We start from the raw sequence: 55,781 nt of genomic DNA on the forward strand, positions 1-55,781 counted from the left end.
ATGCGCTGGCGGGCCGTTTCACCGCCAGGCTCGCCAATGGCAGCCTGCAGCGCAGCCTGATGCTCCTGGTGCTGGCGGCGATTGCGGCTGGCGCGGCGCCCTTCGTCGCAAGTGATGCCTTGCCGCTGTCGTGGCGCGCGCCGCAACCAATGCCGCTGCTCGGCTGGCTGCTGTGGCTGGTGCTGGTGACCTGCGCGGTGTGGACGATCCGCCTGTACCGGCAACGGCTGCTCGCCGTCGTGGTGCTCGGCGGCGCGGGACTGGTGGTCAGCCTGACGTTCGTGTTCCTGTCGGCGCCGGATCTGGCCCTGACGCAGTTGATGGTGGAAATGGTCAGCCTGGTCCTGCTGCTGCTGGGCCTGCACTATCTGCCGCCGCGCTCGCCGCCCGAGCGCACGCCGCGCCGCCGCGTGCGCGACATCGTGGTGGCGCTCGCGGCGGGCATCGGCACGGGCGTACTGTCCTATCTGGTAATGACACGGCCGGGCGACACGATCAGCGGCGAACTGCTGGCGCGTTCGCTGCCCGAGGCCTATGGCAGCAACGTGGTCAACGTAATCCTGGTGGATTTCCGCGGCTTCGATACGTTCGGCGAGATCACCGTGTTCGGCATCGCCGCGCTGATCGTGCATGCGCTGCTGCGCCGCGCGCGGATGGCGCCGGAGAAGATCATGTCCGGCCCGCCGATCCCGCTGCCGGTACCGGCGGACCTGGCGCAGATCATGTTCCCGCTCACGCTGACCGTCTCCGTATTCCTGTTCCTGCGCGGCCACAACGCACCGGGTGGCGGTTTCATCGCCGGCCTCGTACTGGCGGTACCTCTGTTGGTGCAGTACGTGATCCAGGGCGCGGCGTCGGTCGAGTCCCGCTTCGGTTTCGACTACGTGCGCTGCATCGGCGTGGGCCTGCTCGTCGCCGGCCTGAGCGGGGTGGCGTCGATGGGCTTCGGGGTGCCGTTCCTGACCAGCGGGCATCTGGATCTCGAGCTGCCGATCATCGGGAAGGTGCCCCTTGCCAGCGCGATCGGCTTCGACACCGGCGTCTACCTGGTGGTGTTCGGTGGCGCAATGCTGATCCTGTCGATGATGGGCACTATCAAGCCCTCGCGCACGCGCGTCTCGCACCTGGGCGTGATGGAGCCGGGCGAACGCTCCACCCGTACCGGAGAACTGCGCTGATGGAACTGGCCATGGCGAGCGCGATCGGCATCCTTACCGCAGCCGGGGTGTACCTGCTGCTGCGTGCGCGCAGTTTTGACGTCATCCTGGGGCTTACGCTGCTATCGTATGCGACCAACCTGCTGATCTTCAGCGGCGGTCGGCTGGTGCCCGGCAAGCCGGCGGTGCTGCGCGACGGCGTGGCGCCGACCCTGGCGAACTACACCGATCCGCTGCCGCAGGCATTGGTGCTGACGGCCATCGTGATCGCTTTCGCGATGACGGCGGTGACCGTGGTGCTGGCCATCCGCAGCCGTGGCGACAACGACAGCGACCATGTCGACGGCAGCAGGGCCGAGCGTGCGTTCCTCGCCGCCGAGCAGCGCCGGCACGATGAAGCCCGCGATGCCGCCAAGGCCGATGAGGCGGAGCCACGCGCATGAGCCACCTGCCGGTGCTGCCGATCCTGATCCCGCTGTTCGCCGCGTCGATCGCGCTGTTCTTCGAACACCGCCGGTTCGGCATGGTCCCGCAGCGCATCGTCGCGTGGGCCTCGATCTTCGCCATGCTGGCCGTGGCCTGCGTGCTGGTCGCTTCCGCGGGGTCCGGCGAGGTCTCGGTCTACCTGCTCGGCGACTGGCCGGCGCGATTGGGCATCGTGCTGATGGTGGACCGGCTGTCTGCCCTGATGCTGCTGGTGGGCCTGCTGCTGGGTGCGGCCTGCCTGCTGCACGCATGCGCCGGCTGGGACAGGCGCGCACCGCACTTCCACGCGTTCTTCCAGTTCCAGCTGATGGGCTTGAACGGCGCGTTCCTGACCGGCGACATCTTCAATCTGTTCGTGTTCTTCGAAGTACTGCTGATCTCGTCCTACGGGTTGATGCTCAGCGGTGGTCGTGGCGAGCGCATGCGGGCGGGCCTGCATTACGTGACGTTCAACATCGCGGCGTCGACACTGTTCCTGATTGCGCTGGGACTTCTGTACGGACTGCTTGGCTCGTTGAACATGGCCGAGCTGTCGGTGGGGGTGGCGCAACTGCCGCCGGGCGACATCGCGCTGGTGCAGGCGGCGGCAGGCCTGCTGTTCGTGGTGTTCTGCGCGAAAGCGGCGTTGCTGCCGATGTATTTCTGGCTTCCCGAAACCTATACCCACGCGCCGGCAGCGGTTGCCGGCCTGTTCGCCATCATGACCAAGGTCGGCCTGTACGCGGTGTTGCGGTTGGGCACGCTGACCTTCGGCGCAGCGGGACCGCTGGACGGGTTCGCCTGGCCCGCACTGTTGGCGCTGGGCGCGGCGACGCTGGTGCTGGCATCGCTGGGCGTCCTGGCGGCGAACCGGCTTCGTGCGCTGGCCGCGTATCTCGTGCTGGGCTCGGCAGCGACGCTGTTCGTCGCGTTCGCGCTGCACACCGCCGGCACGATCGGTGCGGGGCTGTATTACCTGGTGCACAGCAGTTTCGCAGGTGCCGCACTGTTCCTGCTGGCGGACCTGATCCGTCGCCGGCGTGGCCGTGCCAGCGACCGCAAGGACGTGATCGCGGCGCTGCCCGACAAGACCGTGCCGGGCCTGCTGTTCCTGGTCGCTGCGGTTTCGCTGGCGGGCCTTCCGCCTCTGTCGGGCTTCATCGGCAAGCTGCTGCTGCTGGAAGCGGTGCCCTCCGGTCCGCGTACGTTCTGGATCTGGGCGCTGGTGCTGGGCACCAGTTTCCTGATGCTGGTTGGATTGGCGCGCGCGGGCACGCGGTTGTTCTGGCGCGTGGAGCCGTGGCCGGACGCGAGTGCGGAACGGCAGGAAGCATTCATGCCTGCCGACCAGGTGGCGGTGGCACCCTCGCGTCCGCTCGAGACGGCGGCCGTCGTGCTGTTGCTCGCCTATGGCATCGCCCTGGTGCTCGCTGCGTCGCCGATCCTGGACTACACGCGGGCCACTGCGGCGCAGCTGCAGGCGCCCGAAGACTACGTCGATCACATGCGCGCCGCCGCGCCCATCCTGAGGGAACCCTGAGCATGGCTGCGACCTTGCGCAAGCGCTTGCTGCCGTCGCTGCCGCTGAGCGTGACGGTGTTCTGCTTCTGGCTGCTGATGAACGACGAGATCAGCGCGGGCCAGGTGACGATGGCGCTGCTGCTGGCGTTGTTGATTCCTCCCTTCGCCGCACGGCTGGACCGCGAGTTCGCGAGCATCGGCCGCCTGCGCAGCGTGCCGCGCATGCTGGGCGTGCTGGCGCTAGACATCGTGCAGGCGAACGTCACCGTGGCGCTGCAGGTGCTCGGTCCCGAACGGAACATCCGCCCCGGCTTCATCTGGGTGCCGCTCGACATCAACAACATCCATGGCATTGCGGCCCTGACCAGCATCATCACGCTGACGCCCGGCACGGTGTCGTCGGTGCTGTCGGATGACCGGAGCCACCTGCTGGTGCATGTGTTGAACCTGGATGATGCCGACGAGGTGATCCGGCAGATCAAGACACGCTATGAAATGCCGCTGATGGAGATATTCCCGTGACCCCGCAGGCGCTAGTGATGTACGCGATCGTGGGCTCGATGCACGTGGTCGGGCTGGCGATGCTGTTGGCACTCGTGCGACTCGTTCGCGGGCCTAGCGTGCCCGACCGCATCCTCGCGCTGGACACGCTGTTCGTCGCCGCGATCGCGCAGTTGGTGCTGTTCGGCATGTACCTGGGCACGGCGGTCTACTTCGAGGCGGCGCTGATCATCGCCATGCTGGGCTTCGTCGGCACCGTGGTGCTGAGCAAGTACGTGCTGCGCCGGGACATCGTCGAATGAGCTGGGTCTTCGCCATCCTGCTTGTACTGCTGCTGGCCGTGGGCAGCTTCTTCATCCTGGTCGGCTCCTTCAGCCTGTTGAAGCTGTCGGAGTTCTTCAAGCGCCTTCACGGCCCCACCAAGGCCAGTACGCTGGGCGTGGGCTGCATGCTGATCGCGTCGGTCGGCTATCACGCGCTGAGCGGCACCGATCCGCAGCCACGCGAACTGCTGATCACCGCGTTCCTGTTCATCACCGCGCCGATCAGTGCACACCTGATGGCGAAGGCCGCGCTGTCGCTGCACATGGCGGAGCGTCCCCCGATGCCGGGCGGCGAACCGGCCAACCCCGTCGATGCGGTCGACGAAGACGCCGGCCGGGACGCCTGATCCGCAATGCGTACCGCCCTCGTCTTCGGTGCCAGCGGCCAGATCGGCGAGGCCTTGCTGGCCCGGCTGGATGCCGGCCAGTGGCAGGTGTTCGCGGTATCGCGGGCGCCGCGTCCTCCGTCGTCGAACGTGCAGTGGCTGCCGGGTGAGTTCGCCGCCATCGACGGCTTGCCCGATCGCGTCGACGTGATCTTCAGCACCGGCCCGCTGGACGGCTTTGCACGATGGTATGTGCAGGGACGCGTCGCGGCCCCGCGCGTGGTCGCTTTCGGGTCCACCAGCCTTGATACCAAGAAAGCGTCAGGCGACGCGCATGAGCGCGACGTCGTCGCGCGGCTGCAGGCCGCCGAACGAGCCGTATTCGAGACCGCGTCGGCCCATGGCGCCGCAGCAACGTTGTTGCGTCCGACCCTGGTCTATGGCGCCGGACGCGACCAGACGCTCGCGCGAATCGCGGCGATGGCGCGGCGCGTGGGCTTCTTCGTGTTGCCGCGTGGCGCCGAGGGCAAGCGCCAGCCGGTGCACGTCGATGATCTGGCGATGGCAGCACTCGCCGTCGTGGAGGCATCCGCCACCCACGGACATGCCTATTCGCTGCCGGGAGGCGAAACGCTGGCCTACAGCGACATGGTGGCGCGCACGCTGGCGTCGCTCAATCCGCCGGTGAAGCTGTGGACGCTGCCGATGCCCGTGTTCAGGGCCGTGCTGTCGCTGTCCCGCCTGGCGGGCATGATGCGCGGCCTCACCGACGATGCAGTGGCCCGCATGCGCGACGACCTAGTGTTCGATGCGGCGCCGGCGCGACGCGACTTCGGCTACGCGCCGCGGAAATTCATCGTCGACAAGCGTGCGGTGGGATCGTAGAGCGGAGCTTGCTCCGCTGCTGTTCGCAGTTCAGATCGATGCCGTGCACGGCATCAGCCAAGCAAGCTCAGCTCAGCCCCACTCAGTACTTCCAGCCCATCTTCCGGTAGAACTTGCTGAGCACCCAGGCCGGCCCGATCAGCAGGTAGGTGAGGTCGGTCAGGAAACTGGGCTTCTTGCCTTCGATCTTGTGGCCGATGAACTGGGCGATCCACGCCACCACGAACACCGTCACCGCGAGGAAGAACAGGTTCTGCAGCCCGAGCAGGCCTTCCAGCCAGCGGGTCAGCCACGCCATCGCGATGAAGATCGCCAGCATGCCGAAGCCCAGCGGACGCGAGAGTTTGTAGTAGTACATCCACGCGCCGAACATCGCCAGCGCCGCCCACATCCCGGATTTCACCCAGGTGCCGAACACCGGGATGCACCAGAGCAGCGCCACCACCGTCCACAGGATCGCCGGAACGGCGAACACGTGGATCAGCTGGTTGGTCTCGTTGACGTGGTCGCCGGAATAACTGGCGAACCAGCGGTCCACCGGACGTTGCGCGGTCGCGTTCATTCATCCCTCCCGAGGATGGCAATGCGGCAGGGTATGGAGCATACCCCAGCCCGTCGGGCGCTGCCGGCCCGGCCGTCAGGTCGGTGGAGAGGTTCGACTGTGGGAGCGACGTCAGTCGCGATCAGTCTGGCCGCGGCCTTCCATCGCGACTGACGTCGCTCCCACAGGAGTCAATCGACGACAATGCCGGCCAGTTTCTGCAGCGCTTCCGCGTACTTGGCGCGGGTGCGCTCGATGACCTCGGCCGGCAGCGCCGGGCCGGGCGCGGTCTTGTTCCAGTCCAGCGTTTCCAGGTAGTCGCGCACGAACTGCTTGTCGTAGCTCGGCGGGCTGGTGCCGACTTCGTACTGGTCCGCGGGCCAGTAGCGCGAGGAATCCGGGGTCAGCATCTCGTCCATGATGTAGAGGCGGCCGTCTTCGTCCGTGCCGAACTCGAACTTGGTGTCGGCCAGCAGGATGCCGCGTTCGGCGGCGACATCGGCGGCGAAGCGGTAGATGCGCAGGGTGGCGTCGCGCACGCGCTCGGCCAGTTCGGCGCCGACGGTCTTCACCATGGCGTCGAAGTCGATGTTCTCGTCGTGGTCGCCGACCGCGGCCTTAGTCGACGGGGTGAAGATCGGCTCGGCCAGCTTCTCCGCCTGGCGGAGGCCGTCGGGCAGTTCGATGCCGCTGACCTTGCCGGTGCGCTGGTAATCCTTCCAGCCGCTGCCGATCAGGTAGCCGCGCGCGATGGCTTCCACCGGCACGGGCTTGAGCTTCTTCGTCACCACCGCGCGCTTGGCGTACAGCGAGGCGTCCACGCCGGCCGGCAGCACGCTGGCCACGTCGATGCCGGTCAGGTGGTTCGGCATCAGGTGCGCGGTCTTGGCGAACCAGAAGTTGGAGATCTGGCAGAGCATCTCGCCCTTGCCGGGGATGGGATCGGGCAGCACCACGTCGAACGCGCTGAGGCGGTCGGTGGCGACCATCAGCAGGTAATCGCCCGGGGGCGCATCGGCGGGCAGGCGCTCGCGGGGCAGGTCGAACACGTCGCGGACCTTGCCGCGATGGCGCAGGGTGAGGCCGGGCAGATCGGATTGAAGCAACGTCGTGGGCACAAACACTCCTTGGGGAGTCCGGAAACCAGCGAAGCGGTACAGCGTCGTGGGGGCGTGCGGCAGGCCGTGCGCCCGTGCCCCGGGGCGGCCGTCTACCCGCGGTGGCGGGGCCGGGTACCTGACCGGGCCGCGTAGTGTACGGGCTGACGGGCGGCGTGTGCCGTAAAATGCCGCGATTGCCGGAGAAGGCGGGCCGAATGAAGCGCTGGTACGGAAAACTGCTGGGATTCGTGGCCGGTTGGCTGCTGATGCGCCATCCCCTGGGCGGCCTGGTGGGCCTGATCATCGGCCATGCCTTCGACGAGGACTGGTTCAGGCTCGGCCGCGACAATCCGTATCGCGCGCTCGGCCTGACCAGCGACGCCAGCGATGCCGAGGTCGACCAGGCCTACCGCCGGCTCATTTCCCAGTACCACCCCGACAAGATGGCCGGCGCGGCGGAAGACCTGCGCCGCCAGGCCGAACGGAAGGCCGGCGAGATCAACGCCGCCTACGACCGCATCAAGACCCAGCGCAAGCGCAAGTGAGCCTCTCCATGTCGAACTGCATCATCGCCCCGTCGATCCTGTCCGCGAACTTCGCCCGCCTCGGCGAGGAAGTCGACAACGTGCTGAAGGCTGGCGCCGACTGGGTCCACTTCGACGTGATGGACAACCACTACGTCCCCAATCTGACCATCGGCCCGCTGGTGTGCAGCGCGCTGCGCAAGCATGGCGTTACCGCTCCGATCGACGTGCACCTGATGGTGGAGCCGGTGGACCGCATCATCCCGGACTTCGCCGAAGCCGGCGCCAGCATCATCAGCTTCCACCCGGAAGCCTCGAAGCACGTGCACCGCACGATCCAGCTGATCAAGTCGCTGGGCTGCAAGGCCGGCCTGGTGCTCAACCCCGGCACGCCGGTCGAAGTGCTGGACTGGGTGCTGCCGGAACTGGACCTGGTGCTGCTGATGTCGGTGAACCCGGGCTTCGGCGGGCAGGCCTTCATTCCGTCGGCGCTGGACAAGCTGCGGGCCGTGCGCGCGATGATCGACAAGACCGGCAAGGACATCCGCCTGGAGATCGACGGTGGCGTGAAGGCCGACAACACCGGCCAGATCGCGGCTGCGGGCGCGGATGCCTTCGTCGCCGGCTCGGCGATCTTCAATGCACCGGACTACAAGGACGTGATCGATCGCATGCGCCAGGCCGTGGCGCATGCGCGCAGCTGACGGGTGCGTAGAGCGGAGCTTGCTCCGCTTGCCTTGCAAACAGCCGAGCAGGCTCGGCTCTACATTGAAAAAGGCGATGGCTTTCGCCACCGCCCCGGAAGAATTGGAGGCTGATCCTGCCTCCGCCCGTCGTCCCTGCTATGGCCTTCCATACTACGGACCGACTGTGACGGGTCCGTGACAGCGGCTTTGCCCTTGTAGGAGCGACGTGAGTCGCGACCGTTGACTTCGAGTTCCCGGATTACGGGTCCGCGGCTTCCCTGCCAGCCATAACGTGCGGTAGCGACTCACGTCGCTCCTACAGAGGGAAACGCTATGCTCGGCGCTTCCACCAAGGACCCCCCATGACCACACCCCGCTGGCGCCTCATCCTCAACGGCAAGTCCGCCGGCGATGACGACCTGCGCGAGGCCGTGGCGAAGATGCGCGAAGACGGCATCGCCCTTGACGTGCGGGTGACTTGGGAGGATGGCGACGCCGAGCGCTATGTCGCGGAGGCGATCGCCGATGGCGTGGACACCGTCATCGCCGGGGGCGGCGACGGCACGCTCAGCGAAGTGGCGACGACCCTCGCTCACCGCGACCAGAGAGCCGACGCGCTGCCTTCGCTCGGGTTGGTGCCGCTGGGCACCGCGAACGACTTCGCCACCGCCGCCGGAATTCCGGACGACGCGCTGCCTGCGCTGCAGCTCGTCCACGCGGCGGCCGCCGTGCCGCTGGACCTGCTGCGCATCGAGGCCGACGACGGTGTGCACTGGTGCGCCAACCTCGCCAGTGGCGGCTTCGGTACCGAGGTGACGGTGGAAACCGACGAAGGCCTGAAGAAGATGCTCGGCGGTCTTGCCTATCTCATCACCGGTATCGCCAGGCTGGGGCGCATCGAGCCGATGACCGCGCGCGTGCGCGGCCCGGAGTTCGACTGGCGGGGCGACTTCATTGCACTCGGCATCGGCAACGGGCGCCAGGCCGGCGGCGGGCAAGCGCTGTGCCCGGATGCGCTGGTCGATGACGGCCTGCTGGACGTGACGCTCGTGCCGGAGCTGTCCGGCGAAGTCGCCGCCACCCTCGGGACGCTGGTCAAGGACGGCAAGCACGCGGCGCTGGACCGCGTCGCCACCCGCGCACGGCTGCCCTGGGTGGAACTGGACGCGGACCAGCCACTGACCCTCAATCTGGACGGCGAGCCCGTGCAGTCCCGCCGTTTCCGCATCGAGTGCGTCCCCGGCCGGGTCCGCATGCATCTGCCGGCACCCTGTCCGTTGCGGATGCAACCTTAGGGAAGCGCTGAAAGCGCTCGCTTGCTCGTCATTCCCGCCTGACCAGACGTGCGTCTGTTGAACGCCGCGCGGATGACGGCAACAATTCATGCGTTCCCCAGTGGTCGTCGGCCCGATGCGTCGGGTAAAGTAGGCCCGTGTCCCATCCCGCGCTCCCGCTTTCCAAAGATTCCGCACGCCATGGCTGGCGATGGTGGCCCGTTGCCGTCGCCCGCACCGTCACCGTGTTCCGGAAGGAAAGCCCGCTTGATCTCGCACGCCCAGTTCCAGCAGTACGCTGCTGAAGGTTCCAACCGCATCCCTGTCGTCCGTGAAGTGCTGTCCGACCTGGACACGCCGCTCTCGGTCTACCTGAAGCTCGCCGACGCGCCATACACCTACCTGTTCGAATCGGTGGAAGGTGGCGAGCGCTTCGGCCGCTATTCCATCATCGGCCTGCCCGTGCGCCGCGTGGCGACGTTCCGGGGCCACACGCTGCAGATCCACGACCACGGCCAACGGGTCGAAACGCGCGAGGTCGCCGATCCGTTCGCCGAAGTCGAGGCGCTGCGCGCCGCCTACGCGGTGCCGAAGCTCGAGGGTCTGCCCGGATTCACCGGCGGCCTGGTCGGCTGGTTCGGCTTCGAATGCATCGGCTATATCGAGCCCCGGCTGGCGACGGGCGCGAAGCCCGATGAACTGGACACGCCCGACATCCTGCTGATGCTGTCGGAAGAAGTGGCCGTGTTCGACAACCTCAAGGGCCGGCTCTACCTGATCGTGCACGCCGATCCGCGCGAAGCCGATGCGTGGGAACAGGCGCAGGCGCGGCTGGACGCACTGACCGCCAAGCTGCGCCAGCCGGGTTCATATCCCACGCCGATCGCCCGCGATGTGCTGGACGAGAGCCACTTCGTCTCCGGCTTCACCCATGACGGCTTCATCGCCGCGGTGGAGCAGTCGAAGGAATACATCCGTGCCGGCGACATCTTCCAGGTGGTGCTGAGCCAGCGCCTGAGCGTGCCGTTCAATGCGCGGCCGGTGGATGTCTACCGCGCGCTGCGTGCGCTGAATCCCTCGCCGTACATGTACTTCCTCGACGTCGGCGATGTGCAGGTGGTGGGCTCGTCGCCCGAGATCCTGGTGCGCCTGGAGCAGGGCGAAGTCACCGTGCGCCCGATCGCCGGCACGCGTCCGCGTGGGAAGACGCACGACGAGGATCTCGCGCTGGAAGCCGAGTTGCTCGCCGATCCGAAGGAACGCGCCGAGCATCTGATGCTGATCGACCTGGGCCGCAACGACACCGGTCGCGTGTCGGAAGCCGGCACGGTGCAGGTGGGCGAGCAGTTCGTCATCGAGCGCTACAGCCACGTCATGCACATCGTCAGCGAAGTCACCGGCAAGCTGCTGCCCGGACTGAGCTACGCCGACGTGCTGCGCGCGACGTTCCCCGCCGGCACGGTCAGCGGTGCGCCGAAGATCCGTGCGCTGGAAGTCATCCGCGAACTCGAGCCGATCAAGCGCAACGTCTACGCCGGTAGCATCGGCTACATCGGCTGGCACGGCGATGCCGACACCGCCATCGCCATCCGCACCGCCGTCATCAAGGATGGCCGCCTGCACGTGCAGGCCGGTGCCGGCATCGTCTACGACTCCGATCCCGAGAAGGAATGGGACGAGACGATGAACAAGGGGCGTGCGCTGTTCCGCGCCGTGGCTGAAGCGGCGAAGGGGCTGTGATGGAGACCGCGGTCGAGGGTGCCCGGATCAGCCTGCGCAACGACTACAGCGAGGGTGCGCATCCGCGCCTGCTGCAGGCGCTCGCCGTGGCGAGTGCCGAGATCAACCGCGGCTACGGGCTGGATGTCCACAGCGTCCGCGCCGCGGCCCTGATCCGCGACCGTCTCGCCCGGGACGCCGACGTGCATTTCCTTGCCGGCGGCACGCAGGCCAACCTCGTCGCGCTCGCGGCCTTCCTGCGTCCGCATGAGGCCGTGATCGCGCCGGCCAGCGGCCATATCGCCACGCACGAGACCGGCGCCATCGAGGCCGGTGGGCACAAGGTGCTGACGGTCGCCACGCCGGACGGCAAGTTGAGCCCGGCGCTCATCCAGCCGTGTATCGACGGCCACGCCAGCGAGCACATGGTGAAGCCCCGGCTGGTCTACATCTCCAACACCACCGAGTGGGGCACCGTCTACAGCGCGGCGGAGCTGCATGCACTCGGCACGTTCTGCCGTGCTCGCGATCTGCTGCTTTATGTGGACGGCGCGCGGCTGGGTTCAGCGCTGACCACGCAGGACAACGATGTGGATCTGGCCCTGCTGGCGGCGGAAGCGGACGCGTTCTACATCGGCGGCACCAAGAACGGTGCGCTGCTGGGCGAGGCCCTGGTGATCATCAATCCGGCACTGCGCGCCGATTTCCGCCACATCATCAAGCAGCGCGGCGCGATGCTCGCCAAGGGCATGGTGGTCGGTGCGCAGTTCGAGGCCCTGTTCGAGGACGGCCTGTACTTCGTGCTGGCGACGCATGCCAACGTCATGGCCGAACGGTTGCGCGGGGTCCTGCAGCAGGCGGGCGTGCCGCTGGCGGTGGACTCGCCCAGCAACCAGGTGTTCCCGGTGTTGCCCGATGCCGTCGTCGAGCGCCTGCAACAGCGGGTCGAGTTCGAAACCTGGGAGCGGCGCGGCGACGCCACCACCGTAATCCGGCTGACGACATCGTGGGCGACGCCGGAGTCCACCATCGAGGCATTCGCGGACGTTCTCGCACACATCCGCCACGAGAGGGCCGCCGAGTGAGCGGATACGCAACCCCGCTGTCGCCGCCGGTGCGTTCCACCCCAGGGTCCACCCACGGAGAGGTCCGATGAACGTTCGCTGCCTGTTGCTGGTCACCACCCTGCTGTGGTCGTCCCACCTGTCCGCACAAGTCAACACGCTGCCTTCCCAGCCGCACCTGCTCGTGAAGGGCCAGGCCGAACGGACCGTCATGCCGGACCGCTTCACCCTGGACTTCCTCGTGCAGTCCACGATGCCATCCCCCGGGGATGCGCGCGCGAAGGTCGAGCATAACGTGTCAACGGTGCTCGCCCTCTTCAAGGCGAACAGCGCACTCGCCGACAGCATCCATGCGTCGACGCTGTCCATTTCCCCTGAGCATGCCTTCGAGGAAGGGAAGCAGGTGTTCAAGGGAACCAAGGTGGTCCGCAGGCTACGTGCCACGTTCGTCCGGCTCGAGGATGTGCGCGCCGTGTTGTCCGGCGTCGAATCCGGCCCGGAACTGCAGATCACCGGCATCCGTTCGGGATACGCGGCCGCCGCCGGCCTGGGCGCGGAACTCAAGCGCGAAGCCGCGCAGCAGTCGCGCCGGTCCGCCGAGGGCCTGGCCTCCGCCTACGGCACCCGCCTTGCCGGTCTCTACACCATCTCCGATGTCGCACCGAGCTTTGCCTACGGTGTCCAGGCGGGCATGTGGCCTGCGGCAGACGACGACACGGGCGTGACGCCGCCCGCGCCACCCGCGCCGGCAGCGGACATCGGCGCCACGGTCGAAGTTACCGGCACCCGGATCGCGCCCGAGACGCTGCAGACCGGCACGATCACGTTCACCGAGAACGTGTACGCCATCTTCCTGATTTCGCCCTGAGTACCGTCCCATGCTGTTGATGATCGACAACTACGACAGCTTCACCTACAACCTCGTGCAGTACCTGCAGTCGCTGGGTGCCGAGGTGAAGGTGGTGCGCAACGATGCGATGACGGTGGACCAGATCGCCAAGCTCGCGCCCGAGCGCATCGTCATCTCGCCCGGCCCGTGCACGCCGAACGAAGCCGGCGTGTCACTGGAGATCATTGAACGGCTGGGTCGGAACACGCCGATACTCGGTGTCTGCCTCGGCCACCAGAGCCTGGGCCAGGCCTATGGCGGCAATGTCATCCGCGCGGGCCGCATCATGCATGGCAAGACGTCCCGCATCCGCCACGAGGGGAAGGGCGTGTTCGCCGGCCTGCCGGATGCGTACGAGGCCACGCGCTACCACTCGCTGGTGGTGGAGCGCAGCAGCCTGCCCGACGCATTGGAAGTCACGGCATGGACGGAGAACGAAGACGGCAGCTTCGAGGAGATCATGGGCCTGCGGCACCGCGAATTCCCGGTCGAGGGCGTGCAGTTCCATCCCGAGTCGATCCTGACCGAGCACGGCCATGCGTTGCTGAAGAACTTCCTCGAACGATGATGTAGGGCGGGCCTCGGCCCGCCATCGCCACACCGGTGGGCCAAGGCCCACCCTACGGAGCCGACATGCCCCTGACCCCCCAAGAAGCCCTGCAGCGCACGATCGAGCACCGCGAGATCTTCCACGACGAAATGGTCGACCTGATGCGGCAGATCATGCGCGGCGACGTGTCGCCGACGATGAGTGCGGCGATCCTGACCGGCCTGCGCGTGAAGAAGGAAACCGTCGGCGAGATCGCCGGCGCCGCCACCGTGATGCGCGAGTTCTCGCGCACCGTCGAGGTGCCAGACCGCACGCATCTGGTCGACATCGTCGGCACCGGGGGCGACGGCTCGCACACGTTCAATATCTCCACGTGTTCGATGTTCGTGGCATCCGCTGCCGGCGCGCAGATCGCCAAGCACGGCAACCGCAGCGTGTCCTCGAAGTCGGGCAGCGCGGACGTGCTGGAAGCACTGGGCGTCAACATCGAGTTGCAGCCCGACCAGGTCGCACGGTCCATCGTGCAGTCCGGCATCGGCTTCATGTTCGCACCCATCCACCACCCGGCGATGAAGGTCGTGGCGCCCGTCCGTCGCGAGATGGGCGTGCGCACGATCTTCAACATCCTGGGTCCGCTGACCAATCCGGCCGGCGCGCCGAGCATCCTGATGGGTGTATTCCATCCCGACCTGGTCGGCATCCAGGCGCGCGTGCTGCAGGAGCTCGGCGCCGAACGGGCGATGGTGGTGTGGGGCCGCGACGGCATGGACGAACTGTCGCTCGGCGCCGGGACACTCGTCGGCGAACTGCGCGATGGGCAGGTACGCGAGTACGAGCTGCACCCCGAGGACTTCGGCATCGCGATGGCCGCGAGCCGCAACCTCCGCGTCGCCGATGCTGTGGAGTCGAAGGCGATGCTGCTGGGGGTGCTCGACAACCGTCCGGGTCCCGCGCGCGAGATCGTCGTGCTGAATGCGGGTGCGGCCCTGTACGTCGCCGGCGTCGCCGAAAGTATCGAAGACGGCATCGCGCGGTCGCGCGACGCCATCGCCAGCGGCAGGGCGCTGGCGCGGCTGCATCAGTTCGTGGCCACAACGCAGGCACTGGGAAAACAGGAAACGCACTGACATGGCCGCCAGCGGATTCGCCAGACTGCCCAAGCCGCCGTACTACGCGGTGATCTTCTCGTCGCAGCGCAATGCACATGACGATGCAGGATACGGCGCCATGGCCGAGCGCATGGTCGAGCTGGCCGTGCAGCAAGCGGGATTCCTTGGGGTGGAATCCACGCGCGGCGAGGATGGGTTCGGCATCACCGTGGCGTACTGGGAGAGCGAGGACGCGATCCGCGCCTGGCGCCACCATGCCGAACACACCGCGGCACGCGAGCAGGGGCGGCGCGACTGGTACGACCACTTCGAGCTGCGGGTGGCCAAGGTCGAGCGCGCCTACGGTTGGGACCGCGCCGAAGCCCCTCCTGAAGCGTAGCGGATGCGACAATGTGCTGTTCCCGGCAAGGGAGCCGAACCAGGATTCACATGAGCGACATCCTCACCACCATCCTCGCCCGCAAGGCCGAGGAGATCGCCGAACGCAGTGCGCGCGTTCCGTTGGATGACCTGCGGGCGCGCATCGCCGAGGCATCGCCGACGCGCGGCTTTGCCGATGCGCTCCACGCGATGATCGCCCAGGGCGACCCCGCCGTGATCGCCGAAGTGAAGAAGGCCAGCCCTTCGAAGGGCGTGATCCGTCCGGATTTCCGTCCCGCCGACATCGCGGTGAGCTACGAATTCGGTGGCGCAGCCTGCTTGTCCGTGCTGACCGATCAGGACTTCTTCCAGGGTGCCGACGACTATCTGAAGCAGGCGCGCGATGCCTGCACGCTGCCGGTGTTGCGCAAGGATTTCACCGTCGACCCGTATCAGGTCTACGAGGCGCGCGTGCTCGGCGCGGATTGCATTCTGCTGATCGTGGCGGCGCTGGACGACGGCGCGCTGGTCGATCTGTCCGGGCTGGCGATGGAGCTGGGCATGGATGTGTTGGTGGAGGTGCACGACATCGATGAGCTTGAGCGTGCGCTGCAGGTGCCTGTCCCGCTGGTCGGCATCAACAACCGCAACCTGCGCACGTTCGAGGTGTCGCTGCAGACCACGCTGGAGATGAAGGATGCGGTGCCGCGGGACCGCCTGCTGGTGACCGAGAGCGGCATCCTGGTACCGGAGGATGTCGCCACGATGCGCGCCGCCGGCGTGGATGCATTCCTGGTCGGCGAGACGTTCATGCGCGCGGAAGAGCCCGGCGAGGCGCTGCGTCAGCTATTCTTCGCCGCATGACGGACGCTCGCTATCCGATACCGCGCGCCGAGGCGCCGGTCGTCGTTTTCGATTTCGACCATACGCTGTACGACGGCGATTCCGGCGGCCATCTGGTCAGGTGGCTGATCCAGCGCAATCCGCTGCGCGCGGCGGTGGCGCTGGCGGCATCGGTCGTGCTGGGGCCGATGGTGGCCTTCCTGCCGACGCGCCGTCGCGGGATCTCCGGCTACATCTGGATCGGCACGTTCGGCCTGCATGGTCGGCGCAGCTTCGATGCGCTGATCGACCAGTACGTCGCGAAGCACCGCGACGAAGTCCAACAGCGCCTGCTGCCGCACGCGCTTGATGTCTTCCGCGACCACCGCGCCCGCGGCGACAACGTGGTGGTGGCGACCGGCGCGCCGCCGGAACTGGCGCGTGCGATCCTGAGTTTCGTCGCCCACGAGGACGTGCCGGTCATCGGTACCGCCGTCGGGCCCCGCTTGGGTGCAGTGGTCGCCACGCGCCACTGCCACAACGAAGAGAAGATGCGCATGCTGCGCGAGCGCGGCTACGGTGAGGTCGCGGTGGCGTACTCGGACAGCAGCGCCGACCTGCCGCTTCTGAAAGCGGCACGCGCGCCCGTGGTGGTCAATCCGAAGACCACGCGGGTGGCGATGTTCCGTCGCGTCCTGCCGCCGGGCACGCCCATCCTCAACTGGGGCTGCAAGGACCGCGGCGGTACGGCAGCGTAGCGCAGGCCCTGGCTCGCCATCGGAATCAGGTGGTGATCGGCGCTCAGTGCACAGGCCCGGCGACAACGGCGTACTGCTCGAATGCGCGCGCGAGGTGCATCAGATCCGTTCCGGCGCGTTCCAGTCCTTGACCAGGTCCGCAAGCTCGATCTCCGCGAAATCCTGGTACTCGCCCGCGTCGTAGAAACGGCCATAGCAGCCCTTGCAGCTCTCGAACCAGATGTGCGGCTGCAGCGGATCGACCATGCGGATCAGCGGGCGTTCGCCGACGCAGGCAGGGCAGTCGATCCGGTCGACCTTGTTGTACTGCTCGCCGACGGCCGGGTCGCCGATGTCGATCTCGTCCGCACGATCTTTCAGCGTCTCGTGGTCCACCATCTCGAACCACAGCCCCTTGCACTGCGTGCAACGATGGACGTGGGCCTGCGGCATGGGGATCAGTTCCATCGCGCTGTGACACTTGGGGCACTGCATGGGGCGGGGTCTCGGGCGGACGGATGGCGGGATTCTACCGCGGACCTCCGCCCGTACCAGCGCTGCCGCCCTCAGATCCGCAGGGGATCGATATCGACCTTGGGAAGCAGCCGTTTGGTGAAGTAACTGTCCTTGTAATAGCGCACCTTGCGGCACAGGATGGGGTGGGCGAGACCCTCGTACAGCACGATCTCCTTCTCCGGCCCCATCGCCTTCAGCTCCTGCGGCAGCATCAGTGCGCGCTTCTCCAGTACCTCGTTGTCGGACACGTTGCGTCCCTGCCCATGCGAGCGCGTGCGGGCGCGGCGCTTGATGGTGGTGTAGCCCAGCATTTCCGAATAGTCGTTGGCGTCCTGCTGCTCGCGCGGCGCATAGATGATCTGCAGCGCATGGTTGGTGATGATGGTGCGCGACAGCTCCTTGCCGTACACGGCGTCGAGCTGCGCCATCGACTGGATGATCGGGAGCAGGCGAAGGTTGTAGCCGGCCATGTACGCCACCGCTTTCGCGATGATGTCGACGCGGCCGATGGCGGTGAATTCATCCATCAACAGCAGGCACTGGTGCTTCAGCCTCGGGTCGTTCTGCGGCAGCACCTTGGTGTTGACGTTGATCAGCTGGCTGAAGAAGAGGTTCACGATCAGTCGGCTTTCCGCCAGCTTGTTGGGCTGGATGCCGACGTAGATCGTCATGCGGCGGCGGCGGACGTCATCGAGGCGGAAGTCGTCGGCGCTGGTGGCCGCGTCCAGCACCGGGTTCAACCACGGATTCAGCGGCTCCCGGAACGAGCCGATGATCGAGGCGAAGGTAACGTCCGCCTGCGACAGCAGGCCCGCAAAGGCGGTCCGCGCCTGTGCGCTCAACCAGGGCGCTTCGACGAGTTTCTGGAGATACGGCTTCAACTCGCCACCATCGCCCGACGCGAGCCGCAGCACTGCTCCCAGTGTCGGCTTCTCGGCGGCGTGGTCCCGGTCGTGCCGTTCGAACAGATAGAGGGTGAAAGCGAGGAACGCGTTGCGCGCCTGGCTGACCCAGAACTTGTCCTTGTCGTCGCCATCCGGATACAGCATGGCGGCGATGCTCTGGAGATCGGAGACGCGGAAGGCGGGATCCGGCGAGACGTATGTCATCGGATTCCATCGGTGGCTGCGGCGGTCTTCGGCGAACGGATTGAACAGGTAGACCTCCTGGCCAATCGAGCGACGCCACCCGGAGGTCAGATCGAAGTTCTCCTGCTTGATGTCCAGCACCACCGCCGACTCGCGATAGTCGAGCAGATTGGGAATGACGATGCCGACGCCCTTGCCGGAACGCGTCGGCGCCGCGAGGATCACGAACTGCTGCCCCGGCAGGCGCAGCAGCTTGCCGTTCATCTGGCCGACGACGATGCCGGTGTCCTTGCTGGACAGGAAGCCCTTGTTGGCGAGATCGATCATGCCGGCAAAGCGCGCGCGACCATGCAGGTTCCGGTAGCTGCGCAGCTTGTAGACCATCACGGCGAGCGCTGCCCACACGAGCAACATCACGCCACCACCCACCGCACCGGCCGTCTTGATGCGCCATGCATAGGGCTGCACGCGGGGATGGTCCAGGTGCCTGAGATACTCGAAATAGGTGCCTGCACCGACGAGGCCGCCATCGAGCCCGAGGAACAGCAGCGCGAGATAGCCGGAAAGATAGAGGGCGCCGACGGCCGCGAGCGCGGCGAGCGCCAGGATGATCACAACGCGTGTACTGCCCAAGTTGCCCCCTGTGGTCGTTCCCTGATGATGTGCCTGCGGCGTCAGCGGCCGCCAGCGGTCTTGCCTTCCTGCCTTGCGGTCTCGATGAGGACGTACTGGTCGTTCTTCTGCCAGCGGGGCAATCCATCCTGCAACTGGATGCAGGGTTGCCCGCCACAGGACGTGATGGTGACGTGCTGCAACGCCTCCAGGACCTCCGCATCCACCTTCGCCTGTTCCGAGCGCTTCACGTTGTGCCACGCAACGTAACCGGTGCCCGCGACCATCAGGACACAGGCCGCTGCGAGTGCGCCCACCGACTGCGCGCCGAGAAAACGCGTACGTCTGGCGAATGTCGACTGTTCGTGATCGAGCTTCTCGATCGCCTGGCGCAGCCTCGACACCGTCTCGTCGATGCTCTGCGTGGCCGCGGGAACCTCCTGGGCCAGCGCTTCCCGCATCGCACGCCGCGCGTGATCACCCATCTCGCGCGTGCCTTCCTCGAAGGCTTTCCTGACATCGAGCGCGGATGACTTGAGCTCCTGCGCGGACGCCTCCTGTGCGTTGGCGGCCCTGTTGCACTGGTCCGTCAGGTGCGCCGCCAGCAGGGCGGCGTTGGCGACGAAATCTTCCATCTTCGACTGTTCCATTTCGTTCCTTGCAGCGCGCGCGTTACTCGACTAGCTCCGCATCAGCATGATGCATGAGATGTTTTACGTTCAAGCTGCTCCGCCGCGCAACGAAGTCGTGTAGGAAAATTCCTACATCCAGCTGAAGTTTCGCGTGTATCCATTGATCGCGTCACGCAAGCGTTCATCGCAGTGAAGAATGATTTCACATTGGATGTGACGTCGTTCCTGCTTTCACATCGACCTTCACATTCATGATCGTACCTGTCGTTTTGATTTAATCGTATTGAAACAAGTGCCTTGTTTTATAGGGTTTTGATGCGATACGCGATGCGGGGTTGAAACGACATAAACATGTTTACGTTTCTTCTCGTGTTGACGTCGCAAAAAGCCGTGGCTATGTTCGGCTCGACTGGCGTGATGCAGTGCGCGGCCGCAATGTGCGACGCACGTTAAGCGCTTGAAGGAAATGCAAGGAGCTTCGACGCATGGATGCGGTGACAGGGGGCAGTGCGCAGGACAGTTGCCTGCGCAGTGCGATGAGCACGGGATCATTCCTGATTCCCGCGCATGCTGGCGCGCATTGCCGCCCCGAAACATTCTTCAGTGCCGTGACGCGTTTCCCGAGAGGCGCGCAAGGGAAGTGGGTTGCTGACGATTGCAGAAAGGTGGATTCGTGATCCGAAACGTCGTTTTCCGCAGGATGATGGTGTCGTGTTTCGTGGTGCTGGTCGCGGGGTGCGCGACGCCGCAGGCGGCGGATATCCACGGGCGCTGGCGTCCGGTGAACCGGTTCGCCGAGGCGCCCCAGGCCATCCCACTGCAGCAGGCTTACATCTACCAGGCCTCCCCGGCGGATGGCACGCTCAAGACCATGCTCACCCGCTGGGCGAAGGACGGCAGCCTTACGCTCGCCTACCTGCATCCCAACGACTACACGCTGCACGCGCCGGTCGCACAGATCCGTACCGGGAGCCTGGAGGATGCCGCCGCCGCGCTCTCCGCTGCTTACGCCGACCAGGGCGTTCGCGTGGTGATCGAACGCCCCCGGATCATCGTGAGCCAGGCGTCGCTACCCTCCGCCGACGTGACGCCCGCCGCGTCGCTGGGCGACTGACGCCGACGGCTCGCGCATGTTCAAGAAGAAAACCTCTTCTCCCGAGATCGACCGTGCCGTGGCGCATGGTGTCAGCTTCGAGCTGACGCTGGCAGAACGCGCACGCAAGAGCGAACGCCGCGCCTGGATGGTCGCGTGGTCGGCCATCCTGATGTCGTTGATCCTGGCGGGGGGCTATTTCCTCTTCCTGCCCCTCAAGGAGAAGGTGCCGTATCTCGTCATGGCCGATCCGTACACCGGTACGGCCAGCGTGGCGCGCCTCTCCGGCAACTTCCAGGACCGCGACGTCACGACCGAAGAGGCGATCAACAAGAGCAACGTGGCGCAGTTCGTGCTGGCGCGTGAATCCTACGACTCGGGCCTGGTCGGCCAGCGCAACTGGCGCACGACGCTCTCGATGGCGGGCCCTGCGGTCGCGCCGGCTTACATCGCACTGCATTCGGAGAGCAATCCGGAGCGGCCTTTCCGGCTCTACGGCAGCGCCAGTTCCGTGCGGACCCGGATCCTCAGCATCGTCCTGATCGGCGGCGGCGCCGGTGCGCGCCCGACGGGCGCCACCGTGCGATTCCAGCGCAGCCTGTACGACAAGGGGCGTGGCCAGGCACAGCCCCTGGACAGCCGGATCGCGACCCTCGAATTCACCTACAACCCGGACCTGCGGCTGAGTGAGGAGGACCGGTTGCTGAATCCGCTGGGATTCCGCGTCACCAACTATCGCGTGGACGATGACTTCGCGGCGGCGACCGTGCCGGAGCGCGAGTTCCCCATGCCGCCGGCCGCCGCGCCCGTGTCGGCTGCGGCGACGCCGCAGGTTGCAGAACCTGCCGCGGCAGGCACGCCGCCCGCGCCCCCCAGTGAGAACGATGTGTCGACGACCCCGCAGCCCGCGGAGCAGTCGGAACCCGAGACGCGACCCGGAGTGCCCCAACGATGAGGTTGAAGTACGCCCTGCGGCGCCTGGCCGCCATTGGCCTGCTGCTCATGACGCTGCCTGCGGTGGCGCAGGTGATCGAGGAGTACACGTACTCACCGGACAAGGTGTACCCGGTGCGCACCGGCCTGGGCATCACCACGCAGATCGAACTGTCGCCGCACGAGGAAATCCTGGATTTCAGCACCGGGTTCAGCGGCGGATGGGATATCAGCCGCCGCGGCAACGTGTTCTACCTGAAGCCGAAGAACGTCGACGTGGACACCAACCTGCTGGTGCGCACGGCAGCGCATTCGTACATCTTCGAACTGAGGGTGGTGGCGACGGACTGGCGCGTGCTGGACCAGGCCCGCGCGGCAGGCGTGCAGTACCGCATCAAGTTCGCCTATCCGGGCGACACCAGTTTCGCCGGCACGGCCAACAAGCCGCAGGAAGTGGCGTCGGAACTCAACACCGACGTGGAGCCGGGGCGCGCGTACCACTTCAACTACGAGTACGCCCAGCGCAAGCGCGGCCCCACCTGGCTGGTGCCCACGACCGTGTACGACGATCGCCGCTTCACCTATATCCGGATGGGCGACCGCACGCGCTTCCCGAGCGGCAACTTCCCGGTCGTATTCGCGCGCGACAGCGAGGACGGCGATGAATTCGTCGTCAACTCGACCGTGCAGGACGACACCATCGTCGTCCACGGCACGTATCCCTACTTGGTCATCCGCCACGGCGACAACGTGGTCGGTCTGCGCAGGAGCCCGGAGCAATGAACCAGACGCCGCACGATCAGCCGGACACGGGCCCCGAACGGGCAGCGCCGCAGAGCCCCTACCAGACATCGCGTCCCGCACCGGAGCCGGACCTCGACGCGAATGCGCCATACCTGCGCTCCGCGGATGTGCAGCGGCTCAATCGCAAGGCGCTGCTGTTCCTAGGTGGGATCGTGGCGCTTCTGCTGCTGAGTGCGTTCTGGATATTCAACAGTGTTACGTCAGATGCAGATGATGTGGCGGGCAAAAGAGCCCAAGGTGAACAGGTCGTGATTCCTGCGGCACCTAAGGACTTACCAGAATTGCCCCCTGAGCAGCCTGCCATGGTTGCCGAACCCGATCTCCCGCCGCTACCAGTCATCGACGACACGCCGCAACCACCGCCGGGGTTGGCGATTCCGGATATGGGTAATGCGACATCAAATCAACCGACCTTGCGCGAGCGCCGCATCATGGATGGCGCTGGGATGGGCAGCGGAGTCGCTGGCCAATCCTCGGGCATGGCTGGTGTGATGTCGCCAGACGAATATGCCAGGTTGATGATGCAGGCTGGCGTGGAACCGGAGCCAACTTCGTCCCAGAAAGCTGAGGACCTGGCGAGTGCCAAGCCGCTGTACAACCCCAATACCCTGCTGTTGCGCGGCACCTACATCCGCTGCGTGCTCGAATCCCGCGTGATCACCGATGTGCCGGGTTATACCTCCTGCGTGGTGACCGAGCCGGTGTACTCGGTCAACGGCAAGCGCCTGTTGCTACCGCGCGGCTCGAAGGTGATGGGCAGCTACAACTCGGAGGCCATCATCGGTGAGCGCGCCGCCATCGTCTGGGACCGGATCACCACACCGACCGGCATGGACGTGAACATGCGCAGTCCGGGTACCGACATGCTCGGCGCGGCCGGCAACCCGGGACACTATTCGGCGCATTGGGCACAGCGCATCTCATCCGCCCTGCTCATCAGCATGCTGAGCGATGCCTTCAAGTACGCGGGCGCGAAGAATGGTCCGCAGGAGACCTCCATCATCAATGGCGCCATCGTCCAGAACCCCTACGAAAGCAACACCGCCAGGACGATGGAGCGCTTGGCCAACATGGCGCTGGACCGGAACATGGCGCGCCCACCGACGGTGACGATCAACCAGGGCACGATCGTCAATGTGTACGTGGCGCGTGACGTCGACTTCTCCGCGGTGATGCGCTGACGGGCGTTCATTCATGGATACGCAGAACGAGCCCCTTGCCCGCATCTCCAACGAGTTCCTGGACTACCAGTACCAGGTGCTCGGGATCGGCGATCACATGCAGTCCTCGGACGTCACCGAGATCTGCATCAATCGCCCCGGTGAGCTCTATCTCGAAACGGCACGGGCGGGGTGGCTCAAGGCCGACGTGCCGACGCTCACCTTCGAGCGCGCCCGGCAGTTCTGCACCTCGGTCGTCAACGAAAGCAACACCGGCCAGCGCATCACCGACATCGATCCGATGGTGTCGCTGACCTTTCCGACCGGCCAGCGCGCGCAGTTCGTGATTCCGCCGGCCTGCGACGCCGGCAAGGTATCGATCACCATCCGCCTGCCGGCGAAGTTCAGCAAATCGTTGGAGCAGTACGAACAGGACGGTTTCTTCGACGACATCCTCGAGCAGCAGCAGGTGCTCGGCGACCACGACCAGGAACTGCTGGAGCTCCGTCGCAGCCGCAACTATGCGGAGTTCTTCCGCAAGGCCGTGCATTACCACAAGAACATCGTGGTGGCCGGCGCGACCGGCAGCGGCAAGACGACGTTCATGAAGTCGCTGGTCAACCACATCCCCGACCAGGAGCGTCTGGTGACGATCGAGGACGCCCGCGAACTGTTCATCCGCCAGCCCAACGTCGTGCACCTGCTCTACTCGAAAGGCGGACAGAGCGCCAGCAACATCACCGCCAAGAACTGCATGGAAGCCTGCCTGCGCATGAAGCCGGACCGCATCATCCTGGCGGAGCTGCGCGGCGACGAGTCGTTCTACTTCATCCGCAACTGCGCATCCGGTCATCCGGGTTCCATCACCAGTTGCCACGCCGGCAGCACGGCGCAGACCTGGGACCAGCTCGCCCTGATGGTCAAAGCGTCGGCCGAAGGCGCGGGCCTCGAGTTCGAAGTCATCAAGCGCCTGCTGAAGATGACCATCGACATCGTCGTGCACATCAAGGCGCACGCGGGGCGCCGCTACATCACCGGCATCGACTTCGATCCCGCCCGTGCCTTGGCCGCCTGAAGGACGCATATGAACGCCACGTACCCATCGACGACAGGGCAGGGATCCGGCAGGTGGGGCAGCCTCGGTATGCCGGGTTGCCAAGAAGGGAGGGTCTGCTGATGCTGCCTGGCATGGAGCTGATGGGCTGTACCGGACTGGCGGTTCCGCCGACGGTGATGGAGCACGTCGTGAAGGTCGAGTCCTCGTTCAATCCGTACGCGATCGGTGTGGTCGGGGGGCGACTGGCCCGGCAACCCCGCAATCTGGCGGAGGCGCTGTCGACGGCCCGCATGCTCGAGGACCGTGGCTACAACTTTTCGCTGGGACTGGCGCAGGTCAATCGCTACAACCTCACGCGGCAGGGACTCGACAGCTACGAGAAGGCGTTCGATGTCTGCCCGAACCTGCAGGCAGGCTCGCGCATCCTCGCCGAGTGCTATTCGCGTTCCGGCAACGATTGGGGCAAGGCCTTCAGCTGCTACTACTCCGGCAACTTCACGACCGGCTATCGGCACGGGTACGTTCAGAAGGTATTCGCTTCCTGGCAGCGGCAGGCGGCTAGCGGCAACGCGCAGGCCATACCGGTGATCGATCGCAGGACGGTCGCCCAGGCATCGCGGACGACGCGACGCACAGCATATGAGCAGGCCTCACGCGCGGCCATGGGCGATCGGGCGTCGTCACGCGTCGCACGCCGTGTCGAGGAAGCGAGGTCCGAGCGGGTGGATGCGCTGCGTACCGCCGCCGTCGCAGCGGATGCTCCGCGGCGCACGACGGCACTGCCGGCCGCACCCGTCATAGCGCCGGCCATCGCGCAGGCATCGGCCGATGCGCCCGTCACGGTGCAGGCCTATCACCAGAACACCACCACGGCGCCGCAAGCGCCGCAGGTCGTGCAGACATCCGGGAGGGATGACGCTTTCGTCTTCTAGCAGTACCCGCCAGGGATGGCTCATCGGCACGCGAAAGTGCCACCTACCGTTGCAACCACCATTTGGGGTCCATCATGAACAACACGCACTTTATCCAGGCAAAGCAGGCTTCCAGCGCCATCGTCATGCTGATCATCGCCGCCACCGCGCTGGCATTTCCGGAGCTGGCGCTCGCCCAGGACGCCACCGGCGCGCAGGGACGGGTCACCAGCTTCTTCACCAACATCAATTCCCTGCTGAACGTGGCGTCGATCGCCATCGTGACCATCGCCGTGATCTTCGCGGGCTACCAGATCGCGTTCAACCACAAGCGGGTCGGCGACGTGGCGCCCGTGCTGATCGGTGGCTTCCTGATCGGTGCGGCCGCGCAGATCGCGAAGATGCTGCTGCCTTCCGACGTGACGTCGACCGCGATGGTCGTCGGACAGATGCTGACGCAGTATGCATAAGAACGTGCTGTTCAGGGGCTGCACCCGCCCACCCATGTTCATGGGGGTTCCGTATGTGCCCTTCACGATCGGGGCGGGCAGCTGCCTGCTGCTCACGTTCTACTTCAACATGTTCTTCCTGGCCCTGCTGCCGGTCGTGATCTTCATCATGCGGCAGATGGCGCGCCGCGACGAAATGATCTTCCGGCTGCTCGGCCTGCGGTGGCAGTTCCGGACCAAGGTCCGGAACCTCCGCCACCACGAGGGCATGTGGGTGTTCACGCCCAACAGTTATCGCAAGCGCTTCGACGACTCGATCCCGGATTGACCCATGCTCGCGCCTGACCTGTCCATCGCCGAATTCATCCCGCTGTCCGCCCACGTGTCCCCGCAGGTGGTCAAGACGACGGGGGGCGACTTCCTGCTGACGTGGCGGCTGGAAGGGCTGCCGTTCGTCGGGCGCGAGGAATGGGAGCTGGAGCACAGGCACAACACGTTCAACCGCATGCTGCAGACGTTGCGGGCGCCCGATTTCGTGAACGTCGCATTCTGGGTGCACGACCTGCGCCGGCGTGGTGGCATACGCTCCGGCGCGCGCTTCGGCCAAGCGTTCAACCAGGCGCTGTCGGACGGCTACTTCGATGCGCTGTCCGCGCAGAAGATCATGCAGAACGAGCTTTACCTCACGATGATCTACCGCCCCATCGTGATGGGGAAGAAGTTCGTCGAGAAGTCCGCCAACGTGCCGCGCCTCCAGGCCGAGCAGGAGCAGGCGGTGGACAAGATCATGGAGCTGGCGGGCAACGTCGAGGCCGTGCTCAAGGACTACGCACCGACCCGGCTGGGCATGTACGAATCCGATGCGGGCGGCGTCTTCTCCGAAACGCTCGAGTTCTTCGGCTTCGTCCTCAACCGCATCTCCGAACCGGTCCCGGTCCTGCGCGCGCCGCTGTACGATTACCTGGCAGTGAGCCGGCACATGTTCTCGTCCAAGACGGGCGATTTCGTCGTCAGCACGCCGGATGGACGGAACCATTTCGGCGCCATCCTGAATATCAAGGAGTATACGGACGGTACCTGGCCCGGCATCCTCAACGGCCTGAAGTATCTCGACTTCGAGTACGTCATCACGCACTCGTTCAGTCCGATGGGGCGCCAGGACGCACTGAAGGTGCTGGACCGCACCAAGGGCATGATGATCTCGTCGGGCGACAAGGCGGTGAGCCAGATCATCGAGCTGGACGGTGCCATGGACCAGGTCGCGTCCGGCAACTTCGTGCTGGGCGAGTACCACTTCATCATGACCCTGTACGCGGAGGACCAGCAGCGTCTGTCGCAGAACGTGGCCGTGGCGCGGGCGGAGCTGTCCAACGCCGGCTTCGTGTCCGCCAAGGAAGACCTGGCCGTCTGCTCTTCGTTCTATTCCCAGCTGCCGGGCAACTGGCGCTACCGTACGCGGCTGGCGAACGTCAGTTCGCTGAACTTCCTGGGACTGTCGCCGCTGCACAACTTCGCCACCGGCAAGCGCGACAACAATCCGTGGGGCGACAGCGTGACGGTGCTGCAGACCACCAACGGACAGCCCTACTACTTCAACTTCCACGCCACGCATCCCGCCGAGAATTCGCTGGGTGAGAAGGCCATTGCCAACACCATGGTCATCGGCAAGTCGGGCACCGGCAAGACCGCGCTGATCAACTTCCTGCTCAGCCAGGTGCAGAAGTTCGATCCCGTGCCGACCATCTTCTTCTTCGACAAGGACCGTGGTGCGGAGATATTCGTGCGCGCCTGCGGCGGCAACTACCTGGCGCTGGAGAACGGGCAGCCTACCGGCTTCAACCCGTTCCAGTGCGAACGCACTGACGCCAACGTGCAGTTCCTGGCGGGGCTGATCAAGGTCCTGGCGGCCAAGAGCCACTACACGGCACGTGAGGACGAGGACATCTTCCGGGCGGTCGAGTCCATGCTGGACATGCCGCTCCACTTGAGGTCGATGACCAACTTCCAGAAGAGCCTGCCCAACATGGGGGACGACGGACTCTATGCCCGCCTCCGCAAGTGGACGTCAGGCAACGCGCTCGGCTGGGTGTTCGACAACCCCGTCGACACGATCGACCTGAGCCGGGCCAGCATCATCGGCTTCGACTACACCGATGTCATCGAGAATGCCGAAATCCGCGTCCCCGTCATCAACTATCTGTTGCATCGGCTGGAAGAGCTGATCGACGGTCGCCCGCTGATCTACGTGATGGACGAGTTCTGGAAGATCCTCGATGGCGGCGGAGCGCTCAAGGACTTCGCCAAGAACAAGCAGAAGACCATCCGAAAGCAGAACGGCCTCGGCATCTTCGCCACCCAGAGCCCGGAAGATGCGCTCGCCAGCGACATATCTGCGGCGCTGATCGAACAGACGGCGACGCTGATCCTGCTTCCCAATCCGAATGCGGCGCGCGAAGACTACATCGACGGGCTGAAGCTGACCGACGCGGAATTCAAGGTCATCAAGAGCCTGGACGAGCGCTCGCGCTGCTTCCTGGTCAAGCAGGGCCACGCCTCGACCGTGTGCCAACTCAACCTGCGCGGCATGGACGATGCCCTCGCGGTCATCTCGGCCAGCACCGACAACATCGAGATCATGCATCACATCGTCGAGGAAGAAGCACTGCGACTGGGCGTCGACAAGGCCGACCTGCGCCCCGAGCAGTGGTTGCCGCGTTTTCAGGAGGAGCGGAAAGGGTCGGGCAGGTCAGCGAGCCGCTCCTTATCGAACAACAAGCAAAGTTAGTCCTAGCTCCGGCCGGCGTCTTGCAAGCGAGGAGGCCAGTGGAGAATCGCAACGTCAAACCGACTAAGGGAGACAGACATGTCACGAGTTCTTACAGAAAAAGGAAAGGAGATTAGGCTCTTGGCGCTAACGTTGCTGATTGCTGCTCTCCTGCTGCCCGCGCTCCCCAGCAGTGCATCGGGAGTTCCTGTCGTTGATGGAGCGCATATCGGCGTCAACAAATTTGCTTGGGTGGCCCAATACCAGCAGATGTACCAAGAATTGCAGCGACAGATGGAACAGTACCGAACCCAGATCCGTGAGCTCGAGCAAAAGTATGTGAATGGTCCTTCATTCAACGGAGGTCTTGGTTATCGAGAGACGCTATCGGAGCGCGGACTGAATGACTATGTGGCGGAACGCTGTGGTAGTGGAAGCGGCCTTCGTACCGGTCCTGCACAACTCAAGGACATTGCTGAGCGTCAGTTCAAGAACTGCGTGGCTATCATCCAGACAGAGAATACGCGCTACAACGTGATGGTCCGGATATTGAAGAATCTTGATGTTCGGGATAGGCAGATGGAAGAGCTCAAGAAGCAGGCTGCCGCAGTGCCTGCTGACCAGCCCGGTTCGCTCGAGAGAGTGAAGGCCAACATCGCCCAGCTGGAAGCGTACGTCGCGCTCGATATCCAGAATGCAAATACGCTGCTTAGCGCTTACGACGCCAGTCTGAAAGCGCTCAACACTGAGCAAGTTTGGCTGGGTCAGGCTGCTTTCAACGGGAAAGGTCGCGGCCTATTTGAAGAAGTTGTGCAATACGGGACACTCAAGGGTGCGCTGCAGGTTGCGCGTAGTCGTGAGCGCTAGCGAAATGAGCGATTGAAGGTCCACTCAATCGGGCAGAAATATGATCCACTCTCACGAGCAGGCAGGCACATAATGGACGTCGGATTGCTGCCAATAATGGATACGGTGCGTGAGTGGGTGCCTTTGCATGCCTCATTACCGAACATGGTCTTCTTCCATGAGATCAATGACTTTATTGATGACGAACTGATCAATGAATATCTGCCCAACCTTGGGCGGAGAGTCATGCGCGTAGTTGGCGGGATAGGTACCGTGCTCCTCACTTTGTGGATAATGATCCAGGGCTACCGAATAGTTACAGGACAATCTCGAGAGTCCATGCTGGCTCTGGTCGTCAGTTCGCTGCGCGCCACATTCATCATTGGCATTGCGCTGGGAGCGGCTGTTTCATGGGGGCCGATCTACCAGACGTTGACAGATGGTCTGACAAAGACGGTGAACGAGACGATGACGGGCGAAGAGGATGGCGGCGGGGCATATGGTGATATCGATCGCACGCTCGCCATTATGCAGGTGGCGCTGTCTGCCATCGATACGGTGGATAGTAATCACGACATGGTCACAGAGAAGCAGAAGGATCGTGCCCTGTTGTTTACTGGCGTAGGTCTCGGAGCGCCTGCCATCATGGCGGCTGTGGCAATGATGTTGAATAAGGTAGCGATCGGTCTGATTGTTGCGATGGGTCCAATATTCATTCTATGCCTGCTGTTCGAGCAAACCAAACCTCTATTCCAGAAATGGTTGATGTACGGAATAGGCACACTTTTCTCAATGGCATTGTTGACGGTCATGGTGACGTTGGCGCTCGACATGGTTATTGCTGTCGGATCAGCTTTTTGGATTACAAGTGCGCTTGGCATGGGGGGAGAGAATGTGACCAACATGGCGATGCAGCAGGGAGGTCTTGGGCTGATCTTGACCGCTCTCATTGTGAGCGCGCCGCCGATGGCAGCGATGCTGTTCCAGGGCACGCTTGGTCAGTTCACGCCCTACAGTGCCTTCCAGCCAACGCAACAGCCAGGCGCGCCGGGACAGCCGGGGTACTCTGGGGTGAGTGGGGATATGCAGTCAGTGGCACGTTCGTCGTCAATGGCAAACTCGTCTTTTCAGTCACCACGCAACATTTTCAACTGAGGCTGGCCGCTAATGTCCCGCACAACAGTTCTTCTCTTCCTGCTCGTCTTCTCCACGGGGTCCTATGCGCAGACAGCATGTCCGCAAGGTGTTGGTCCGGGTGATCCACGTTGTGGCCCAGCTGGAGGAGCCGGGGGCGGTTGGGACCTTCCTGCCGGGAAAGTCTATAACCGATGGAAATCAACCTGGGGTGCGATGGTAGGGGATAATGCCACCGGCAACGTGGGTACATCGACCGGTCAATCGAGCCGCCGGAAAGCAGTGCGCGAAGCGCGCGATAAGTGCAAGGCCAGCGGCGGACTGGAATGCAAGTTCGTCTATACCTACATGAATACCTGCGCAGTAGTGGCCGAGCCGATTGAGGTGCTGAAGAATCCGATCGCTACATATCTGGACGGAGAGACGGTGGAGGCTGCATCGAAGCTCGCCATAGCTGATTGCACCGTTAAAAACGCAGGACGTTCTTGCGAAATGACTTACTCGAACTGCACGGCTCCTATACTGATTCGCGAGTAAGGAAGGATGTACATTTCTTCGAACTATTCCCAGATGTATCAACAAGGCGACTCGGTTGTCAGATTTAATCCGTGCGTGCTGGCTTGAGAGTGTGGATGAAGTTCAGTGATGCTTTCGTTGCTTGTGACTATTGAGCGAGATCTGCCCGGTTCGATTCCAGGGTTCGCAGTCGAGTCACTGAAGCGAGCAGTGCGATTCGATCGACTGTTGTTAGCTCGGGCGACGATATCCGTTGTCCAAACCGTCCGACCAAGTTCGATTAACCACATGAGGTTGCAGCGCATGAAGGTCCTTTCTCCCGTGCTCCTGGTCGCGATGGCAACGCTCGTGGGCGCGTGCGACGCGCCTGATCCGCGGAGTGCGCAGGCCGTGGCGCAGGCGACGCCACCCCAGAATAAGGAAGAATCCATGTCAGAGCTGAAGCCGCCCTCCGCGGACAGCGTGTTGTATTTCATCTACCAGCGGGATGGCGACGGTGCGGTCAGCTACGAGGTCGACGGCGGTGCGACCGTCAGCTACTGGTACGGCCATGCGTTCGATCTCAAAGGAAGGCACTACTTCACGGGCTTCGGCATCAAAAGCGAGGGCGAGGGTCCAGAGGGCGACAACGGGATGATGGACCCCGAGCATGTCGCCATCTCCCAGGCGACGTTCACGCGCGTGGAGAAGGAGGGCAAGGCCGAGTGGTCCAAGCCCGACACGGACGGCTATGTCGGCGAGTTCGGCAGGATGGGGCGGGCCGAGCAGATCGATGAATCGCGAAAGGCACAGTCTTTCACGACCGGCGACGGTCGCTACCTCTTGGCGGTACCGACGTTGGATTTCGTGAACGGCACGGACGTACGCATGTTCGCTTTGCTTCTGTTCGATCCCGACAACGTGGACGCACTCGGATTCAGGCAATGGGGCTATCTGGGGAGCATTCCCGTCAGCTACGACAACAGTGATGCGTGCGATGGTGGGGAGGTGATGCCTTGCGCGGCGAGCAGCGGGACGCTCGCATTCGAGCAGACCGGTGCGGGCCTGCCTGACCTCAAGGTTGTCTCGAAGGGAACCACCATCGCCGCGCCCGGCAAGGTTCGCGACATGACGGAAGCGGACACCGTGGTTTACACCTTCGATCAGGCGACGCAACGCTACGAAAAGTAAGCGGATTCACAGTTGACCGACTTGTAGCAGGCCCAGGGAGGGGCCCGGTTGACGTCCAGCGACCCCCGGTCGCGTACTTCAGCAAAGGAGCCAACGATGGCCAGTCAGTACACACGTGAGCAGATTCTCGACATCATCGAAAGACAAGCACAGGAAAGCGGCATTCCGCGGGAAGATTTCCTGCGATTCGCCTACATCGAGACAGGCGGTCGCTTCGATCCGAATGCAAGCAATCCCAGTGGCGCGAAAGGACTTTTCCAGTTCGTACCGGGCACTGCCGAGGATTACGGAATAGCGGGGCGCGAGTTCGATCCGGTGGCGAACACCCGCGCGGCGGCGGCGCTGTATTCGGACAATCTGGCCGACATCACACGTCGGCAGGCCCGCAGTGGACACGATTTCCTCTCCGGGAACGAGACGCCGAGCGGACTGGACCTGTATCTGGCCCACCAGCAGGGCGCGGCAGGCTATGCGTCCATCCAGAATGCGATCGAGGCGGGTGAGTTCACCCGTACCAACACGCGCAGGAATATCCTCAACAATATCAGCGAGCGAGACGTGGAGCGCCTGACGGGGCGTGCCTACGCAGACCTGCGCGGCCTCGACGATCGCGAGTTGGCAAATACGTTCTCGCAGTACTGGAATACCAAGTACGCGGCCATCAGTATCCCGGACCGCGGCATCCAGGCGAGCCGGCCGGATGCGGCTGCCCGCGAGCGCACGTCGCCGCTGGCGGATGGTGTGCTGCAGCGTGGCGAACGCGGCGAGGATGTGCGCGCGCTGCAAACCTCATTGAACCAGCTGGGATTCCGCGACGGCCAGGGTGCGGAACTGGAGACGCGCTCCGGCATCTACGGAGGCAGGACGCAGGAAGCCGTGCGTGCGCTCCAGGCTGCGAACCAGCTTGAGGCCACCGGCAACGCCGACGCGCGTACGCGTGAGGCGATCGCGCAGCAGCTTGCGCTTCCCGAGCAGGATCGCAATCGCGCCCCAGCCGCTGAAGCACGGCAGCGCGAGGGCGGATTCGCTTGGCCGACCCCAGGCAACCATGACATCAACCAGGCCGACAAGCCACGCGAGGGCCGGGGTGAGTTCGGTACGCCACGCAGCGGTGGGCGGCGTCATGGCGGCATCGACATCGAGGGCAACGTCGGCGATCCGGTCGTGGCCGTCGCGGGAGGTACCGTGGTGGTGCGTCCGAACAATGGGGCGGCAGGCAACACCGTGCACGTGCGGCACGATGACGGCACGCTCACCAAGTACTTCCATCTCGACGCTTTCAGCGTGCGCAATGGGCAGCGTGTCGAAGCCGGGCAGCAGATCGGCACCATGGGCAGGACAGGCAACACGCCTGCACAGGGAGACACGCACCTGCATTTCGAGATGTGGCGCGATGGCCGACAGGTGGACCCGTTGCCGCACCTGCAGGGCGCCGAACGTGGTGCTGCTGTTCCGATGCGGACGGCAGCACCCGAGGTGCTGCGTGACGGAGCGTCCGGTGCCGCGGTGCGTGACCTGCAGCAGCAACTGAACCAGCTGGGGTATCGGGGCGCCGATGGTCGGCCACTGGAGACGGCGTCGGGAAAATTCGGTCCGCAGACCGAACATGCCTTGCGGGCGTTCCAGGAAGACCGCGGGCTGAAAGTGGACGGGATCTTCGGGGATCGCTCGCGTGAAGCACTGGCGACCGCCAATCGCGACCCGCGGCCTGCGGACGCCACAGCGCAGAATCCGCGCAGCGAGGATGCGCAGCGTTCGTTCGTGGACCGCATGTTCTCCGCGATGCACGGGGGTGATGATCGTGCCATGCGCCAGGCGCTGGACGATTACCTCAAGACGCCCGCCGCGCAGGGCTGGCAGCCAAAAGACCCGCCATCGCTCACCGACCAGCAAGTGGCACAGCAACGCGAGCAGACCGGGCCGTCGCGCTGACAGGACGGGACACGCATGGGCCGATCCATCGGCCCATGCATCGCACTGCAGCCTTGCGGCGGCGGCTGCGTGCGTGTTCGGGACTCGGGCGCGAGCAAGTTCAGGCCACGCCGGATCAGTCGCGCGCCGAAGCCGCGGCCGAGACGCAGTGAGGTTTCGGGCGCCATGGGGGCGACCCGCTCCGTTGCGTCGGTCAGGTGCAGAGTGGGCCGGTTTGCGCCGCGCCCATCCTGCACGCTTTGTGATGCGTGACTTCTGCAAGAGCCGTTGCCAACGGCGCGCTGCTGGCGACCGTCATCAACCCCGGGCGCGATAACGCCGCCTATCAATGCGGTGAAGGCAAAGATGACGCAGGCAGTCCTGTCCGCCACGCCGCTGGCCTGGCCATGCGGGCGCAGCGTCAACCTCGGAAAGGTATCGGCGCTTTGGCGCGCCAGCCCCCTGCGGAAGGGGTGCGGACAAACGAGGTGGCCCAGCGCTGCGCAGTATTACAGGCGAGGGCGCTGCAACGGTCGAGCAGGTGGAGACGACGACCCGGGCAGCGGCAGGCCCACAAGACCGGCCGCCTGTTCCCTGCGGTCAGCGGGTGCCGTACAGCACGACGGTCTTGCCGCGTGCGTGCAGGGAACCGTCGGCCTGCAGCTTCTTCAATACACGGCCAGCCATTTCGCGTGAGCAGCCGACCAGGCGTGCCAGCTCCTGGCGGGAAACGCGCAGCTGGGTGCCCTGCGGGTGGCTCATGGCCTCCGGTTCGCGGGCCAGATCGTGCAGCGTGCGGATGATGCGGTCGGTGACGTCGAGGAATGCGAGGCGGCTGGCCTTCCTGCTGGTATCCAACAGGCGACGCGACAGCTGGGCGCCGATGGCATACAGCAGCTTGGGTGCATCGGCCGACAGCGTGCCGAGGAACAGCTGGTGCAGGCGCTCGTAGCTGACTTCCGCCAGCTCGCACTGTGTCCGCGTGCGCAGGATGACCTCGCGGCGGTCGGACTCGATGAACAGGCCCATCTCGCCCACGAATTCGCCGGAACCGAAGTAGCCGAGGACCAGCTCGCGGTCATCGTCTTCCTCGGTGATGATGCTTACCGACCCGCTCACCACGTAATAAAGCGTGCCGGCGGGGTCGCCCGGGCGGAAGACATCGGCGCGGGCCGGATACCGGCGCCGGTGGCTGTGGGCCAGGAAGCGCTCAAGCGTGGCGTTGTCCGGCGTCAGGGGGCTGGCGGCGGGGCGAGCAGGGGCTGAAAGGGGGATGCCTGGGCTCATGGTGGTCACGGCTTGTAATTCAGGAAGCTTAGTCCGAATACGTGGCCCACGGCAAACGCAGGCCATGCAAGGGCTGGGCCACTGTGCGACGGCCCGCTGGCGGATGGGCGGCGGACATTTCGCTGTCACCCCATATGGCGCATAATCCGCCCCCTCATCCGACACCCCCGAAGAGGGATCACCGCCGTGGTAAAACCCCTGCCTCGCCTGCGGCTGCAAGGCTTCAACAACCTCACCAAGGCGCTGAGCTTCAACATCTACGACGTGTGCTATGCCTCGTCCGAAGACGAGCGTCGCCGGTACATCGAGTACATCGATGAGGAATACAACGCCGACCGCCTCACCCAGATCCTGACGGACGTGGCGGAGATCATCGGTGCCAACATCCTCAACGTGGCCCGCCAGGACTACGACCCCCAGGGCGCGTCGGTGACCATCCTCATTTCCGAGGAGCCGGTGATCGACAAGAAGGATGCGGGCAAGGAGATCATCTCCGACGCGGTGGTGGCGCACATGGACAAGTCGCACATCACGGTGCACACGTATCCCGAAACCCATCCGGACAATGGCATCGCGACGTTCCGCGCGGACATCGACGTGGCGACCTGCGGCGTGATCTCGCCGCTGAAGGCGCTGAATTACCTGATCGAAAGCCTGGAATCCGACATCGTCATCATGGATTACCGGGTCCGTGGCTTCACCCGCGACGTGAAGGGCAAGAAGCACTACATCGACCACAAGATCAATTCGATCCAGGACTTCCTGGCCAAGAACATCAAGTCGCGCTACGAGATGCTCGACGTGAACGTCTACCAGGAAAACATCTTCCACACGAAGATGCACCTGAAGGAGTTCGACCTCGACAACTACCTGTTCGAGGAGAAGGCCAAGAACCTGTCGTTCAAGGAGCGCATGAAGATCGAGGCGCGCCTGAAGCGGGAGATCGAGGAGCTGTACCACGGGCGCAACCTGCCGGAATGAGGGGTTGGCGACGGGCGCGGGTTACATCCGGTTCGGATGGCCTTCGCTAGTCTGCCCACACACATGGCGGGACGACCCGCCCGCGGCGCGAGCCGTGCATCAGGACCGACGGCGGTCCGGAACGAAGGTTCCGGGCCGTTTCGCGTTATGGCCCGGGCACTCAACCTGAGGAGGTGACGTATGGCGTGGGTCTATCTGGTGTTGGCGGGATTGCTGGAAGTGGCTTGGGCGGTGGGCTTGAAGTACTCCGAAGGTTTTACCCGCCTGGTCCCAAGCGTGGTCACGGCCGTGGCCGCGGCGGCCAGCTTCTGGTTGCTGGCGGCGGCCCTCAAGCACATCCCGCTGGGAACGGGCTATGCGATCTGGGTGGGCATCGGTGCCGTCGGGACTGCCTGTGTGGGCATGTGGCTGTTCCAGGAGCCTGCCACGGCGGCGCGGCTGGTCTGCATCGGCCTGATCGTGGCCGGCATCATCGGCCTGAAGCTCGCGTCGTAGCGGGTGCCGCGCGAGTGAACCCATGAACCCGTCGTCCAGGCTGGATTGCGGAGCATTCAGCGCCATGGGACGGTGCGCCAAGGCGCACCCTACAAGCGATACGCGACGGCCTTCATCAGCTTCGAGGCCCCGGCCATCAGCATCGGAATGGGGGCCGGCAGGATGCGCGCGCCTGCTTCTTCGGCGTGTTCGGCATGGCGTGCCTCATCGGCCTTCATGACCTTCAGGATCTCGCGGCTGCGCAGGTCGGCGGGCGGGAGGGATTCAAGGTGTTCGTCCAGATGGGCCTCGACCTGGTGTTCGGTCTCCACCACGAACCCCAGGCTCCAGCCATCGCCGCGCAGGCCGGCGAGGGCGCCGAGGGCATAACTGCCCGCGTACCACAGCGGATTGAACAGGCTGGGCCGGCTGTCCAGTTCGCGCAGGCGGTCCGCGCACCAGGCGAGGTGGTCGGTTTCTTCCTGGGCGGCGTCCAACAGGTGGAGGCGGGTGGCATCGTCCCGTGCCACGGCGGCCTGGCCGAAGTAGAGGCCCTGCGCGCAGACCTCACCCACGTGGTTGATGCGCATCAGGCCGGCAGCATGACGCTGCTCGTCCGGCTCGAGCGCGACCTCGGGCGTATCCCCGGCGGGGTTCGCTCGCTGGGCGGGGGGGCTGCCGAACACCGTGTCCAGGCCGCGCTGGGCCTCCACCAGCCATTGATCGAGGGGCGAATAGGTCCGGGTGTTCATGAGGCCATTGTGCCGCCTAGGCGCTCCCGGCGTCTGCCCCGGGGTCCTGCGTGTCCGAGGCTCCGGAGGGTTGCGCACTGCGGTATCGCCCCGTACAATCCCGCCTCTTCCGTTTCACCCTTCACAACGCGTGGCAAAGTTCCGCCCGGGAAACCGCGGAATCCGCCCGACCAGACACATGAGATCCACATGAGCACCTTTACCGCCAAGTCCGAGACCGTCCAGCGTGACTGGTACGTCGTCGACGCAGCAGGCAAGACCCTGGGTCGCCTGTCCACCGAGCTGGCCCGCCGCCTCCGCGGCAAGCACAAGCCCGTCTATACCCCTCACGTTGATACCGGCGACTACCTGGTCGTGATCAACGCCGAGAAGATCCACGTCACCGGCAACAAGCTGGCCGACAAGAAGTACCACCGCTTCACCGGCTACATCGGCAACCTGAAGACCGAGACGCTGGCCCAGGCGCTGGAGCGCCATCCGGAGCGCGTCATCGAGACCGCGGTGAAGGGCATGCTTCCGAAGGGCCCGCTGGGCCGCGACATGTACCGCAAGCTCAAGGTTTACGCCGGCCCGAATCATCCGCACGCCGCTCAGCAGCCGCAGGTCCTGGACATCTAATCATGGCTATCACTCAGAACTACGGCACCGGCCGTCGCAAGTCTTCCACCGCCCGCGTGTTCCTGCGCAAGGGTTCCGGCAACATCACGGTCAACGGTCGTCCGCTGGACGAGTTCTTCGGCCGCGAAACCGGCCGCATGATCGTGCGCCAGCCGCTGGAGCTGACCAAGAACACCGAAACCTTCGACATCACCGTGACCACCACCGGTGGCGGCATCACCGGCCAGGCCGGCGCCATCCGCCTGGGCATCGCCCGCGCGCTGGTGGAATACGATGAAACGCTGAAGTCGGAACTGCGCAAGGCAGGCTTCGTGACCCGCGACGCGCGTGAAGTCGAGCGCAAGAAGGTCGGCCTGCACAAGGCGCGTCGCGCCACGCAGTTCTCCAAGCGCTAACAGACGCGCTACACTACGCGTCACTGGTTACACAGCCCCGTCGCCAAGCGGTAAGGCACCTGACTCTGACTCAGGCATTCGGTGGTTCGAATCCATCCGGGGCTGCCAACTTGACGTCCACTGGACATCCGCAAAAGCCCGCCTCTGGCGGGTTTTTGCGTTGAGGGGTCTTGCGATGGTCGCGATGTTCCAACCTCCGTTCTGCCCTGCCGACGAGGCCGTGCGCCGCGTGCAGGAGCGCGGCTACGCGGTGCTCGAGCCGCGGGGCATGGCCGACGCCGTGGACGTCGATCTCGACGCGCTCGATGCGTTGCTGCCAAGCTGGGATCGGCTGGAAGTGGACGAGTACCTCAAGGACGGCGGCCGCTATCGGCGGCGGCGGCATTCTTGCTTCGTCCTGGGTGCGGACGGCCTCGCGCAAGCGCCGCACCGCGCGCACTGGCAGTCGCTGGATTACAACGCCCTGCATGGCGGCATGCAGCGCTGGTTCGAGCCGATCGAGCCGGCCGTCGCGGAAGCCCGGGCATGGCGACAACTCCTGCTGGGGCTGGGCCGCTGGTGTTCCGAACTCAAGGGCGAGCGCGCGTGGTACGTCGAGGCGCACCAGTTCCGCATCGACACCACCGACGGCATCGGCCGGCCCACGCCGGAAGGTGCGCACCGCGATGGCGTGGATTTCGTCGCGGTGCTGTTGTCGGGCAGGCAGGGCATCAAAGGGGGCGAAACCCGCGTGTTCGCCGCCGCAGGGCCGGACGGGCAGCGCTTCACGCTGGAAGCGCCGTGGTCGCTGCTGTTCCTCGACGACGAACGGGTGATCCACGAATCCACCCCGATCCAGCCGCTGGATGGGCAAGGTCATCGCGATACCCTGGTGCTGACCTTCCGCAAGGACGGTTTCCAGGGCGATCCGATTGCGGGTTGACATGGCCGGTCTTTCGTTACAATTGAAACCATGGCGCATGGGCGCCCGCATCCTGGAGTTCCGATGAAGCTGGGTTCCCTGAAGGAAGGTGGTCGCGATGGTACGTTGATCGTCGTGTCCCGTGATCTGGCCCGCGGTGTGCGCGCCACCGGCATCGCGCCGACGCTGCAGCGCGCGCTCGAAGACTGGAGCAACACCGCGCCGCGCCTCAACGCACTGTACGAATCCTTGAATGCGGGCGACGCCGATGGCGCGTTCGACATCGACCTTCAGGCGCTCGCCGCGCCGCTGCCCCGTGCCTACGAGTTCGTCGACGGCAGCGCTTACCTGCCGCACGTGGAGCGCGTCCGTCGCGCCCGCAATGCGGAAGTGCCGGAGAGCTTCTATACCGACCCGTTGATGTACCAGGCCACGAGCGCCGCGTTCTACGGGCCGCGCGATCCGGTGAAAGTGGTCAGCGAGGAGTACGGGATCGACCTGGAAGCCGAGATCGTCGTCGTCACCGACGACGTGCCGATGGCGGTGACACCGGCGCAGGCGGCGGGTCACATCCAGCTGATCGGCCTGGTCAACGACGTGTCGCTGCGCAACCTGATCCCGGGCGAACTCGCCAAGGGCTTCGGCTTCCTGCAATCCAAGCCGCGCTCGGCACTGTCGCCGGTATTCGTCACGCCCGACGAACTGGACGCTGCCTGGCGCGACAGCAAGGTCCACCTGCCACTGGTCACCCACATCAACGGCGAGTGGTTCGGCGCGCCGGAGGCGGGGGTGGACATGCAGTTCGACTTCGCCCAGCTGGTCGCGCATGCGGCCAAGACCCGCCCGCTGTCGGCGGGCACCATCGTCGGTTCCGGCACCATCGCCAACGAGGACACCTCCAAGGGCGCGTCCTGCTTTGCAGAGCAGCGTACGGTCGAGACCCTGCGCGATGGCAAGCCGTCCACGCCGTTCATGAGTTTCGGCGACGTGGTCCGCATCGAAATGATGGACTGTGACGGACGTTCCATTTTTGGCGCGATCGAGCAGCGTATCGAGCCGCAACCCTTGCCTTGAGGGCGCGGCCGGCCCCAGTGTGACTTCAGGACGGAGCGGGTCGGGCATGGACATGGATTCCGGGGATTCGAAGGCGCAAGCCGCGGGGAGCGGGTTGCATGGCTGAGCACCTCAGGCTGTATTCCTACTGGCGTTCCAGCGCCGCGTATCGCGTGCGCATCGGTCTGAATCTCAAGGGGTTGGCCTACGAAACCGCGCCCGTGCACCTGGTCCGCGACGGCGGCCAGCAGCACGCGCCGGACTACGTCGCCAAGAATCCCCAGCACATGGTGCCCACCCTGCAGCACGGCGCGCGGGTGATCCGCCAGTCGCTCGCCATCCTCGAGTACCTGGACGAAGCCTGGCCGTCGCCACGCTTGTTGCCGATGACGGCCCGGGACCGCGCGCGGGTGCGCGCGCTGGCGCAGATGGTCGCGTGCGACATCCACCCGCTCAACAATTTGCGCGTGCTGCAGTACTTCGAAGGCACCTGGAACGTGCCGCAGGCCGAGCGCGACGACTGGGTGAAGCACTGGATCATAGAAGGGTTCGCACCGATGGAGGCCCTGCTTGCCGGCGATGCCGCCACGGGGGCCTTCTGCCATGGGCAGACCCCCGGACTGGCGGATTGCTGCCTGGTGCCCCAGGTGTTCAACGCGCGCCGGTTCGGTGTGGACATGAGCGCCTTTCCCACGATCGTCCGCATCGAGCAGGCCTGTCTCGCGCTCCCGGCCTTCGATCAGGCCAGGCCGGAGAACCAGCCCGACGCCAACGCCTGACCGGATGTCGCCGAAAACGGAACGGGCGGGTTTCCCCGTCCGTTGACCCGCATGCCGTTCGGCGACGCGGCGTGCTCAGCCGAAGCCGTGGGTGATCCGCGGCGAGCTGCTGGCCGTGTCGTAATCCGCGTACGGATCGTGCTCGCCCTTGCTGCCTTCGGAGAGGCGGAACTTCAGCGCCAGGCCATCGCGCGAGTCCGCGGCGCGCAGGGCTTCCTCCTGCTCGATCAGGCCTTCCTTCACCATGCGGAACAGGCACTGGTCGAAGGTCTCCATGCCTTCCTCGAGCGACTCCTCCATGGCGGCCTTGATCTCGTGCACCTGGCCGCGGCGAAGCAGGTCGCGGATCATCGGTGTATTGATCAGCACTTCCGCCGCCGGCATGCGACGACCGTCGGTGCCCTTGACCAGGCGCTGCGACACCACGGCGCGCAGGTTGAGCGCCAGGTTCATCAGCACGTTCTTGTGTGCGCTTTCCGGGAAGAAGTTGAGGATGCGCTCGATGGTCTGGTCGGCATTGTTGGAGTGCAGCGTCGCCAGGCACAGGTGGCCGGTTTCGGCGAAGGCGATGGCCGCTTCCATCGTGGTCGCGTCGAGGATTTCGCCGATCAGGATGACGTCCGGCGCCTCGCGCATCGCGTTCTTCAGCGCATTGTGGAACGCATGCGTATCCAGTCCGACCTCGCGCTGGTTGACGATGGACTGCTTGTGCCGGTGCAGGTACTCGATCGGATCCTCGATGGTGAGGATATGGCCGGTGCTGGTGGTATTGCGGTAGTCGATCATCGACGCCAGCGACGTCGACTTGCCGGAACCGGTGGAGCCGACGATCAGCACCAGACCGCGCGGGGTCATGATGATGTCCTTCAGCACCGGCGGCAGGTTCAGCTCCTCGATCGTGGGGATCACGCTGCGGATCGCACGGATGACCATGCCCACTTCGCCGCGCTGCTTGAACACGTTGACGCGGAAGCGGCCGGCGTCGTGCAGGGCGATGGCCATGTTGAGCTCGAGCTCGCGCTCGAACACCGGCACCTGGCCTTCGTCCATCAGCGAGTAAGCGATCTTCTTGACCATGCCGGGCGGCAATCCGGTGTTGCCCAGCGGATAGAGCTTGCCTTCGATCTTGATGTAGACCGGCGCCCCGGTCGTGAGAAACATGTCCGAGGCGTTCTTCTCGGTCATCAGCTTCAGGAAATAGCCGATGTCCATGTGCAACACTCCCCACGATGCGCGGCACACGTTGCAACGGCGCCGAAGGCTACAGACAATGGCCGCGCGTACCCCTCAACGTCACGGCACCCCAATGACTGTTAGCTTCGCACACTTCCGCAGGCCCCTGCATGTGATGGCCGCCGCAGTAGCGGCAATCGTGCTGTCGCCGGCGTTCGCCCAGAACGCGCCGACCCCCGAACTGGAAGCGGCGATCAAGGCGGTGCAGCGTGCCGACCAGGCCGATGCGGACCAGTACGCACCCGCGCCGCTGGCGGCGGCCCGCCAGTCGCTCGCGCAGGCGCAGGCCACGCGCAGCAAGAAGGAGGCCCTCGATTTCGCCGTGCGCGCCGCCGCGGACGCCGATCTGGCTCGCGCGCGCAGCGAGGAGGCCGTCGCCATGGCGGATGTGGATCAGCGCCGCGCGGAGATCGCGGACCTGCAGCGCCAGCTCGGGGAGGGCGGTCGATGAGCGCTTACGACCGCATGGTTCGGCTGTCGCTGGCCCTGGTGCTGTCCTTGGTGGCGGCCACCGCGATCGCCGCCGACAACCCGGTGGTCGCCCAGCTCAGCCAGCGCTTGGCGGCACTGCAGTCCGATCCCGTGCTGAGCGAGCACGCGGCGTACGAGAAATTGCAGGCGCAGCATGCGGTGGCGGCGCTGGACAAGGGCCGTCGCAGTCAACGCGAAACCCTGCAGTTCGTGGCCGAACGTCGGGTCGAGATCGCTGAGATCGCTGCGCGGACGCAGGCGGCACGCCGCGAGGCCGATCGCCTGGACCGTACGCGCAGCGAACTGCTGGTCGAGGCGAGCCGGCGCGAGGCCGAGCGTGCGCGGCGCGAGGCCGAACGCCTTCGCGTGCAGGCGCAGATCCAGGCCGAGGAAACCGAGCGCCTGCGGCTGGCCGCCGAGGCCGAGGCACTGGCGCGGCAGGAGGCCGAGACCACCCTCGATACCGTGGCAGGCCAGCAGGCCAACCGATTGAGTGCCGCTCGCCAGCGGGAGCTGAAACTCGCCCGCGAAGAGGCCGAGCTGGTGTCCGGGGCCAAGTTGCCTGCCTCGAAGTTCGAGGCGCGGGGCGAGGTATTCACGCTGGGCGCCAACGTGTTCGCTGGCGATTCCGCCAAGCTATCGGGCGGCGGCACGTCCACCGCGAGCGCACTGGCAGCCTATCTGCAAGCCAATCCCAAGGCGCGTGCGCGGATCGAGGGCTACGGCGACAACCAGACGCCGGGGCAGCGTCGTGCGGATGCCTTGCGCGACGCGCTGACGGCGGCCGGGGTGCAGAAGTCGCGCCTGCAGAGCATCGCGAAAGGTACGGGTACCAAGGCTCGGGCGCTGGAAGTGATCATCACGCACTGATTTTCCCTTGAAAATCATGAGCTTGGATGAACCTTTCTGGCTTCCCGGCGAATAGCCTGAACATTGTCCCGCGTGCGGTTTCCTTTCAGAATCAATGACTTGACATCGCGCTTGCCGGCCTGCTGGTCGAGGAGTAGGGTCATATTCCCAAGCGACTCCCGTCGCTTGGCTCACCGGAGAATCGACCCGATGACGCCCGTTCCGATCCCCCTGGAGACCGCCGCCGGCAAGCAGCTGGCCGTGGGCGTCCTGGCGGGACGCACCGGTGCCGCCGGCCAGAGGCTCCGCTCCCAAGCCAACGCCCCGTGCCTGTGAAGGCCGGGGCGTTCGTATTTCCGCTGAAGGAGGTAATGATCATGTTCGAAGGTCAACCGCAGGCCGACATTGATGCGCTCATCAAGGCCGATCCGGAGTTCAAGCAGCTCTACCAGCGCCACCGCGAGCTGGACAAGAAGGTCACCGACGCCGAACTCGGCGTGCTGCCCATCGATGACACCCTGCTCGGCCAGATGAAGCGCGAAAAGCTGCACGCGAAGGAGCGATTGCTCCGGATCTACGACGCCAAACCGCACTAGGCGCCTCACTTTCTCGTCGCGGGCGGCGGCGGCCTCCTCGTCGGCCGTCGCCGTCCGCGTCACCCAAGTGCGATAATCCGGGCCCGTACCGCACCGGATGCACGGCCGCATGGCGATCCACTCTTCCGTACTCGAGCTGATTGGCGACACGCCGATCGTCCAGGCCAAGCGCCTCGACACCGGGCTCTGCACCCTCTACCTGAAACTCGAGAGCGCCAACCCCGGCGGGTCCATCAAAGACCGCATCGGCATGTCGATGATCGAGGCCGCCGAAAAGCGTGGCGACCTGAAGCCTGGTGCCACCCTCGTCGAGGGCACGGCAGGCAATACCGGCATCGGCCTGGCGCTGGTCGCGCAGCAGAAGGGTTACAAGCTGATGCTGGTGGTCCCGGACAAGATGAGCCGGGAGAAGATCTTCAACCTCAAGGCGATGGGCGCCGAGGTCATCCTGACCCGTTCGGACGTCGCCAAGGGGCACCCTGAGTATTATCAGGACCTGGCCGAGCGCATCGCGCGCGAGACACCCGGCGCCTACTTCATCAACCAGTTCGGCAACCCCGACAATCCGGCCGCGCACGAGTACGGTACCGGCCCTGAAATCCTGCGCCAGATGGACGGCCAGCTGGATGCCATCGTGTTCGGCTGCGGCAGTTCGGGCACCATGACCGGCCTGTCGCGCTGCTTCGCGGAGCAATCGCCGCAGACCGAAATGGTACTGGCCGATCCCGTCGGATCGATCCTGACGCAGTACATCAACGAAGGCACGCTCAGCACGAAGTCGGGCAGCTGGCTGGTGGAGGGAATCGGCGAAGACTTCCTGCCGCAGATCTCGGATTTCAGCCGGGTCAAGAAGGCCTACGCGATCAGCGACGCGGAGAGTTTCCACACCGCTCGCGAGCTGCTGGCGAAGGAGGGCATCCTGGGCGGCTCGTCCACCGGCACCCTGCTGGCGGCGGCGCTCAAGTATTGCCGCGAGCAGACCAGGCCGAAGCGCGTGCTCGTGTTCGTCTGCGACACCGGCAACAAGTACCTGTCGAAGATGTACAACGACTACTGGATGCTGGACAACGGCTTCATCGAGCGTCCCCAGCACGGCGACCTGCGCGACCTGATCCTGCGCCCTTACAGTCAGCGGGATACGGTCGTGGTCAGTCCCACCGATCTGCTGACCACCGCCTATCAGCGCATGAAGCTGTACGACGTTTCCCAGCTGCCGGTGATGGAGGGCGACAAGCTGGCCGGCATCGTCGACGAAAGCGACGTGCTGCTGCATGTATACGGCGACGAGGCGCGTTTCCGCGACCCCGTCTCGACGGCGATGGTCAGCAAGCTGGACCGACTCGATGTCCGGTCGCCGATCGAGGCGCTGCTGCCGGTGTTCGACCGGGGCCAAGTGGCCATCATCACCGACGGTGACGCTTTCCTGGGCCTGATCACCCGCATCGATCTGCTGAATTACCTGCGACGCCGCGCACAGTAGGAGCGATGCCCGTCGGTCGGCGGGCGGGGTTCCGCATGGACGGTACGTTAAGGCCCGGCTGGTAGAATGCGCGGCTGTTTGAAGGAACATGAACATGGCGCACTCTTCGACCCCCGCCAATGGGGCGCCCGGCGACCTTGCCCTGGGCACACTGGCTATTCACGGTGGGCAGTCTCCGGACCCCAGCACCGGCGCGGTCATGCCGCCCATCTATGCCACGTCCACATATGCCCAGAGCAGCCCGGGCGTGCACCAGGGGTTCGAGTATTCGCGAACGCATAATCCGACGCGCTTCGCCTACGAGCGCTGCGTGGCGGCACTCGAAGGCGGCAGTCGCGGCTTCGCCTTCGCCTCCGGCATGGCGGCCACCTCGACCGTGCTGGAACTGCTGGACAGCGGCAGCCATGTCATCGCGATGGACGACCTCTACGGCGGCAGCTACCGACTGTTCGAGCGCGTGCGCAAGCGCACCGCCGCGCTGGATTTCAGCTTCGTCGACCTGACCGATCTGGCGGCGTTCGAGTCCGCCATCACCCCGGCAACGCGAATGGTGTGGGTGGAAACCCCCACGAACCCCATGCTCAAGATCGTCGACATCGCTGCCATCTGCGAGATCGCGCGCAAGCGCGGCCTGCGTGTGGTCGTCGACAATACCTTCGCCTCGCCGATCCTGCAGCGTCCGCTCGCGCTCGGTGCCGACATCGTCATGCATTCGGCCACCAAGTACCTCAATGGCCACTCCGACATGGTCGGTGGCATGGTGGTGGTGGGAGACGATGCGGAACTGGCCGAACAGATGGCGTTCCTGCAGAACTCCATCGGCGCCGTGCAGGGGCCGTTCGACAGCTTCCTCGCGCTGCGCGGCTTGAAGACCCTGCACCTGCGGATGAAGGCGCACTGCGAGAACGCGATGGCGTTGGCGCAGTGGCTGGAGACGCATCCGGCGATCGAGAAGGTGATCTATCCGGGGCTCGCCTCTCATCCCCAGCATGCGCTCGCGGCGAAGCAGATGCAGGGTTACGGCGGCATCATTTCGATCGTGCTTAAAGGCGGTTTCGAAGCCGCGAAGACGTTCTGCGAGAACACGGCTCTGTTCACGCTCGCGGAGTCGCTGGGGGGTGTGGAAAGCTTGGTGAATCATCCTGCGGTGATGACACACGCATCGGTGCCTGTGGAGCGGAGGGAGAAGCTCGGGATGAGTGATGGACTGGTTCGGTTGAGTGTCGGGGTCGAGCACTTGACGGACCTCCAAGGCGATCTCGATCATGCCCTTCGCGCCTGACGCTCCCATCGCAGGCAAGCGCGTTCTTCTGACGGGCGCGAGCGGCTTCGTCGGAAGGCATGTCCTCGTGTCGGGATTGGATGGAGCATTCGCCGGGGCGGAGTTCATCGCGCTTCCTGCCGTGGACGTGCGTGACCGCGAGGCGCTCCAACGTGAGTTGCGGGGAGTGCGTCCCGACCACGTCATCCATCTGGCCGCGCAAAGTTTCGTGCCGCGCTCCTTCGAGGATCCCGCTGAGACCATCGAGATCAACGTCCTCGGGACGTTGAACCTGCTGCAGGCGCTGGATTCTGACGGCTTCTCGGGCCGCTTCCTGTACGTAAGCTCAGGCGATGTGTACGGCACCGTCAGCGAATCGCGATTGCCGGTGGACGAAGACCTCCCCCCTGCACCGCGCAATCCGTACGCTGTGAGCAAGGTGGCGGCTGAACAGTTGTGCCTTCAGTGGCATCGATCCAATCGACTGGACGTAGTGATCGCTCGTCCGTTCAACCACGTTGGCCCGGGCCAGGGCCGGTCCTTTGTCGTGCCTGCCTTGGCGGAGCAGGTCGTGGCCGTGGCATCGGGCCGGCAAGCGCCAACGATCTCTGCCGGTGATATCGATGTGACCCGCGATTTCACCGATGTCCGGGACGTGGTGTGCGCGTATGCCAATCTGCTGGTATCCGGGAATGCCGGTAAGATCTACACCGTGGGAAGCGGCATCGAGCGGAGCGTGCGCGACATCCTGCATCGCTTGTTGGAACTGGCGGGAACGGAGGCGGACGTCTTGCAGGATCCCGCGAAATTTCGTCCAGCTGAGCAGCGGCGGATGGTGGCCGATAGTTCGCTGATACGGCAAGAGACGGGTTGGACCCCACGAATTCCGTGGGACCAGACATTGGTAGACATTCTTGAAGACATGGAGAGTAAGGCGTGAGCACTCAGGGAAAATCGGCCTTGATTACGGGCATCACCGGGCAGGATGGTGCTTATCTGGCGAAACTCTTGCTGGAGAAGGGCTATCGGGTGCACGGCCTGCTCGCCAGACGCAGCACCGATACGCTTTGGCGGCTTCGTGAGCTGGGCATCGTCGACGATGTGGCGCTCGTTGATGGGGATCTCGCCGATCTTTCCTCGCTCATCCGGGCGATGCAGGTTTCGCGGGCGGAAGAGGTTTACAACCTCGGCGCGCAGAGTTTCGTGGGCACCTCGTGGCAGCAGCCGCTGTTGACCGCTGATATCGACGGCACCGGCGCGCTGCGCGTACTTGAAGCCGTCCGGCTGGTCAATCCGGGCGCGCGCTTCTATCAGGCGTCCACGAGCGAGATGTTCGGCCTGATCCAGGCGGCGAAGCAGGACGAATCAACTCCATTCTATCCGCGAAGCCCCTACGGTGTCGCCAAACTGATGGCTCATTGGGCTACGGTCAACTACAGGGAAAGCCATGGCATGCATGCATCCAGTGGCATCCTGTTCAATCACGAATCGCCGCTGCGAGGGATCGAATTCGTCACCCGGAAGGTGACCCATGCGGTGGCATCCATCAAGCTGGGTCGCCAGAAAGAGCTTCGGCTGGGCAATATCGACGCCAAGCGCGACTGGGGTTTTGCAGGCGACTACGTCGAGGCCATGTGGCTCATGCTGCAGCAGGAGAAGCCCGATGACTACGTCGTGGCCACAGGCGTGACGTCCACGGTGCGCGAAATGTGCGAAATCGCGTTCTCGCATGTCGGGCTGAAGATGGAGGATCATCTCGCCATCGACGAGAAGTTCATGCGGCCTGCCGAGGTGGATGTCCTTCTCGGCAATCCCGCGAAGGCGCAAGAGAAACTCGGCTGGAAGGCCGCGACGTCACTGCAGCAACTGATCGAGATGATGGTCGAAGCGGACTTGCGACGACTCGGTGGTCAATAGTGACGCCCCGTGCAGAACGCCCCGCTACCGCCGGGCGTTCCTTCCTGCTTACAACGAACGGATCTCTTCGATCCGGCGTCGGTAGTTCATGCCGATAGTGCGACAACTGACGCGCGAGCGCACCGTCCGCGACGCGATGCGCCCTAGGTTCCGGGCGTAGTCGCGATCCAGATAAAGCTTGGACATATGCTCGGCTGCCTCGTCGACATGTGCGTCGGCCCAGACCTGGCCCTCAGAGAAGGGGTACTCGCCGGGATTGACGGGAATGAGGTCGAACCCCGTCATCAGCGCTGAATCACGGTCCATGAAATCCAGGTTTCCTGAATAGCCCGTGCAGATGAGAGGCTTCCCCAGGTACATGGCTTCGGCCAGCCCGCGCCCATAGCCTTCTGATCGATGTAGTGAAACGAACGTATCGCAGCAACGAATCAGGTTCTTGACTTCGTTGTCGCTGATGGTGCGATTGATGAAGGTCACACGCGCGCGCAAGGGTGCGAGGGTTTCTTGCAGTCGAGCGTACGCAGCCGAGTCGGCTTCCGCGCCGTTGGTCTTGATGACAAGGTGGGAGTTGGCCGCCGGAAGCGCAAGGCAGTGCTGCTGGAATGCCTTCACGACGGCTTCCGGATTCTTGCGCGTTGCATAAGAGCGAAAATCGAAAAAGAACAGGAACGCGAACACATTCTCGGGGATGCCGAAATACCGCCGGGAGAGCAGTGAAGAGAGGCTGACCTCGCAAGCAACAGGCAAGTGCTTCACCGGTACGGAGACACGTCCGTCGATCGAGTCATGGATGAACTTGGATGGGCACCAGATTTCATTGAACTTCTCCAGCGCGGGCACCCAGGCGTCGGGAAAGTGGGACAACTCCCAGTTCGGGTACAGCACGTTGTAGCTGCCAGGCTCCGAGCCCAGGGCGTCGAGCGCGACGTCGACCTCGTCGGCATTCAGGTGGAAGACGTTGATGCGGCCCAACTTCCGCGTCAGCGCAGGGCCGAACTCGCGCTCCGCATCATCTTCTGGCTTGAAGTAGCCAAACACGTCGAGCAGCCGTGGTGCAAGCGCGACTGAGCGAAATGCGCGATACGAGCAGCGCAGGCTCTCGCCGCAGCCGATGGGGGCGAAAGGGTGTCCTACCAGGACGACGTCGGATCCGTTGCTCATGCTTGTCATTCCGGGAACGCCGATTTGCGGTCCACCAGGTACTCGGCTTCGAGTGCGTTGAGGTGGGCTTGCAGGAACGAGTGGCCGAATCGCCTGTCTGGCTCGAGGTACGCGCCCTCGGCCCATTCGTTCCATGCATTGATGAAGACCAGGCGCTCGTCACCACAGTACTGCTGCTTCGTGCGCTTCACGACGGTCTCCAGCCAAGCCTGGAAAGCGCCGGGCGTGGCGCGCTCGAAGCTGTAGCTGTTGTTCTGACGGCGTGCCGTGTTGTCCCAACCGGGCATTACGCCCATGAATCGCTTGTACGCGGGAAGCTCGCGCGTCGCATAGCGGACGGCAAGGTCGTGGTAGTCGGCGACGGCCCCGGCGAAATTCTGGTTCACGATTTCGCCCGAAGGCGTCCGCGGCTCTGCCATGCCTTGCGGTGGGAATTCCACGGCGGCATCGCAGCCGAGGTCCTCCGGGCGGATGCCGGCGGTCACCAGTTCGAAGGATTCCACCTGAGCGATGTAGATCTCTCCAATGCCGTTGTCGCGGCAATAGCGCCGCCACAGCGACGATGTCCTCGCGAAATCCGGGAAAAGGGTGACGCGGTAGACGAGCAGGAGCGGCTTCCCGTTCACGCGGATGTAGTGCTCGCTGCGGAAATAACGCGCCAGATCTTCGATCACCGCCAGGTCGTCGTCGTCCGAATGCTGCTGGGCCATGAGGACATCGTGCTCCTGGCCATCCCAGCGACGCGTCCAGTTCTCGTTCGCCCAGCAAAGACAGAACGGGAAGCTGGGTTCGCCGCTTGCGAGCATCTGTTCGATGGGGCGCTCGAGCAGGCGCTTCCCGCCAAACCAGTAGTAGTAGAAACAAAAGCCGCCCACGCCATAGCGGCGCGCGAGCTCGGCTTGCTTCTTCATTACTTCAGGGACGCGTAGATCGTAATAGCCGAGGTCGGCGGGAACGCGCGGCTGGTAGTGGCCAACGTAGTTCGGGCGCGCCTTGGTGACGTTCGTCCACTCGGTAAAGCCCTCACCCCACCAGAGGTCGTTCTCGGGGAAAGGATGGAACTGAGGTAGATAGAAGGCGATCGTCCGCACCTGGTCCATGTCGTCCAGCTGCTGTCGCCACTTTTCCGAGAACGTGTCAAGGTTGCGGCTGATGCAGCTGAGCTTGTACTCGCTGGGCAGGGAGTCGGAGGTCGCGCTCAGGTGGTGGATAACCTCCGCGCTCCCGCAGAAGACGATCCGCTTGCCTTGCTCGCGCAACTGCATGCACAGGTCGGAATCTTCGCAGTACGCGGGGGCGAAGCGCTCATCGAAACCGCCTGCAAGGCGGAAATCCTCCTCGCGTACGAGCAGGCAGGCGCCGGAGCAGTAGTCCACGTCGCGATCATAGGTGTAGGCGGGCGTATCAGGCATTTCATTGAGGCCGATCATCTCGCCGGTACCGTCGCGGCGCAGGCGGGTCCCCGCGTCCTGAAGCCATCCACTTGGGTACACGATCCGCGGCCCGACCGCGCCTATCGACGGATCGGACTGCAGACAGCTCCAAAGACTTGCCAACCAGCCTGGCGTGACTTGGACGTCGTTGTTCAGGAACAGGATCGCTTTGCCGCGCGCGTGGCCCGCCGCGGCGTTGCAGTTCCTCAGGAAACCTTGGTTGGCCTCCTGAAGGACGAAACGCACGTGAGGCACGCGCGCAACAATGCCCGCCGAGTCTTCCGTGGACGCATCGTCCGCCACGATGATTTCGAATGTGGGGTCGGCCGCGTCGCGGCATGCCGCGATCGACGCCAGGCACTCCAGCGTCCGCGGCGCGTGATTGTAGGCTGGGATGATGATGCTGACGTCAGGTCCCGCCGGGGCCTCCGGCAGGCTGATACGGTCCGCTATCTTCTCGAGGTCAGCTGACGAGGAGAAGTCCTGGATCTTGAGGGGCTTGGGCGACGTGCGCAGGTGCTTCGCTCGCACTTCTGCGGCGATCCTGGCCTTCACTTCGGGGTAGTCACGCCATTCGGTGACGCCGTCGGCGGTGTAGAGCGCCGGCATGTCGGCATACGCCAGCTTGCCGGGCGCATGAGGGTCCGCGATGGCGGCAAGGGCGGGCATGTACCCGGTATCCGGGCCATGAGTGGCCACATCCGCCTGCCATCGACGGAAGGCGTTGGTACGGGAAAAGAGCAGGGGAGCCTTCTCGAAAAGCGCGGATTTGATCGCGATCTTCTTATGCGCGGGCATCGGCATCCGCCGGTAGATGCTGCGCGCGAGCGCGCCTGCGCGTCCGGCGCTGCTATGTATGACGCGAAGCCACATCGACTTGGCGGCGCGGAGCGGAGACGTGAGCCGCCAACTGGTCGACGCCTTGATGCTCATCAGTTCGGCCAATGGGCCTTCTTGGCTTCCGAGCAGCTGGCGCGCCGCGCTGATGTCCTGACGCAGCTGCTCGGCCAGCTGCGCTTGCGCCGTGCTGTCCCGCTGATGCGCGTCGACGACCGTCCATAGCCGATGGATCTCGTTGTCCTTGTCGGCGAGGACCTGCAGCGTCGTGTCTAACTCTGACCTCAGTGCTTGTGTGTCCTCGCTGTTCCGCCGTGAGGCTTCCTTCTCTTCGGCCAGTTGGAGTTGCAGGGCTGCCGTCGTGGCGACGGAAGAAGACAGCAACGAAGACACATCGGCCAAACGGGCCGTTAGCTCGATCAGGCGCGTGTTGCTTGATGCAAGCTCGGTCTTCGCCTGGGCGAGCTCTGCCAGCGACCCATCGGTATGCAGGCGAAGTTCGTTCTGCAGGCGCGCGTTCTCGACCGCATGCTCACCGATATGGCGCTCCAGGCTTTCCACATGCTGGAGCTTTGCGGCCAGCGCATGCTCGGCTACTGTCAGTGCGGCCCGTGCGGTGTCCTTGGCCACGCTTTCCTCGCCCACCCGGGCCTCAAGCACCCTTACATGCGCGCCCGCATTGGCGATCTCGGTGTTCAGCGTCTCAATCGAGAGGGATGCCGCCTTAAGTTCGTCTTCCTGCTTTGCCAGCCGGGACAGGAGTTCCGGAAGACCATCCTTCCTGCCGTGCAGCAACCCCGTGATGTCCGGCCCCGGCACCAGCGCGTAGCCGTCATACTCGGCCAACGTCTGGGGGCGAGCGAACTGGCCGCTCACCTCGCCATGGATCGCTGCGTCGAAATCAAGGTAGTCGAGGATATCGCTACCGGTGACGATAAAACCCAACCGGTGCAAGCAGGCACGGAAGAGCGTCGGGACATGCAGCAACGTGGGATCTGCAGGCTCTGCCACGTGGGTGACCGTGGCCAGGCTCACATTGAAGGCGCGGAAAGCGAGGTAGCCGATCTGGACAGGGAGTAGCAGCGTCCATTCCTGATCGAAGAATATCCACGCGCCCTCCTTGGTTCTGACCAGATTCCTTGGAACCGCGTCGACCAGATGACCCGGCACCTCGTGCTGCAGCGACGTGAGCGGGTCGGGCACGGCGACCGGCGCATACGCCCTGAGCGCATCGAGCCAGGCTGCCATCCACGTGGCTATATCGTCAGCCGACCAGCCTGGGCGGCTCATCAGGCGATCAAGCTCATCGCTCCAGAGTTGGCCCTTGGCATATGGCTCTTCGACCAGTTCCTGACGCAACAACTTGGAGGGAGGTTGCGCCTGCCCGTCGATCAAGTGCGCGCGCCGCACGGAAATGGAACCGCCAGCCGAGTGAATAGTGGTGCTAGTGGCATAACGGGCCTGTCGCTCCACCGCGTAATGGCACGCGAGGATGTCAGGCGCCGCATTCGTAAAACCCGGTGCCGACGTCGTCGCGCGCGCCAGGATCAGGAAGGAGTTGGAAAGGTCCGCGAGCAAGCCGTTCCGTTGCGCGACAGCGAACGCCTGTGACGTGGAGAAGAGGAGGGGATGGGTGAGCTGTCGATCATTGCGCGTCGCCTGGCCAGCGAGCGTTGCGGCATCAAAATCCGCATCCCGGTTCCAGCCGGCCGGCAGGACGATGTTCGATGGCAGTTTGTAGTCCGGGAAAGGAAGCGCGAACTCGCAATCAAAGAAGCCGGCGGCCTCGATCTTCGCGGCCAGTTCCTGGCGCCCGTAGGTCACGACACCATCCGACAAGTAGTGGTCCTGGATGCCCGCCATGGCGCGACCGAGATGATCCTCGTGCATCCCTGCGAAATACTTGAGCCCAAACTGGTTCTCGATCGCCACGAGGAGTATGCCGCCCTCGTTGAGGAGCGATCGTGCCCGACGCAACGTGGCGGCCACCCCATCCGGTTCGCTGGAGTACTTGCGCGCGTACTCCAGTACGCCAATCAACGTCACGACGTCGAACCTTTCGCCGTCAGGGAACTGTTCGAGGGTTTGGTTGACAACCGTGACGTTGTCCAGGTCCCTGCATCGGCTGGCGGCCGTGGTCGCGCGCCGTCGGCTGCCCTCCAGCGCCAGGAGTTCTGCACCCAGCTCGCCCAGGTAACGGCTGACCGCGCCACAGCCGGCGCCGATCTCGAGTATCCGGCGACCTTCGAGCAACGGGGCTAGCGGGCGCAGCAGGTTCGCGCGCACGGGACTCAAGTGGTAGATGGATGGCCAGTCGGTCTGGTGCATGCCGAGCTCAAGCGAGAAGAGCGAAACATCTTCCGCTGCGGCGATGATGGCGGCGATCCGATTCTCCACGTCGTCGCCGTCCGAATAGTCGAACGCTGCACCGGTGGCAGGCCCCCATACACGGGAGGCTTCGTAACGCTGGAGCCCGTGGTCCTCTAGGAAAAGAGTGTAGGGCTGAGTGTTCTTGTTCAAGGCTGGAGTTCCTTCACGCACATTGTCATCGGGAGCTTGCTGAAACCGAAGCAGCTGTCATCCGAGACGTTCAAATGGATGGAGTCATATCGCCGGTCGTGTGGGACGATGTCCTCACCATCGCGGCTGGCCACGCCGACGGAGATGAAGTAGTCGCCGGGCCCCAGGTTGCAGTCGAAATCGAAAGCGAGCTCGATTGCGCTTCCGGCACGCGCCGATACTGCATCGCCCTGCGTGTCCGTCATCTCCGAGTTCGTGCCGAACACGGTGACCCCGTCCTTCGACTTGATGGTGAAGCCAAAGATGGGACGCCGGATGTCGCGGGTGAACGAGATCCCGAGCCGCAGTTGTAGTGATGTGCCTGCCTCGACGCTTGCACCCGTGCGGGCGTTGCCGGCGAGAAGTCGGAAGTCCGCGATGCACGCGGCACCGTCCCCCCACCGGAATTCGTAAGGGTTGTAGTTGGGCTGGCTGGCGAAGTCATTGCCGGTGGCGGCAGGGTGCGTGTCGGTGTCTACTACGGGGCGCTGGATGAAGGAGCCGTCCGGATCCGACAGGTCGCTGGTGGGTGGCGTCCGGTTGCCGGCAGCACCGAAGAGCAGGTCAAGGTATGTATGGACCACATCCTTGGGCT

General features: G+C 64.7%; 58 protein-coding genes and 1 tRNA gene (2 of these 59 only partly in view). 48 read left to right on the plus strand and 11 right to left on the minus strand.

The genetic code is table 11. The annotated features are described in order from the left end of the window. The 7 genes in view from CYU89_RS06255 to CYU89_RS06285 are tightly spaced (at most 17 nt apart) and all read left to right on the plus strand, a layout consistent with a single transcriptional unit that may run on beyond the window. Nucleotides 1-1,178: the 3' end of a monovalent cation/H+ antiporter subunit A gene (locus CYU89_RS06255; protein WP_296279436.1), read on the plus strand. 1,654 nt of this gene lie to the left of the window's left edge; only the last 1,178 of its 2,832 coding nucleotides appear in the window; the start codon falls outside the window, past its left edge; it ends in the stop codon at nt 1,176-1,178. Beyond that, a complete protein-coding gene (locus tag CYU89_RS06260) occupies nt 1,178-1,600 on the plus strand; it encodes a Na+/H+ antiporter subunit C (protein WP_296279438.1) in 423 nt (140 codons plus the stop codon). Before CYU89_RS06255 ends, CYU89_RS06260 begins: the two co-directional genes overlap by 1 nt. Then, a complete protein-coding gene (locus CYU89_RS06265) occupies nt 1,597-3,162 on the plus strand; it encodes a monovalent cation/H+ antiporter subunit D (RefSeq protein WP_296279440.1) in 1,566 nt (521 codons plus the stop codon). The genes CYU89_RS06260 and CYU89_RS06265 overlap by 4 nt, the downstream gene beginning before the upstream one ends. Nucleotides 3,163-3,164: 2 nt before the next feature. Then, on the plus strand, nt 3,165-3,665 hold the full coding sequence (locus CYU89_RS06270) for a Na+/H+ antiporter subunit E (protein ID WP_296279442.1): 501 nt from the start codon (nt 3,165-3,167) through the stop codon (nt 3,663-3,665). Nucleotides 3,666-3,682: 17 nt separating this feature from the next. Then, complete coding sequence (locus CYU89_RS06275) at nt 3,683-3,946, plus strand: K+/H+ antiporter subunit F (RefSeq protein WP_296279827.1); 264 nt, start codon at nt 3,683-3,685, stop codon at nt 3,944-3,946. Then, nucleotides 3,943-4,314 carry a Na+/H+ antiporter subunit G gene (locus CYU89_RS06280; RefSeq protein ID WP_296279444.1) on the plus strand — a complete coding sequence of 124 codons (372 nt, stop codon included), beginning with the start codon at nt 3,943-3,945 and terminating at the stop codon, nt 4,312-4,314. The genes CYU89_RS06275 and CYU89_RS06280 overlap by 4 nt, the downstream gene beginning before the upstream one ends. Nucleotides 4,315-4,320: 6 nt before the next feature. Beyond that, entirely contained in the window at nt 4,321-5,178 is an 858-nt protein-coding gene (locus CYU89_RS06285) for an NAD-dependent epimerase/dehydratase family protein (RefSeq protein ID WP_296279446.1), read from the plus strand. A gap of 82 nt (nt 5,179-5,260) precedes the next feature. Here CYU89_RS06285 and CYU89_RS06290 read toward each other — a convergent pair whose 3' ends face one another. Then, entirely contained in the window at nt 5,261-5,740 is a 480-nt protein-coding gene (locus CYU89_RS06290) for an Mpo1-like protein (protein WP_296279447.1), read from the minus strand. Nucleotides 5,741-5,910: 170 nt separating this feature from the next. Beyond that, on the minus strand, nt 5,911-6,837 hold the full coding sequence (locus CYU89_RS06295) for a phosphoribosylaminoimidazolesuccinocarboxamide synthase (protein WP_296279450.1): 927 nt from the start codon (nt 6,835-6,837) through the stop codon (nt 5,911-5,913). A 197-nt stretch (nt 6,838-7,034) separates the two neighbouring features. Between CYU89_RS06295 and CYU89_RS06300 the strand changes: the two genes are divergently transcribed. The 11 genes from CYU89_RS06300 to CYU89_RS06350 all read left to right on the plus strand — a co-directional run bounded on the left by CYU89_RS06300 (nt 7,035) and on the right by CYU89_RS06350 (nt 16,574). Continuing rightward, complete coding sequence (locus tag CYU89_RS06300) at nt 7,035-7,364, plus strand: DnaJ domain-containing protein (protein WP_296279451.1); 330 nt, start codon at nt 7,035-7,037, stop codon at nt 7,362-7,364. Nucleotides 7,365-7,372: 8 nt separating this feature from the next. Then, entirely contained in the window at nt 7,373-8,047 is a 675-nt protein-coding gene (gene rpe / locus CYU89_RS06305; protein ID WP_296279453.1) for a ribulose-phosphate 3-epimerase, read from the plus strand. A gap of 344 nt (nt 8,048-8,391) precedes the next feature. After that, complete coding sequence (yegS, locus tag CYU89_RS06310) at nt 8,392-9,324, plus strand: lipid kinase YegS (protein WP_296279455.1); 933 nt, start codon at nt 8,392-8,394, stop codon at nt 9,322-9,324. Between the two features lie 246 nt (nt 9,325-9,570). Beyond that, nucleotides 9,571-11,043 carry an anthranilate synthase component I gene (gene trpE, locus CYU89_RS06315; protein WP_296279457.1) on the plus strand — a complete coding sequence of 491 codons (1,473 nt, stop codon included), beginning with the start codon at nt 9,571-9,573 and terminating at the stop codon, nt 11,041-11,043. Further along, on the plus strand, nt 11,043-12,107 hold the full coding sequence (locus CYU89_RS06320; RefSeq protein WP_296279458.1) for an aminotransferase class I/II-fold pyridoxal phosphate-dependent enzyme: 1,065 nt from the start codon (nt 11,043-11,045) through the stop codon (nt 12,105-12,107). The genes trpE and CYU89_RS06320 overlap by 1 nt, the downstream gene beginning before the upstream one ends. Nucleotides 12,108-12,174: 67 nt before the next feature. Continuing rightward, the gene (locus CYU89_RS06325; RefSeq protein ID WP_296279460.1) at nt 12,175-12,954 is read left to right on the plus strand and encodes an SIMPL domain-containing protein; all 780 of its coding nucleotides are present in this window, start codon (nt 12,175-12,177) and stop codon (nt 12,952-12,954) included. 10 nt (nt 12,955-12,964) lie between these two features. Then, nucleotides 12,965-13,543, plus strand: coding sequence for an aminodeoxychorismate/anthranilate synthase component II (locus CYU89_RS06330; protein WP_296279462.1), 579 nt, complete (start codon nt 12,965-12,967; stop codon nt 13,541-13,543). A gap of 65 nt (nt 13,544-13,608) precedes the next feature. After that, nucleotides 13,609-14,652: an anthranilate phosphoribosyltransferase gene (gene trpD, locus CYU89_RS06335; protein ID WP_296279464.1), complete on the plus strand. Its 1,044-nt coding sequence runs from the start codon at nt 13,609-13,611 to the stop codon at nt 14,650-14,652. Between the two features lies 1 nt (nt 14,653). Continuing rightward, complete coding sequence (locus CYU89_RS06340; RefSeq protein WP_296279466.1) at nt 14,654-15,013, plus strand: antibiotic biosynthesis monooxygenase; 360 nt, start codon at nt 14,654-14,656, stop codon at nt 15,011-15,013. 50 nt (nt 15,014-15,063) lie between these two features. Further along, entirely contained in the window at nt 15,064-15,858 is a 795-nt protein-coding gene (trpC, locus tag CYU89_RS06345; RefSeq protein ID WP_296279468.1) for an indole-3-glycerol phosphate synthase TrpC, read from the plus strand. Then, the gene (locus CYU89_RS06350) at nt 15,855-16,574 is read left to right on the plus strand and encodes an HAD-IB family phosphatase (protein ID WP_296279470.1); all 720 of its coding nucleotides are present in this window, start codon (nt 15,855-15,857) and stop codon (nt 16,572-16,574) included. The genes trpC and CYU89_RS06350 overlap by 4 nt, the downstream gene beginning before the upstream one ends. Before the next feature lie 99 nt (nt 16,575-16,673). Here the strand turns inward: CYU89_RS06350 and CYU89_RS06355 are convergent, their stop codons facing one another. The 3 genes from CYU89_RS06355 to CYU89_RS06365 form a co-directional block, all read right to left on the minus strand. Beyond that, a complete protein-coding gene (locus CYU89_RS06355; protein WP_296279472.1) occupies nt 16,674-17,048 on the minus strand; it encodes a zf-TFIIB domain-containing protein in 375 nt (124 codons plus the stop codon). Between the two features lie 71 nt (nt 17,049-17,119). After that, complete coding sequence (locus CYU89_RS06360) at nt 17,120-18,772, minus strand: type IV secretory system conjugative DNA transfer family protein (protein WP_296279828.1); 1,653 nt, start codon at nt 18,770-18,772, stop codon at nt 17,120-17,122. A 59-nt stretch (nt 18,773-18,831) separates the two neighbouring features. Then, the gene (locus tag CYU89_RS06365) at nt 18,832-19,419 is read right to left on the minus strand and encodes a hypothetical protein (protein ID WP_296279474.1); all 588 of its coding nucleotides are present in this window, start codon (nt 19,417-19,419) and stop codon (nt 18,832-18,834) included. A 682-nt stretch (nt 19,420-20,101) separates the two neighbouring features. Between CYU89_RS06365 and CYU89_RS06370 the strand changes: the two genes are divergently transcribed. The 14 genes from CYU89_RS06370 to CYU89_RS06435 all read left to right on the plus strand — a co-directional run bounded on the left by CYU89_RS06370 (nt 20,102) and on the right by CYU89_RS06435 (nt 34,170). Then, the gene (locus CYU89_RS06370) at nt 20,102-20,515 is read left to right on the plus strand and encodes a hypothetical protein (RefSeq protein WP_296279829.1); all 414 of its coding nucleotides are present in this window, start codon (nt 20,102-20,104) and stop codon (nt 20,513-20,515) included. Nucleotides 20,516-20,531: 16 nt separating this feature from the next. Continuing rightward, nucleotides 20,532-21,449: a type IV secretion system protein gene (locus tag CYU89_RS06375; protein WP_296279475.1), complete on the plus strand. Its 918-nt coding sequence runs from the start codon at nt 20,532-20,534 to the stop codon at nt 21,447-21,449. Further along, nucleotides 21,446-22,210 carry a TrbG/VirB9 family P-type conjugative transfer protein gene (locus tag CYU89_RS06380; protein ID WP_296279477.1) on the plus strand — a complete coding sequence of 255 codons (765 nt, stop codon included), beginning with the start codon at nt 21,446-21,448 and terminating at the stop codon, nt 22,208-22,210. Before CYU89_RS06375 ends, CYU89_RS06380 begins: the two co-directional genes overlap by 4 nt. Further along, nucleotides 22,207-23,412: a TrbI/VirB10 family protein gene (locus tag CYU89_RS06385; RefSeq protein ID WP_296279479.1), complete on the plus strand. Its 1,206-nt coding sequence runs from the start codon at nt 22,207-22,209 to the stop codon at nt 23,410-23,412. Before CYU89_RS06380 ends, CYU89_RS06385 begins: the two co-directional genes overlap by 4 nt. Nucleotides 23,413-23,425: 13 nt before the next feature. Continuing rightward, entirely contained in the window at nt 23,426-24,466 is a 1,041-nt protein-coding gene (gene virB11, locus CYU89_RS06390) for a P-type DNA transfer ATPase VirB11 (protein WP_296279481.1), read from the plus strand. 101 nt (nt 24,467-24,567) lie between these two features. Then, nucleotides 24,568-25,380, plus strand: a complete 813-nt coding sequence (locus CYU89_RS06395; RefSeq protein WP_296279484.1) for a lytic transglycosylase domain-containing protein — start codon at nt 24,568-24,570, stop codon at nt 25,378-25,380. Nucleotides 25,381-25,454: 74 nt separating this feature from the next. Further along, nucleotides 25,455-25,829, plus strand: a complete 375-nt coding sequence (locus tag CYU89_RS06400) for a TrbC/VirB2 family protein (RefSeq protein WP_296279486.1) — start codon at nt 25,455-25,457, stop codon at nt 25,827-25,829. Beyond that, nucleotides 25,822-26,136: a VirB3 family type IV secretion system protein gene (locus CYU89_RS06405; RefSeq protein ID WP_296279488.1), complete on the plus strand. Its 315-nt coding sequence runs from the start codon at nt 25,822-25,824 to the stop codon at nt 26,134-26,136. The genes CYU89_RS06400 and CYU89_RS06405 overlap by 8 nt, the downstream gene beginning before the upstream one ends. A gap of 3 nt (nt 26,137-26,139) precedes the next feature. After that, nucleotides 26,140-28,593 (plus strand): VirB4 family type IV secretion/conjugal transfer ATPase, encoded by a 2,454-nt coding sequence (locus CYU89_RS06410; protein ID WP_296279490.1) that lies wholly within the window; start codon nt 26,140-26,142, stop codon nt 28,591-28,593. Nucleotides 28,594-28,671: 78 nt separating this feature from the next. Beyond that, nucleotides 28,672-29,439, plus strand: coding sequence for a type IV secretion system protein (locus CYU89_RS06415; protein WP_296279493.1), 768 nt, complete (start codon nt 28,672-28,674; stop codon nt 29,437-29,439). 72 nt (nt 29,440-29,511) lie between these two features. Continuing rightward, nucleotides 29,512-30,573: a type IV secretion system protein gene (locus CYU89_RS06420; RefSeq protein ID WP_296279496.1), complete on the plus strand. Its 1,062-nt coding sequence runs from the start codon at nt 29,512-29,514 to the stop codon at nt 30,571-30,573. A gap of 195 nt (nt 30,574-30,768) precedes the next feature. Next, nucleotides 30,769-31,089, plus strand: coding sequence for a DUF4189 domain-containing protein (locus CYU89_RS06425; RefSeq protein WP_296279830.1), 321 nt, complete (start codon nt 30,769-30,771; stop codon nt 31,087-31,089). Nucleotides 31,090-31,371: 282 nt separating this feature from the next. Beyond that, on the plus strand, nt 31,372-32,238 hold the full coding sequence (locus CYU89_RS06430; protein WP_296279498.1) for a hypothetical protein: 867 nt from the start codon (nt 31,372-31,374) through the stop codon (nt 32,236-32,238). 96 nt (nt 32,239-32,334) lie between these two features. Then, the gene (locus CYU89_RS06435; RefSeq protein ID WP_296279499.1) at nt 32,335-34,170 is read left to right on the plus strand and encodes a peptidoglycan-binding protein; all 1,836 of its coding nucleotides are present in this window, start codon (nt 32,335-32,337) and stop codon (nt 34,168-34,170) included. A 579-nt stretch (nt 34,171-34,749) separates the two neighbouring features. Here CYU89_RS06435 and crp read toward each other — a convergent pair. After that, nucleotides 34,750-35,436: a cAMP-activated global transcriptional regulator CRP gene (crp, locus tag CYU89_RS06440; RefSeq protein WP_296279500.1), complete on the minus strand. Its 687-nt coding sequence runs from the start codon at nt 35,434-35,436 to the stop codon at nt 34,750-34,752. A 186-nt stretch (nt 35,437-35,622) separates the two neighbouring features. On the opposite strand from crp, the gene speD reads away from it, so the two are divergent. After that, nucleotides 35,623-36,417, plus strand: a complete 795-nt coding sequence (gene speD, locus CYU89_RS06445; RefSeq protein WP_055936923.1) for an adenosylmethionine decarboxylase — start codon at nt 35,623-35,625, stop codon at nt 36,415-36,417. A 180-nt stretch (nt 36,418-36,597) separates the two neighbouring features. Continuing rightward, the gene (gene sugE / locus CYU89_RS06450) at nt 36,598-36,912 is read left to right on the plus strand and encodes a quaternary ammonium compound efflux SMR transporter SugE (protein WP_296279516.1); all 315 of its coding nucleotides are present in this window, start codon (nt 36,598-36,600) and stop codon (nt 36,910-36,912) included. Between the two features lie 89 nt (nt 36,913-37,001). On the opposite strand, the gene coq7 is transcribed toward sugE, so the two are convergent. After that, on the minus strand, nt 37,002-37,643 hold the full coding sequence (gene coq7, locus CYU89_RS06455) for a 2-polyprenyl-3-methyl-6-methoxy-1,4-benzoquinone monooxygenase (RefSeq protein ID WP_296279518.1): 642 nt from the start codon (nt 37,641-37,643) through the stop codon (nt 37,002-37,004). 189 nt (nt 37,644-37,832) lie between these two features. On the opposite strand from coq7, the gene rplM reads away from it, so the two are divergent. From rplM to maiA, 6 genes are all read left to right on the plus strand, one after another. Continuing rightward, nucleotides 37,833-38,261, plus strand: a complete 429-nt coding sequence (rplM, locus tag CYU89_RS06460) for a 50S ribosomal protein L13 (RefSeq protein WP_055936916.1) — start codon at nt 37,833-37,835, stop codon at nt 38,259-38,261. 2 nt (nt 38,262-38,263) lie between these two features. Beyond that, on the plus strand, nt 38,264-38,656 hold the full coding sequence (gene rpsI, locus CYU89_RS06465) for a 30S ribosomal protein S9 (protein ID WP_056879499.1): 393 nt from the start codon (nt 38,264-38,266) through the stop codon (nt 38,654-38,656). 33 nt (nt 38,657-38,689) lie between these two features. After that, nucleotides 38,690-38,764 (plus strand) — tRNA-Gln (locus CYU89_RS06470). Between the two features lie 67 nt (nt 38,765-38,831). After that, complete coding sequence (locus CYU89_RS06475; protein WP_296279524.1) at nt 38,832-39,578, plus strand: 2OG-Fe dioxygenase family protein; 747 nt, start codon at nt 38,832-38,834, stop codon at nt 39,576-39,578. A 63-nt stretch (nt 39,579-39,641) separates the two neighbouring features. After that, nucleotides 39,642-40,631, plus strand: a complete 990-nt coding sequence (locus CYU89_RS06480; RefSeq protein WP_296279526.1) for a fumarylacetoacetate hydrolase family protein — start codon at nt 39,642-39,644, stop codon at nt 40,629-40,631. Nucleotides 40,632-40,729: 98 nt separating this feature from the next. Beyond that, nucleotides 40,730-41,389 carry a maleylacetoacetate isomerase gene (gene maiA / locus CYU89_RS06485; protein ID WP_296279528.1) on the plus strand — a complete coding sequence of 220 codons (660 nt, stop codon included), beginning with the start codon at nt 40,730-40,732 and terminating at the stop codon, nt 41,387-41,389. A 75-nt stretch (nt 41,390-41,464) separates the two neighbouring features. Here the strand turns inward: maiA and CYU89_RS06490 are convergent, their stop codons facing one another. Further along, complete coding sequence (locus CYU89_RS06490; RefSeq protein WP_296279530.1) at nt 41,465-42,601, minus strand: PilT/PilU family type 4a pilus ATPase; 1,137 nt, start codon at nt 42,599-42,601, stop codon at nt 41,465-41,467. Nucleotides 42,602-42,695: 94 nt separating this feature from the next. Between CYU89_RS06490 and CYU89_RS06495 the strand changes: the two genes are divergently transcribed. The 8 genes from CYU89_RS06495 (at nt 42,696) to gmd (ending at nt 49,196) form a co-directional block, all read left to right on the plus strand. Continuing rightward, nucleotides 42,696-43,073, plus strand: coding sequence for a DUF4398 domain-containing protein (locus CYU89_RS06495; protein ID WP_296279832.1), 378 nt, complete (start codon nt 42,696-42,698; stop codon nt 43,071-43,073). A gap of 14 nt (nt 43,074-43,087) precedes the next feature. Beyond that, a complete protein-coding gene (locus CYU89_RS06500; RefSeq protein WP_296279833.1) occupies nt 43,088-43,963 on the plus strand; it encodes a hypothetical protein in 876 nt (291 codons plus the stop codon). A gap of 189 nt (nt 43,964-44,152) precedes the next feature. After that, nucleotides 44,153-44,278, plus strand: a complete 126-nt coding sequence (locus CYU89_RS06505) for a hypothetical protein (RefSeq protein ID WP_296279532.1) — start codon at nt 44,153-44,155, stop codon at nt 44,276-44,278. Nucleotides 44,279-44,319: 41 nt separating this feature from the next. After that, complete coding sequence (locus tag CYU89_RS06510) at nt 44,320-44,538, plus strand: YdcH family protein (protein WP_055940917.1); 219 nt, start codon at nt 44,320-44,322, stop codon at nt 44,536-44,538. 109 nt (nt 44,539-44,647) lie between these two features. Then, the gene (locus CYU89_RS06515) at nt 44,648-46,018 is read left to right on the plus strand and encodes a pyridoxal-phosphate dependent enzyme (RefSeq protein ID WP_296279535.1); all 1,371 of its coding nucleotides are present in this window, start codon (nt 44,648-44,650) and stop codon (nt 46,016-46,018) included. A 94-nt stretch (nt 46,019-46,112) separates the two neighbouring features. Beyond that, nucleotides 46,113-47,300, plus strand: a complete 1,188-nt coding sequence (locus CYU89_RS06520; RefSeq protein ID WP_296279537.1) for a cystathionine gamma-synthase — start codon at nt 46,113-46,115, stop codon at nt 47,298-47,300. Continuing rightward, nucleotides 47,284-48,219: a GDP-mannose 4,6-dehydratase gene (locus CYU89_RS06525; protein ID WP_296279539.1), complete on the plus strand. Its 936-nt coding sequence runs from the start codon at nt 47,284-47,286 to the stop codon at nt 48,217-48,219. Before CYU89_RS06520 ends, CYU89_RS06525 begins: the two co-directional genes overlap by 17 nt. Next, nucleotides 48,216-49,196, plus strand: coding sequence for a GDP-mannose 4,6-dehydratase (gene gmd / locus CYU89_RS06530; RefSeq protein ID WP_296279541.1), 981 nt, complete (start codon nt 48,216-48,218; stop codon nt 49,194-49,196). The genes CYU89_RS06525 and gmd overlap by 4 nt, the downstream gene beginning before the upstream one ends. A 48-nt stretch (nt 49,197-49,244) precedes the next feature. On the opposite strand, the gene CYU89_RS06535 is transcribed toward gmd, so the two are convergent. The 3 genes in view from CYU89_RS06535 to CYU89_RS06545 are tightly spaced (at most 5 nt apart) and all read right to left on the minus strand, a layout consistent with a single transcriptional unit that may run on beyond the window. After that, nucleotides 49,245-50,357: a glycosyltransferase gene (locus CYU89_RS06535; protein ID WP_296279543.1), complete on the minus strand. Its 1,113-nt coding sequence runs from the start codon at nt 50,355-50,357 to the stop codon at nt 49,245-49,247. 5 nt (nt 50,358-50,362) lie between these two features. Further along, the gene (locus tag CYU89_RS06540) at nt 50,363-55,147 is read right to left on the minus strand and encodes a glycoside hydrolase family 99-like domain-containing protein (protein ID WP_296279546.1); all 4,785 of its coding nucleotides are present in this window, start codon (nt 55,145-55,147) and stop codon (nt 50,363-50,365) included. After that, nucleotides 55,144-55,781, minus strand: partial view of an ABC transporter ATP-binding protein gene (locus CYU89_RS06545; protein ID WP_296279548.1) — the 3' end only. The gene runs 736 nt beyond the window's last position; 638 of the gene's 1,374 nt are visible here — the last part of the coding sequence; its start codon lies off the right edge, out of view; the stop codon is at nt 55,144-55,146. The genes CYU89_RS06540 and CYU89_RS06545 overlap by 4 nt, the downstream gene beginning before the upstream one ends.

The sequence above is a fragment of the Pseudoxanthomonas sp. genome (assembly GCF_002863005.1).
Lineage (GTDB): Bacteria > Pseudomonadota > Gammaproteobacteria > Xanthomonadales > Xanthomonadaceae > Pseudoxanthomonas_A.

Bases quoted from the DNA above. Each gene is read 5' to 3' on its own strand.
- CYU89_RS06260 (WP_296279438.1), top strand. From the start codon at position 1,178: ATGGAACTGGCCATGGCGAGCGCGATCGGCATCCTTACCGCAGCCGGG.
- CYU89_RS06265 (WP_296279440.1), top strand. From the start codon at position 1,597: ATGAGCCACCTGCCGGTGCTGCCGATCCTGATCCCGCTGTTCGCCGCG.
- CYU89_RS06270 (WP_296279442.1), top strand. From the start codon at position 3,165: ATGGCTGCGACCTTGCGCAAGCGCTTGCTGCCGTCGCTGCCGCTGAGC.
- CYU89_RS06275 (WP_296279827.1), top strand. From the start codon at position 3,683: ATGTACGCGATCGTGGGCTCGATGCACGTGGTCGGGCTGGCGATGCTG.
- CYU89_RS06280 (WP_296279444.1), top strand. From the start codon at position 3,943: ATGAGCTGGGTCTTCGCCATCCTGCTTGTACTGCTGCTGGCCGTGGGC.
- CYU89_RS06285 (WP_296279446.1), top strand. From the start codon at position 4,321: ATGCGTACCGCCCTCGTCTTCGGTGCCAGCGGCCAGATCGGCGAGGCC.
- CYU89_RS06290 (WP_296279447.1), bottom strand. From the start codon at position 5,740: ATGAACGCGACCGCGCAACGTCCGGTGGACCGCTGGTTCGCCAGTTAT.
- CYU89_RS06300 (WP_296279451.1), top strand. From the start codon at position 7,035: ATGAAGCGCTGGTACGGAAAACTGCTGGGATTCGTGGCCGGTTGGCTG.
- rpe (WP_296279453.1), top strand. From the start codon at position 7,373: ATGTCGAACTGCATCATCGCCCCGTCGATCCTGTCCGCGAACTTCGCC.
- yegS (WP_296279455.1), top strand. From the start codon at position 8,392: ATGACCACACCCCGCTGGCGCCTCATCCTCAACGGCAAGTCCGCCGGC.
- CYU89_RS06320 (WP_296279458.1), top strand. From the start codon at position 11,043: ATGGAGACCGCGGTCGAGGGTGCCCGGATCAGCCTGCGCAACGACTAC.
- CYU89_RS06325 (WP_296279460.1), top strand. From the start codon at position 12,175: ATGAACGTTCGCTGCCTGTTGCTGGTCACCACCCTGCTGTGGTCGTCC.
- CYU89_RS06330 (WP_296279462.1), top strand. From the start codon at position 12,965: ATGCTGTTGATGATCGACAACTACGACAGCTTCACCTACAACCTCGTG.
- trpD (WP_296279464.1), top strand. From the start codon at position 13,609: ATGCCCCTGACCCCCCAAGAAGCCCTGCAGCGCACGATCGAGCACCGC.
- CYU89_RS06340 (WP_296279466.1), top strand. From the start codon at position 14,654: ATGGCCGCCAGCGGATTCGCCAGACTGCCCAAGCCGCCGTACTACGCG.
- trpC (WP_296279468.1), top strand. From the start codon at position 15,064: ATGAGCGACATCCTCACCACCATCCTCGCCCGCAAGGCCGAGGAGATC.
- CYU89_RS06350 (WP_296279470.1), top strand. From the start codon at position 15,855: ATGACGGACGCTCGCTATCCGATACCGCGCGCCGAGGCGCCGGTCGTC.
- CYU89_RS06355 (WP_296279472.1), bottom strand. From the start codon at position 17,048: ATGCAGTGCCCCAAGTGTCACAGCGCGATGGAACTGATCCCCATGCCG.
- CYU89_RS06365 (WP_296279474.1), bottom strand. From the start codon at position 19,419: ATGGAACAGTCGAAGATGGAAGATTTCGTCGCCAACGCCGCCCTGCTG.
- CYU89_RS06370 (WP_296279829.1), top strand. From the start codon at position 20,102: ATGATGGTGTCGTGTTTCGTGGTGCTGGTCGCGGGGTGCGCGACGCCG.
- CYU89_RS06375 (WP_296279475.1), top strand. From the start codon at position 20,532: ATGTTCAAGAAGAAAACCTCTTCTCCCGAGATCGACCGTGCCGTGGCG.
- CYU89_RS06380 (WP_296279477.1), top strand. From the start codon at position 21,446: ATGAGGTTGAAGTACGCCCTGCGGCGCCTGGCCGCCATTGGCCTGCTG.
- CYU89_RS06385 (WP_296279479.1), top strand. From the start codon at position 22,207: ATGAACCAGACGCCGCACGATCAGCCGGACACGGGCCCCGAACGGGCA.
- virB11 (WP_296279481.1), top strand. From the start codon at position 23,426: ATGGATACGCAGAACGAGCCCCTTGCCCGCATCTCCAACGAGTTCCTG.
- CYU89_RS06395 (WP_296279484.1), top strand. From the start codon at position 24,568: ATGCTGCCTGGCATGGAGCTGATGGGCTGTACCGGACTGGCGGTTCCG.
- CYU89_RS06400 (WP_296279486.1), top strand. From the start codon at position 25,455: ATGAACAACACGCACTTTATCCAGGCAAAGCAGGCTTCCAGCGCCATC.
- CYU89_RS06405 (WP_296279488.1), top strand. From the start codon at position 25,822: ATGCATAAGAACGTGCTGTTCAGGGGCTGCACCCGCCCACCCATGTTC.
- CYU89_RS06410 (WP_296279490.1), top strand. From the start codon at position 26,140: ATGCTCGCGCCTGACCTGTCCATCGCCGAATTCATCCCGCTGTCCGCC.
- CYU89_RS06415 (WP_296279493.1), top strand. From the start codon at position 28,672: ATGTCACGAGTTCTTACAGAAAAAGGAAAGGAGATTAGGCTCTTGGCG.
- CYU89_RS06420 (WP_296279496.1), top strand. From the start codon at position 29,512: ATGGACGTCGGATTGCTGCCAATAATGGATACGGTGCGTGAGTGGGTG.
- CYU89_RS06425 (WP_296279830.1), top strand. From the start codon at position 30,769: ATGGTAGGGGATAATGCCACCGGCAACGTGGGTACATCGACCGGTCAA.
- CYU89_RS06430 (WP_296279498.1), top strand. From the start codon at position 31,372: ATGAAGGTCCTTTCTCCCGTGCTCCTGGTCGCGATGGCAACGCTCGTG.
- CYU89_RS06435 (WP_296279499.1), top strand. From the start codon at position 32,335: ATGGCCAGTCAGTACACACGTGAGCAGATTCTCGACATCATCGAAAGA.
- crp (WP_296279500.1), bottom strand. From the start codon at position 35,436: ATGAGCCCAGGCATCCCCCTTTCAGCCCCTGCTCGCCCCGCCGCCAGC.
- sugE (WP_296279516.1), top strand. From the start codon at position 36,598: ATGGCGTGGGTCTATCTGGTGTTGGCGGGATTGCTGGAAGTGGCTTGG.
- coq7 (WP_296279518.1), bottom strand. From the start codon at position 37,643: ATGAACACCCGGACCTATTCGCCCCTCGATCAATGGCTGGTGGAGGCC.
- rplM (WP_055936916.1), top strand. From the start codon at position 37,833: ATGAGCACCTTTACCGCCAAGTCCGAGACCGTCCAGCGTGACTGGTAC.
- rpsI (WP_056879499.1), top strand. From the start codon at position 38,264: ATGGCTATCACTCAGAACTACGGCACCGGCCGTCGCAAGTCTTCCACC.
- CYU89_RS06475 (WP_296279524.1), top strand. From the start codon at position 38,832: ATGGTCGCGATGTTCCAACCTCCGTTCTGCCCTGCCGACGAGGCCGTG.
- CYU89_RS06480 (WP_296279526.1), top strand. From the start codon at position 39,642: ATGAAGCTGGGTTCCCTGAAGGAAGGTGGTCGCGATGGTACGTTGATC.
- maiA (WP_296279528.1), top strand. From the start codon at position 40,730: ATGGCTGAGCACCTCAGGCTGTATTCCTACTGGCGTTCCAGCGCCGCG.
- CYU89_RS06490 (WP_296279530.1), bottom strand. From the start codon at position 42,601: ATGGACATCGGCTATTTCCTGAAGCTGATGACCGAGAAGAACGCCTCG.
- CYU89_RS06495 (WP_296279832.1), top strand. From the start codon at position 42,696: ATGACTGTTAGCTTCGCACACTTCCGCAGGCCCCTGCATGTGATGGCC.
- CYU89_RS06500 (WP_296279833.1), top strand. From the start codon at position 43,088: ATGGTTCGGCTGTCGCTGGCCCTGGTGCTGTCCTTGGTGGCGGCCACC.
- CYU89_RS06505 (WP_296279532.1), top strand. From the start codon at position 44,153: ATGACGCCCGTTCCGATCCCCCTGGAGACCGCCGCCGGCAAGCAGCTG.
- CYU89_RS06510 (WP_055940917.1), top strand. From the start codon at position 44,320: ATGTTCGAAGGTCAACCGCAGGCCGACATTGATGCGCTCATCAAGGCC.
- CYU89_RS06515 (WP_296279535.1), top strand. From the start codon at position 44,648: ATGGCGATCCACTCTTCCGTACTCGAGCTGATTGGCGACACGCCGATC.
- CYU89_RS06520 (WP_296279537.1), top strand. From the start codon at position 46,113: ATGGCGCACTCTTCGACCCCCGCCAATGGGGCGCCCGGCGACCTTGCC.
- CYU89_RS06525 (WP_296279539.1), top strand. From the start codon at position 47,284: ATGCCCTTCGCGCCTGACGCTCCCATCGCAGGCAAGCGCGTTCTTCTG.
- CYU89_RS06535 (WP_296279543.1), bottom strand. From the start codon at position 50,357: ATGAGCAACGGATCCGACGTCGTCCTGGTAGGACACCCTTTCGCCCCC.